At 59.7% G+C, this 57,671-nt stretch carries 43 protein-coding genes, 3 tRNA genes and 1 pseudogene; 40 read left to right on the forward strand and 7 right to left on the reverse strand.

Annotation, left to right across the window (positions count from 1 at the left end):
- Positions 1 to 6: 6 nt before the first annotated feature.
- The 4 genes from ACT5M9_RS20770 to ACT5M9_RS20785 form a co-directional block, all read right to left on the reverse strand.
- Positions 7 to 843, reverse strand: coding sequence for an FTR1 family iron permease (locus tag ACT5M9_RS20770; protein ID WP_457979199.1), 837 nt, complete (start codon positions 841 to 843; stop codon positions 7 to 9).
- Complete coding sequence (locus tag ACT5M9_RS20775) at positions 843 to 3,857, reverse strand: YncE family protein (protein WP_457979198.1); 3,015 nt, start codon at positions 3,855 to 3,857, stop codon at positions 843 to 845. The genes ACT5M9_RS20770 and ACT5M9_RS20775 overlap by 1 nt, the downstream gene beginning before the upstream one ends.
- A 3-nt stretch (positions 3,858 to 3,860) precedes the next feature.
- Positions 3,861 to 4,310 (reverse strand): hypothetical protein, encoded by a 450-nt coding sequence (locus ACT5M9_RS20780; RefSeq protein ID WP_457979196.1) that lies wholly within the window; start codon positions 4,308 to 4,310, stop codon positions 3,861 to 3,863.
- Positions 4,311 to 4,426: 116 nt separating this feature from the next.
- A complete protein-coding gene (locus tag ACT5M9_RS20785; protein ID WP_457979194.1) occupies positions 4,427 to 4,912 on the reverse strand; it encodes a YqhA family protein in 486 nt (161 codons plus the stop codon).
- Positions 4,913 to 5,357: 445 nt separating this feature from the next.
- Here ACT5M9_RS20785 and ACT5M9_RS20790 point away from each other — a divergent pair, with 445 nt between their 5' ends.
- From ACT5M9_RS20790 to ACT5M9_RS20810, 5 genes are all read left to right on the forward strand, one after another.
- Positions 5,358 to 6,479: a branched-chain amino acid ABC transporter substrate-binding protein gene (locus tag ACT5M9_RS20790; RefSeq protein ID WP_438549612.1), complete on the forward strand. Its 1,122-nt coding sequence runs from the start codon at positions 5,358 to 5,360 to the stop codon at positions 6,477 to 6,479.
- Between the two features lie 86 nt (positions 6,480 to 6,565).
- A complete protein-coding gene (locus ACT5M9_RS20795; protein WP_457979193.1) occupies positions 6,566 to 7,480 on the forward strand; it encodes an ABC transporter permease subunit in 915 nt (304 codons plus the stop codon).
- A 10-nt stretch (positions 7,481 to 7,490) separates the two neighbouring features.
- Positions 7,491 to 8,783 carry a high-affinity branched-chain amino acid ABC transporter permease LivM gene (locus tag ACT5M9_RS20800; RefSeq protein ID WP_457979191.1) on the forward strand — a complete coding sequence of 431 codons (1,293 nt, stop codon included), beginning with the start codon at positions 7,491 to 7,493 and terminating at the stop codon, positions 8,781 to 8,783.
- Positions 8,780 to 9,670: an ABC transporter ATP-binding protein gene (locus ACT5M9_RS20805; RefSeq protein WP_457979189.1), complete on the forward strand. Its 891-nt coding sequence runs from the start codon at positions 8,780 to 8,782 to the stop codon at positions 9,668 to 9,670. Before ACT5M9_RS20800 ends, ACT5M9_RS20805 begins: the two co-directional genes overlap by 4 nt.
- Before the next feature lie 8 nt (positions 9,671 to 9,678).
- Positions 9,679 to 10,386 carry an ABC transporter ATP-binding protein gene (locus tag ACT5M9_RS20810; protein ID WP_457979188.1) on the forward strand — a complete coding sequence of 236 codons (708 nt, stop codon included), beginning with the start codon at positions 9,679 to 9,681 and terminating at the stop codon, positions 10,384 to 10,386.
- A 39-nt stretch (positions 10,387 to 10,425) separates the two neighbouring features.
- Here ACT5M9_RS20810 and ACT5M9_RS20815 read toward each other — a convergent pair.
- Both ACT5M9_RS20815 and ACT5M9_RS20820 read right to left on the reverse strand, forming a co-directional pair.
- Positions 10,426 to 10,501, reverse strand: a tRNA-Asn gene (locus ACT5M9_RS20815).
- Between the two features lie 2 nt (positions 10,502 to 10,503).
- Positions 10,504 to 10,579, reverse strand: a tRNA-Asn gene (locus tag ACT5M9_RS20820).
- Positions 10,580 to 11,110: 531 nt separating this feature from the next.
- Between ACT5M9_RS20820 and dauA the strand changes: the two genes are divergently transcribed.
- Both dauA and ACT5M9_RS20830 read left to right on the forward strand, forming a co-directional pair.
- Complete coding sequence (gene dauA / locus ACT5M9_RS20825; protein ID WP_457979186.1) at positions 11,111 to 12,847, forward strand: C4-dicarboxylic acid transporter DauA; 1,737 nt, start codon at positions 11,111 to 11,113, stop codon at positions 12,845 to 12,847.
- 151 nt (positions 12,848 to 12,998) lie between these two features.
- Positions 12,999 to 13,086, forward strand: a tRNA-Ser gene (locus tag ACT5M9_RS20830).
- A gap of 278 nt (positions 13,087 to 13,364) precedes the next feature.
- Here ACT5M9_RS20830 and ACT5M9_RS20835 read toward each other — a convergent pair.
- Positions 13,365 to 14,579: a hypothetical protein gene (locus ACT5M9_RS20835; protein ID WP_457979184.1), complete on the reverse strand. Its 1,215-nt coding sequence runs from the start codon at positions 14,577 to 14,579 to the stop codon at positions 13,365 to 13,367.
- A gap of 538 nt (positions 14,580 to 15,117) precedes the next feature.
- On the opposite strand from ACT5M9_RS20835, the gene hcp1 reads away from it, so the two are divergent.
- The 33 genes and pseudogenes from hcp1 (at position 15,118) to hybE (ending at position 57,634) form a co-directional block, all read left to right on the forward strand.
- Positions 15,118 to 15,636, forward strand: coding sequence for a type VI secretion system effector Hcp1 (gene hcp1, locus ACT5M9_RS20840; protein ID WP_349921309.1), 519 nt, complete (start codon positions 15,118 to 15,120; stop codon positions 15,634 to 15,636).
- Positions 15,637 to 15,933: 297 nt separating this feature from the next.
- Positions 15,934 to 17,862, forward strand: a pseudogene (locus ACT5M9_RS20845) (type VI secretion system Vgr family protein); the annotation flags it as partial.
- A gap of 156 nt (positions 17,863 to 18,018) precedes the next feature.
- The gene (locus ACT5M9_RS20850) at positions 18,019 to 18,927 is read left to right on the forward strand and encodes a cytotoxic necrotizing factor Rho-activating domain-containing protein (protein ID WP_520395680.1); all 909 of its coding nucleotides are present in this window, start codon (positions 18,019 to 18,021) and stop codon (positions 18,925 to 18,927) included.
- A 941-nt stretch (positions 18,928 to 19,868) separates the two neighbouring features.
- Positions 19,869 to 20,414, forward strand: a complete 546-nt coding sequence (locus tag ACT5M9_RS20855) for a DUF6630 family protein (protein ID WP_457979182.1) — start codon at positions 19,869 to 19,871, stop codon at positions 20,412 to 20,414.
- A 189-nt stretch (positions 20,415 to 20,603) separates the two neighbouring features.
- On the forward strand, positions 20,604 to 20,924 hold the full coding sequence (locus ACT5M9_RS20860; protein ID WP_457979180.1) for a hypothetical protein: 321 nt from the start codon (positions 20,604 to 20,606) through the stop codon (positions 20,922 to 20,924).
- A 393-nt stretch (positions 20,925 to 21,317) separates the two neighbouring features.
- Entirely contained in the window at positions 21,318 to 22,634 is a 1,317-nt protein-coding gene (locus ACT5M9_RS20865) for a tetratricopeptide repeat protein (protein WP_520395652.1), read from the forward strand.
- A gap of 662 nt (positions 22,635 to 23,296) precedes the next feature.
- On the forward strand, positions 23,297 to 23,800 hold the full coding sequence (tssB, locus tag ACT5M9_RS20870; protein ID WP_438549603.1) for a type VI secretion system contractile sheath small subunit: 504 nt from the start codon (positions 23,297 to 23,299) through the stop codon (positions 23,798 to 23,800).
- A 36-nt stretch (positions 23,801 to 23,836) separates the two neighbouring features.
- Complete coding sequence (gene tssC / locus ACT5M9_RS20875) at positions 23,837 to 25,315, forward strand: type VI secretion system contractile sheath large subunit (protein WP_457979177.1); 1,479 nt, start codon at positions 23,837 to 23,839, stop codon at positions 25,313 to 25,315.
- Between the two features lie 6 nt (positions 25,316 to 25,321).
- Positions 25,322 to 25,753 carry a type VI secretion system baseplate subunit TssE gene (gene tssE, locus ACT5M9_RS20880; protein WP_438549601.1) on the forward strand — a complete coding sequence of 144 codons (432 nt, stop codon included), beginning with the start codon at positions 25,322 to 25,324 and terminating at the stop codon, positions 25,751 to 25,753.
- A gap of 3 nt (positions 25,754 to 25,756) precedes the next feature.
- On the forward strand, positions 25,757 to 27,523 hold the full coding sequence (tssF, locus tag ACT5M9_RS20885) for a type VI secretion system baseplate subunit TssF (RefSeq protein WP_438549600.1): 1,767 nt from the start codon (positions 25,757 to 25,759) through the stop codon (positions 27,521 to 27,523).
- Positions 27,487 to 28,485 (forward strand): type VI secretion system baseplate subunit TssG, encoded by a 999-nt coding sequence (gene tssG, locus ACT5M9_RS20890; RefSeq protein WP_438549599.1) that lies wholly within the window; start codon positions 27,487 to 27,489, stop codon positions 28,483 to 28,485. Before tssF ends, tssG begins: the two co-directional genes overlap by 37 nt.
- Positions 28,486 to 28,511: 26 nt before the next feature.
- On the forward strand, positions 28,512 to 29,747 hold the full coding sequence (tagH, locus tag ACT5M9_RS20895) for a type VI secretion system-associated FHA domain protein TagH (RefSeq protein ID WP_457979175.1): 1,236 nt from the start codon (positions 28,512 to 28,514) through the stop codon (positions 29,745 to 29,747).
- Positions 29,747 to 30,262: a type VI secretion system lipoprotein TssJ gene (gene tssJ / locus ACT5M9_RS20900; RefSeq protein WP_100861738.1), complete on the forward strand. Its 516-nt coding sequence runs from the start codon at positions 29,747 to 29,749 to the stop codon at positions 30,260 to 30,262. The genes tagH and tssJ overlap by 1 nt, the downstream gene beginning before the upstream one ends.
- A gap of 2 nt (positions 30,263 to 30,264) precedes the next feature.
- Positions 30,265 to 31,599: a type VI secretion system baseplate subunit TssK gene (gene tssK, locus ACT5M9_RS20905; RefSeq protein WP_438549597.1), complete on the forward strand. Its 1,335-nt coding sequence runs from the start codon at positions 30,265 to 30,267 to the stop codon at positions 31,597 to 31,599.
- 21 nt (positions 31,600 to 31,620) lie between these two features.
- Entirely contained in the window at positions 31,621 to 32,400 is a 780-nt protein-coding gene (gene icmH / locus ACT5M9_RS20910; RefSeq protein ID WP_457979174.1) for a type IVB secretion system protein IcmH/DotU, read from the forward strand.
- 20 nt (positions 32,401 to 32,420) lie between these two features.
- Positions 32,421 to 35,075: a type VI secretion system ATPase TssH gene (tssH, locus tag ACT5M9_RS20915; protein ID WP_457979173.1), complete on the forward strand. Its 2,655-nt coding sequence runs from the start codon at positions 32,421 to 32,423 to the stop codon at positions 35,073 to 35,075.
- Positions 35,076 to 35,077: 2 nt separating this feature from the next.
- Positions 35,078 to 36,616 (forward strand): sigma-54 interaction domain-containing protein, encoded by a 1,539-nt coding sequence (locus ACT5M9_RS20920; protein ID WP_457980576.1) that lies wholly within the window; start codon positions 35,078 to 35,080, stop codon positions 36,614 to 36,616.
- Positions 36,616 to 37,218, forward strand: coding sequence for a type VI secretion system-associated protein VasI (gene vasI / locus ACT5M9_RS20925; RefSeq protein ID WP_457979171.1), 603 nt, complete (start codon positions 36,616 to 36,618; stop codon positions 37,216 to 37,218). The genes ACT5M9_RS20920 and vasI overlap by 1 nt, the downstream gene beginning before the upstream one ends.
- A gap of 9 nt (positions 37,219 to 37,227) precedes the next feature.
- Positions 37,228 to 38,640, forward strand: coding sequence for a type VI secretion system protein TssA (tssA, locus tag ACT5M9_RS20930; RefSeq protein WP_457979170.1), 1,413 nt, complete (start codon positions 37,228 to 37,230; stop codon positions 38,638 to 38,640).
- A gap of 50 nt (positions 38,641 to 38,690) precedes the next feature.
- Complete coding sequence (tssM, locus tag ACT5M9_RS20935) at positions 38,691 to 42,182, forward strand: type VI secretion system membrane subunit TssM (protein ID WP_457979168.1); 3,492 nt, start codon at positions 38,691 to 38,693, stop codon at positions 42,180 to 42,182.
- A gap of 42 nt (positions 42,183 to 42,224) precedes the next feature.
- Positions 42,225 to 43,646: a VasL domain-containing protein gene (locus tag ACT5M9_RS20940; protein WP_457979167.1), complete on the forward strand. Its 1,422-nt coding sequence runs from the start codon at positions 42,225 to 42,227 to the stop codon at positions 43,644 to 43,646.
- 300 nt (positions 43,647 to 43,946) lie between these two features.
- Entirely contained in the window at positions 43,947 to 44,234 is a 288-nt protein-coding gene (locus tag ACT5M9_RS20945; RefSeq protein WP_042642424.1) for a type VI secretion system PAAR protein, read from the forward strand.
- Between the two features lie 10 nt (positions 44,235 to 44,244).
- On the forward strand, positions 44,245 to 46,305 hold the full coding sequence (locus ACT5M9_RS20950) for a type VI secretion system Vgr family protein (RefSeq protein ID WP_457979165.1): 2,061 nt from the start codon (positions 44,245 to 44,247) through the stop codon (positions 46,303 to 46,305).
- A gap of 9 nt (positions 46,306 to 46,314) precedes the next feature.
- Complete coding sequence (locus tag ACT5M9_RS20955; protein WP_457979163.1) at positions 46,315 to 48,855, forward strand: hypothetical protein; 2,541 nt, start codon at positions 46,315 to 46,317, stop codon at positions 48,853 to 48,855.
- On the forward strand, positions 48,852 to 49,346 hold the full coding sequence (locus tag ACT5M9_RS20960) for a hypothetical protein (protein WP_457979162.1): 495 nt from the start codon (positions 48,852 to 48,854) through the stop codon (positions 49,344 to 49,346). Before ACT5M9_RS20955 ends, ACT5M9_RS20960 begins: the two co-directional genes overlap by 4 nt.
- A gap of 288 nt (positions 49,347 to 49,634) precedes the next feature.
- Positions 49,635 to 50,084, forward strand: coding sequence for a hypothetical protein (locus ACT5M9_RS20965; protein WP_457979160.1), 450 nt, complete (start codon positions 49,635 to 49,637; stop codon positions 50,082 to 50,084).
- 30 nt (positions 50,085 to 50,114) lie between these two features.
- Positions 50,115 to 50,930, forward strand: coding sequence for a hypothetical protein (locus ACT5M9_RS20970; protein ID WP_457979158.1), 816 nt, complete (start codon positions 50,115 to 50,117; stop codon positions 50,928 to 50,930).
- 647 nt (positions 50,931 to 51,577) lie between these two features.
- Positions 51,578 to 52,711 carry a hydrogenase 2 small subunit gene (hybO, locus tag ACT5M9_RS20975; RefSeq protein WP_457979156.1) on the forward strand — a complete coding sequence of 378 codons (1,134 nt, stop codon included), beginning with the start codon at positions 51,578 to 51,580 and terminating at the stop codon, positions 52,709 to 52,711.
- Entirely contained in the window at positions 52,708 to 53,745 is a 1,038-nt protein-coding gene (gene hybA, locus ACT5M9_RS20980) for a hydrogenase 2 operon protein HybA (protein WP_457979155.1), read from the forward strand. Before hybO ends, hybA begins: the two co-directional genes overlap by 4 nt.
- Positions 53,738 to 54,925, forward strand: coding sequence for a Ni/Fe-hydrogenase cytochrome b subunit (gene hybB, locus ACT5M9_RS20985; RefSeq protein ID WP_438549578.1), 1,188 nt, complete (start codon positions 53,738 to 53,740; stop codon positions 54,923 to 54,925). Before hybA ends, hybB begins: the two co-directional genes overlap by 8 nt.
- Complete coding sequence (gene hybC, locus ACT5M9_RS20990) at positions 54,922 to 56,625, forward strand: hydrogenase 2 large subunit (protein ID WP_457979152.1); 1,704 nt, start codon at positions 54,922 to 54,924, stop codon at positions 56,623 to 56,625. The genes hybB and hybC overlap by 4 nt, the downstream gene beginning before the upstream one ends.
- Complete coding sequence (locus ACT5M9_RS20995) at positions 56,625 to 57,140, forward strand: HyaD/HybD family hydrogenase maturation endopeptidase (RefSeq protein WP_457979151.1); 516 nt, start codon at positions 56,625 to 56,627, stop codon at positions 57,138 to 57,140. The genes hybC and ACT5M9_RS20995 overlap by 1 nt, the downstream gene beginning before the upstream one ends.
- Positions 57,122 to 57,634 carry a hydrogenase-2 assembly chaperone gene (gene hybE / locus ACT5M9_RS21000; RefSeq protein WP_457979150.1) on the forward strand — a complete coding sequence of 171 codons (513 nt, stop codon included), beginning with the start codon at positions 57,122 to 57,124 and terminating at the stop codon, positions 57,632 to 57,634. The genes ACT5M9_RS20995 and hybE overlap by 19 nt, the downstream gene beginning before the upstream one ends.
- Positions 57,635 to 57,671 lie beyond the last annotated feature (37 nt).

Genomic DNA, 57,671 nt, shown 5'->3' on the forward strand with positions numbered 1-57,671 from the left:
GCAGGTTTATGCCTGCTTGGCCGTGGCCGGTCTGGGTTGGTAGTTGCGATACCAGATGGTCACGAAGACCGCCAGATAGACCAGCCAGGTCGCCAGTTGCAGGCCGGCCGGGGAGGCATTGTAGCCGAACAGAGCCCGCAAGAAGGTACCGAACACGCCCCTGTCGTCGAGAATGTGACTGATGTTGAACACGGGCTCGGTCCAGAGGGTGATGACCCCCGCCGCCTGCAGCATGTTGACCGCGGACGACAGCAGGCCCGCGGCTATGATGATGATGAGCAGACCGGTCCAGCGGAAGAAGGGGGCCAGCGCCACCTTGCGGGTGGAGCGCAGCAGCCCCCACACCAGCACCATGGAGAGGGCCAGCCCGGCCAGGGCGCCGATGAGGCCCTGATGCAGGCTCACCCCTTGCCCCGAATAGACCAGCGCCGAGAAGAAGAGCACCGTCTCGAAGCCTTCCCGCATCACCGCCAGGAAGGCGAGCAGCACCAGGCCAAAGAGGTTGCCCCCGTCGATGGCCGCGTCGATGCGCGCCGTCATGGCCCCTACCTGGGACTTGGCCTGCTTCTGCATCCAGACCGCCATGTAGCTGAGCACCAGAGTCGCGAAGATGAGGATCCCCGCCATCAGCAGATGGTTGTAGCGTTCGCTCTCGAACTGGCTGACCACCACCTGGAACAGGAAGGCCACCGCCAGCGAGACGATAAGACCCAGCACCACACCCAGGTAGATGAGTTTGTTGTAACGGCTCGCCCCCAGCTTGGCGAGGTAGGAGAGGCAGATGCCGACCAGCAGGAAGGCTTCCAGCCCCTCGCGCAGGGTAATGAGGAAACTTGCGAACATCAGGGATGTGGCTCCAGGTTAAGGGCGTGAGTGAGGACGAGGGGCTGCGGCGACGGGACGGACTGCAAGTCCCGCAGCTGCAGGTGGTTGAGGATCACGATGGGGGGCTCGGGCAGATCCGGTTCGCCTTTGCGCACTATGTCGTTGACCCACTTGGGATAAGTTCGGAAATTGAGTTTGATGTCGACCTGGAAGGGGCCTTTTGCGTCCGCCGGCAGCGGCCAGGCCTCGTCACGCCAGCCATCGGCCGGGATGCGGGTGTCTTCCAGGAGTTTGGCGTAGCGCCAGAACTTGAGCCCCACCGGTTTGCCCTTCGCATCACCGAACACCTTCCTGAACAGGCGCGCATCCTCGGGCACGGCGCCGTCCACCGGCAGGCCGCTTTGCAGTATTACCTGGCCGTTGGCGTCGGTGAGGGTCAGCTCCAACCAGAGCTCACGAAAATCGGCGACCCCGGTGGGCAGGGCGTGGCCGGCGCCTGTGTTGGCGACCCGCACCACCAGGGCCTGCTGTCCATTCTGCGCCTCGATGCGAGCGGAGAGGGTGGCGCTGGAGCGCAGCAGGGCCAGGCTCTCCTGCTCGAGCTCAGGATTGCGCAGCCCCACCAGCTGGTGCTGGGCACCGGTGAAATTGTGGCGATAGAGGCGCTCCTTCGGGGTGCCATTCTCGGTGGACTGGCCGGCCACTGGCGCGCCGCCGTTGCCGGGCTCAGGGTTCATGTGGCAGTCGATGCAGGTGCGCCGCGCCGCCGGATCCTCTGCCTTGGCGAAGCTCGAATTCTGCCACTCGTCCCAGGTGTTGACGATATTGGCACCCGTGCCCGGGGCGAACTCGTTGTGGCAGGACTTGCACAGGGCCGCGTCCCGATAGAAATCCTTCTGATAGGAGGTCTTGTGCATGGCCGGGCGGGCGTTGATCTGACGCTCCGCCAGCCAGTGGCGTGCGCTGCCGCCGGGGGCATCTTCGAACACATAGCTCTCGCGGTCCTTGAGGTTGACGGTGAAGGCGCTGTTGCCGCCAGCGTCCTCGAGCCTGGTGATGCGATGGCAGAGCAGGCAGCCTGTGCCCTCTTCCACCACGGGTTTCCCCGCCTTGTGGGCCTCGATGAGGGAGGTGCCCCCTCGCTCTAGCATGTGGGAACCCTTGGGCAGATCGGTCTGACCGGTCAGCACCTGCTGGGGCATGTGGCAGCCCTGACACCACTGGCCGAAGGCCTCTCCCTCGGTCTCGCGGGCAAGCGCCTGCACCGCCTTGTAGTAGGGATGGGAGTTGCCCATCAGCCTGTGGTTGCTGTCGCTCCAGTCCGCGAAGGCTTGGGCATGGCAGTTCTGGCAGGAGGCGGAGTTGAGCCAATCCTTCGGATGGGTGACGGGGGCCTTGGCCGGATCCGTGCGCGGGGCGTCGAGGCGCAGCCAGTTTGCGAGATAGGGCAGGTTGCCATCGGCGGTCACGAAGGTGTGCAGGTCCTCCATCATGGCCTTGACCTCGGGCTGGGGTCTGGCGGGATCCACTGGTTCGGCGCCGTCGCGGCCGTCATGGCCCATGCCGCCCTGGGTCTGCTGGATCATGCGTAGGTACTCGCCGACGAAGTCTCCCGCCACCATGTTGGCGAGGTTGGCATGGCCGTTGATGGCGTTGTCCCGACTCTTCTGGCGGTGGGCCTGCATCAGGAACTTGTTGGTGAAGTTGAACCCGTCCAGATGGCAGGAGTTGCAACTCATCCAGTTGTCACCCGCCATGGGGAAGCTGCCGTTGGCACTGGTGCTGCCGAGGGTATTGCCGAGATTGAACAGACGCTCGCCGCGCTGGAGGGCGGCAGGGCGGGGATCGGACTCCACCAGTTGGGCGAAGTGAGGCTTGTCCACGGTCACCCGGGCGAAGGGGCCGCTGCCGCCGCTGGCAAGACGGGTCAGATCCTGGCCCATGGCGTTGTGCACCAGGATATGGTCGCCGTCGATGAGCAGATCCCGCGGGTTCTGGCCCGGCAGGTGGCGCAGCAACTGGGTCGCCTTGGCGCCCCCCTGGAACTTCTTGCGTCTGTGGCGATTGTTGTTCTGCTTGCCGCTGCGAGAGAGGTCAAACACCAGCAGATCTTCGGAGCCCGCTAGGGTCAGGTAGACCCGCTTGCCGTCGGCGGCGAAGCGGGCGGCGAAGGGATTGGAAACGATCTGGCTGCGGTTGCCGACGTTGGGCAAATTTATCTGCAGGAACAACTGCTTGCGCTCGTCAACCCGTTCGGTCTCGGTATCCAGATCTATGATGGAGACCGCCGGGAAGACGGTGCTCTGGAACTGGAAGGGGTGGTCGAAGCTCCACAGTACGTGGGGCAGCCAGGCCTCGCTGCCATCGGGGGAGAGCGCTATGCCATCGAGCAGGCGCGGCAGCCCCTGGGAGTCGCTCGGTGTGGCGCTGTGGGTCTCGGCCAGGGTGATGAGCTTGGGTTTTTCAATGACCGCGGCCGTGGGCGCCTTGCCGAGGTTTTTCAGACTGTAGATGGCAATCTGACCCGTCATGGAGTGGGTCAGCAGCAGGCGGTCGTCATCGGTGAGCGCCAGCCCGCGGGGAGTCTCGGCGGTAGGGAGATCTAGTTGCAGATCGCCGTCCTCGTCATAGGCCTGCAGGCGTGCCGACTCGAACAGGCTGACCCAGAACCAGCGCCGTTTGGGGTCGAAGATGACGCCATAGGGACGATGGCCGGTGGGAATGGCCTTCTTGAGGTCGAGATCGTCACCGAGCAGCAGCAGGCGATCACCGCTGTAGTCGGTGACCAGTAGGGTGCCGTCATCGGCTCGCGCCAACTGGCGCAGATCGCCGCCAAAACGTGCCTCCTTGAGCCGCTCGCCGCTGTCCCGCGCGATCAGGGTGACGGAGCCGCCGCCCTGGTTGGCGGTGACGAGGCGCGGGGCCTTGCCCTCGTCATAGGCTTGCAGGGCCGAGCCCATCTGCTGGGCCTGGGCTTGTGTCATCCCCAGCAGCAGGCAGGCGAGCAGGAGAGAGAGAATCCGGTTAACCATGGGTCAGGGACGCCACTTGAGCAGGGTCCAGCGCCAGGCGTGGCGCAAGACCAGGGGAGTGAGAGACAAGGCGCTCAGCCAATGGGCCCAGCTCGCCAGATTGCCGAGGCTGTCCCCCGGCGTACCGTGCAGCACCAGCACCAGGCCGCTGCCGAGGCAGACTAGCAGCAGGGCCTCGATGATCCGGCCCGTGGTGCGCAGAAACGGCTTGTGGCTGTGGCGCAGCAGGCGGCGATGAGAGAGCCAGAAGGCGCCAAACAGCAGGGGGAACAGGGAGAGCGACAGCATGACGTGGAGAAACAGATTCCAGCGTGCCAGGGACCAGATCGGGGTCAGGGGCTCCCACAGCAGCAGGCCGGAGAAGAACATCAGGTAGAGGCTGCCTTCGGCGGCCTGATGGTGGTAGGCCAGCCATCGCCAGAAGTGTCGTGGTGAGAGAGATAGGCTTGTCATACAGGCTCCAGCACCCGGGCGTTCAACCCGGGTGAGCAAGTCTACCTTGGGGTAAAGGCAATGAAAAGAGTTATCAATTTCGCTACTGATGAATAAACCCTGAATGAAAATGGCGGTTATTTATGATCCGCCAGCCGCTCGGTGACCGCGTAGATGAGGGCCGCCAGCGAGAAGGCCAGGAAGACGATCACCGACCACTTCATCTCCACCTCGTTGCCGACCCCGTCATCGAGGAAGGCCTTGAGCACCTCTATGCCCGCTATGGTCACCAGGGAGTTGATGACGATGAGCTTCAATGAGGCGAAGTTGATCTTGCTGAGCCAGTTGTTGCCAAGGGCCTCGCGCTGCTCCTGCGTCTGGATGAACTGCACGAAGCCGCAGACCGCCACCAGGATCAGCATCTGGGCCACCAGCACGAAGTCCACCAGGGTCAGTACCCCTGTGATGAGGTCCATGTAGTGGATCTCGATGATGTCGCGGCACAAGACATAGAGCTGCATGGCAAACTTCACCATCAGCAGGGCGACGCAGATGAGGATGGCTACGTAGAAGGGAAACATCATCAACCGGCTGCCATTGAGCATGAAGTTGAAGCGGCGCATGAGAACTCCTTAACGAATTGAAATTGCGCTGATTATGGCTCGGATCGGCCGGCTTGGGCAGCCACCATCACAAAATGGCTGGCAGGGAGTGGGGGGGGATCGCGAGGTTGCAGGGACCCGGTAGCAGGGGGAGCGCCCCTGGCCTTGCGCATGGCCGATATTTTTCAGCGGATGTGATCCCGTCCTCATTTCCCCCATGGTGGCGGGCCGGGAAACGCGGCGCCTGCGTGCTGCACACCTAAATTTTTCCTGCCGGTTTGCAACTATGACAATCATTTGCTTAGCTTTTTTCAGCTTGCAGGCAGTGTAAGAAAACTCATATCCACATCACAGGATGTTGTCTGGAGCGAGTCAGTTTCGTGCAGTTTGTCCTCGTTTTGACGGTCGGACTGGGTGCCACAGGGCGTCCCACTTCACATATACCTCTTTGCTAAGGAACAGCATCATGTCGATAAAGTTCATCAGAAGTCCTATTTCCCTCCTGCTGACCGGTTGCCTGGTCACGGCCTTTTCCGCCAGGGCGGATATCGTGATAGGCGTCGCCGGCCCCTTCACCGGGCCGAATGCCACCTATGGGGATCAGTATTGGCACGGGGCGACCCAGGCCGCGAAGGACATCAACGCCGCGGGGGGGATCAACGGCGAACAGATCAAGCTGGTTCAGGGAGACGATGCCTGTGAACCCAAACAGGCGGTCGCCGTGGCCAACCGCCTGGTCGATCAGGACAAGGTCAACGCCGTGGTCGGGCACTTCTGTTCCTCCTCGACCATGCCCGCTTCCGAGGTCTATAACGACGCCGGCGTCATCGCCATCACCCCGGGGTCGACCAATCCGCTTGTCACCGAGCGCGGCATGAGCGACATGTTCCGCATGTGCGGGCGGGATGATCAGCAGGGGCAGGTCGCCAGCGACTTCATCATCGACAAGCTCAAGGCCAAGCGGGTGGTGATCATCCACGACAAGGACACCTATGGGCAGGGGCTGGCGGATGCGACCAAGGCGGCGCTGGCCAAGCGCGGTGTGCAGGACGTGATGTATGAAGGGCTGTCGCGCGGTGAGAAAGATTTCAACGCCCTGGTCACCAAGATAGGGGCGCAGAAGCCGGATGTGGTCTTCTTCGGCGGCTGCCACCCGGAAGGGGGGCCTCTGGTGCGTCAGATGCGCGAGCAGGGGGTGTCGGCCAAGTTCTTCTCGGGGGACTGCATCGTCAACGCCGAAATGGTCACGGCAGCCGGCGGCCCGCAGTACACCAACGGCATCTACATGACCTTCGGTCAGGATCCGCGCCTCATCCCGGACGGCAAGGCGGTCATCGAGGCATTCCGTGCCAACAAGTTTGAACCGGAAGGCTACACCCTCTATGCCTACGCCTCGGTGCAGGCCATCGCCGCGGCCTTCAAGGGGGCCGGTGGCACCGACGCCGCCAAGGCCAGTGCCTGGTTGAAAGGGAACACGGTCGAGACTGTGATGGGCAAGAAGTCCTGGGACAGCAAGGGAGATCTGAAAGTCTCCGACTACGTGGTCTACCAATGGGACGATCAGGGCAAATATAAAGAAGTGAAATGACGACATAGTGGATAACGCTCAGCGCCGACTGCGGTCGGCGCTTTATAAACACCAGGCCTTCGCGGCCTATAACGAGAGCGCACTACATGGATGTATTTTTCCTGCAACAGCTGATCAATGGCTTAACCCTGGGGTCCGTCTATGGGCTGATTGCCATCGGTTACACCATGGTCTACGGCATCATCGGCATGATCAACTTCGCACATGGCGAGGTGTACATGATCTCGGCCTACCTCAGCGCCATCGGCCTGGCGTTACTGTCCTTCTTCGGGCTGCACTCTTTTCCCCTGCTGATCCTCGGCACCCTGATCTTCACCATCATGGTGACCGGGGTCTATGGCTGGACCATAGAGCGCATCGCCTATAAACCCCTGCGCAACTCGACGCGCCTGGCGCCCCTCATTTCCGCCATCGGCATGTCATTGATCCTGCAAAATTACGCGCAAATCAGTCAGGGGCCTCGCCAGCAAGGGGTCCCCACCCTGCTCGACGGGGCCTTGCGCTTTCATATCGGCGATGGCTTCGTGCAGGTAACCTACACCAAGGTCTTCATCCTGATCGCCTCGTTCGCGGGCATGCTGCTGCTCACCTGGATCATCAGCAACACCAACCTGGGGCGCATGTGCCGGGCGGTGCAGCAGGACAGAAAGATGGCCTCGATCATTGGCATCAACACCGACAGGATCATCTCGCTGGTGTTCGTGATAGGGGCCGCCATGGCGGGGCTCGCCGGCGTCTTGATCACCTTCAACTACGGCACCTTCGACTTCTATGTCGGCTTCATCATCGGCATCAAGGCCTTCACCGCCGCCGTGCTGGGGGGCATTGGCTCCTTGCCCGGCGCCATGCTGGGGGGCCTCATTCTGGGGATAGCGGAGGCGCAATTCTCGGGGATGGTGAACTCCGATTACAAGGATGTGTTCTCGTTCGGCTTGCTGGTGATGATCCTCATCTTCCGTCCCCAGGGGCTGCTCGGCCGTCCCGTGGTGAGCAAAGTGTGAGGGGGCGGGGATGAGGTCACAGAACAGTTCACACCCGGATTTCTCCTTCAAGCGCTGCCTGCTGGACGCGATCTTCGCCGGCCTGGTGGCACTCATCGTGTTTGGCCCCATCGTCGGCGTCGTGCTGGATGGCTACAGCTTCAACTTCGCGGGGCAACGACTGGTGTGGATAATCCTCGCCGTCATGGTGGGCCGGTTCCTGATGAGCGCATTGCTGACCACGGCCGCAGGCACTCGTCTGCGCTCCGGCTTTGCAGCGGATAACGGCGGGGTCTATGTGCGGGAGCCCGACTACAAGGATCCCCTGCGCTGGATCATCCCGCTGGTGCTCGCGCTGGCGATCTGCTTCCCCTTCGTCGCCACCAAGTATGTGCTGACGGTGGCGATCCTCGGCCTCATCTACGTGCTGCTCGGGCTGGGACTGAATATAGTGGTGGGGCTCGCTGGCCTGCTGGACCTGGGTTACGTCGCGTTTTATGCCATCGGGGCCTATGGCCTCGCCCTCGGCTATCAATATCTCGGGCTCGGTTTCTGGTCTATGTTGCCCCTGGTGGCGCTGATCGCAGCGGCGGCCGGGGCCTTGCTGGGCTTCCCTGTATTGCGCATGCACGGGGATTACCTGGCCATAGTGACCCTGGGCTTCGGGGAGATCATCCGCCTGATCCTGAACAACTGGTTGGCCTTTACCGGTGGCCCCAACGGGATCTCGGCCCCGGCGCCCACCCTGTTTGGCCTGGAGTTCGGGCGACGGGCGAAGGAGGAGGGGGGCGTGCCTTTCCATGAGTTCTTCCAGCTGCCCTATGACCCCAACCTGAAATTCATCTTTATCTATGGGGTGCTGGTGGCAGTGGTGGTGTGGGTGCTCTATGTCAAACACCGGTTGACCCGCATGCCGATCGGGCGGGCCTGGGAGGCGCTGCGCGAAGACGAGATAGCCTGCCGCTCCATGGGGCTCAATCATGTGCTGGTCAAGCTGTCAGCCTTCACCCTGGGGGCCGCCACCGCGGGGATTGCCGGGGTGTTCTTTGCCACCTATCAGGGCTTCGTCAACCCTACCTCCTTTACCTTCTTCGAGTCGGCCCTGATCCTCGCCATCGTGGTGTTGGGGGGCATGGGCTCGACCATAGGCGTCGTGCTGGCGGCCTTTGTGCTGACCGTCACCCCCGAGCTGCTACGCAGCTTCGCCGAATACCGGGTGCTGCTGTTTGGCATGCTGATGGTCGTCATGATGATCTGGCGACCGAGGGGTCTTATTCGCATCAACCGCAGCGGCTTCGCGGTGCGCAAGGGGGTGGCGCCATGACGACTCACCCGTTGAACGACATGATCCTGAGGGTCGAGCATCTGATGATCGCCTTCGGTGGCATCAAGGCGCTCAACGATGTGAGCCTGGAGGTGAAGCGCGGCTCCATCACCGCCCTCATCGGCCCCAACGGTGCCGGCAAGACCACGGTGTTCAACTGTCTGACCGGCTTCTACCGGGCATCCGGCGGTAATATCTTCTTCAACGCCCGCAACGAGACCACCGACGTGATCCAGATCCTCGGTCAGGCATTCCAGCCCGGGGACTGGGTCAATCCGGCCCGGCTCGGACAGCGGATCTTCTACAAGATGTTTGGGGGCACCCATCTGGTGAACCGGGCGGGTCTTGCCCGGACCTTCCAGAATATCCGCCTGTTTCGGGAGATGTCTGTGGTGGAAAACCTGCTGGTCGCCCAGCACATGCAGGTCAATCGTAATCTGCTGGCCGGTGTGCTCAACACCCCGGCGTACCGGCGGGCCGAGAGTCGTGCGCTGGATCGCGCCTTCTACTGGCTCGAGGTGGTGGATCTGGTGGATTGTGCCAACCGGTTGGCGGGGGAGATGTCCTATGGCCAGCAACGCCGGCTGGAGATAGCCCGCGCCATGTGCACGGCCCCCGAGATGATCTGCCTGGATGAGCCCGCTGCCGGGCTGAATCCGGTCGAGACCCAGACCCTCAGCACTATCATCCGGTATCTGCGGGATCATCATGGCATCACTGTGTTGTTGATCGAGCACGACATGACCATGGTGATGGAGATCTCCGACCACATCATAGTGCTGGATCACGGCGATGTAATCGCACAGGGCAGACCTGAGCAGATCCAGCACGATGAAAATGTGATAGCCGCCTATCTGGGCGCCGATGACGACGAGGCCTGCGCATGAGCGGGGCCATGCTGGAGTTTCGCGACGTCGACGTCTTCTACGGCGCCATCCAGGCGCTGACCGGGGTCAACCTGCAGGTGTATGAAGGGGAAACCGTGGCGCTGATCGGTGCCAATGGCGCCGGGAAGTCCACGCTCTTGATGTCGATCTTTGGTCAGCCTCGCATTCGCAGCGGACAGATCCTGTTTCGCGGTGAAGACATCAGCCATCGCTCGACGCACTTCGTGGCCTCGGCTGGCATCGCCCAGGCGCCGGAGGGGCGGCGAGTTTTCCCGGACATGACGGTGGAAGAGAACCTGCTGATGGGGACCATCCCCATCGGCAGCCAGTTTGCGGCGCAGGACATGCAGGCCATGTTCGACCTCTTCCCGCGCCTGAAGGAGCGTCGCAAGCAGCGGGCGATGACCATGTCCGGCGGCGAGCAGCAGATGCTGGCCATCGCCCGCGCCCTGATGAGTCGCCCCCAGTTGCTGCTGCTGGATGAGCCCAGCCTGGGGCTAGCTCCCATCGTCGTGAAGCAGATCCTGCATACGCTGCGGGAGCTGGCGCAAAGCGGCATGACGATCTTCCTAGTGGAGCAGAATGCCCACCATGCCCTGAAGCTGTCCGATCGTGGCTATGTGATGGTCAACGGCAAGATCCGCCTGACTGGCAGTGGTGAAGAGCTGCTGGGCAATCAGGAGGTGCGCAAGGCCTACCTGGGGGGCGGGGGATAACAAAAAGCCCGCCTGGTTTCCCAGGCGGGCTCTCTAAAATGGCTCCCTCGACAGGACTTGAACCTGTGACATACGGATTAACAGTCCGCCGTTCTACCGACTGAACTACGAGGGAATTGGCTCCTCCTACTGGACTTGAACCAGTGACATACGGATTAACAGTCCGCCGTTCTACCGACTGAACTAAGGAGGAATTGCCTGTCTCGTCGAGACGGTGCGGATATTAATGGCCGCTCGGTCGGGTGTCAACCCGTAGCCTTGTGCAAAAAAGGGCTTTTCGTCCCGTTTGCCCAAAACTTGGTCGCCGTGGACTATTTTCAGCACAATCAGTAGCTTGAGAAAGGCCGTTGTGGCTTATTTCCTGCCATCCGGCTTGGCCCCTGCTTGTGAGTCGGGGGCAAGGCTCGGGCCGGTGGTGCCATCGGCGCAGGAGATAAAGGGACCGTCGCTCGGTGAGGAGAGGTGACCGCTTGCCGATGACCACCCGCGTGATCCCTTGGGGCAATAGGTGACTAGACGATAAAGATCGGCGATATGTCGCTTATCCACGGCAATAATGGGGGCTAATGGCCATTTCTTGATCCCGCCCATCGAAATATTGCGCCGGCTCGGGTATGGTTGCCCTCGATACCATCGCCGCGTCGACAGCTCTGCCGGCCCTTGATGATGATCGGGTGCCGGGTCACGCCGGCCTTTGTCTCCTCCTTCTGGTATTACCCAATACATGTACAATCAAGCTTCCTTACAAGGCGTGAAGCTGGCTATCGCATTGCGCCAATCCTGTATCGACGAACCCTATAGCGTCGCCCGTTTCGGCCGCGACCTCATCGCCGGTATCACGGTCGGCATCATCGCCATCCCACTGGCCATGGCGCTGGCCATCGCCAGCGGCGTGCCGCCCCAGCATGGTCTCTATACCGCCATCATCGCCGGCATCGTCATCGCGGTGACCGGAGGCTCGCGCTACTCCATCTCGGGCCCCACCGCCGCCTTCGTGGTGATCCTCTACCCGGTGGCCCAGCAGTTCGGCGTCGGCGGGCTGCTGATGGCGACCCTGCTCTCCGGCTTCTTTCTGGTCGCCATGGGCATGGCCAGGCTCGGCCGTCTCATCGAATACATTCCGCCGTCAGTGACCCTGGGTTTCACCGGCGGGATCGCCATCGTGATCGCGACCCTGCAGATCAAGGATTTCTTCGGTCTGCACGTTACCGAGATGCCGGAGACCTACATCGGCAAGGTCGAGGCCCTGGTCCAGGCGCTGCCAAGCTGGCAGTGGGGGGATACCCTGGTCGGCGTAGCCACTTTGGCGGTGTTGCTGCTCTGGCCCAGATTGCGGCTGCCGGTGCCGGGTCACCTGCCCGCCGTGCTGGTGGGGGTGGGGCTTGGCTTTGGCCTGCACCGCATGGGGGTCGATGTGGCGACCATCGGCAGCAAGTTCAGCTATACCCTGGCCGATGGTACCCAGGGGATGGGGATCCCTCCCATAGCGCCGACCCTGATGATGCCCTGGTCACTACCAGGACCGGACGGAACCCCCGTGGTGTGGGATCTGGCGGCTATCGAGCGTTTGCTGCCCGCCGCCTTCTCCATGGCCATGCTGGGGGCCATCGAATCCCTGCTCTGCGCCGTGGTGCTGGATGGCATGACGGGGCGCAAGCACAGCTCCAACGGTGAGCTGGTGGGGCAGGGACTTGGCAACATTCTGGCTCCCTTCTTCGGCGGGATCACGGCGACGGCCGCCATCGCGCGCTCTGCCGCCAACGTGCGGGCCGGCGCCACCTCGCCCATCTCCGGCATAGTACACGCACTTGTGGTGCTGGCCGCCATCCTGGTGCTGGCCCCCTGGCTCTCCTGGTTGCCCCTCTCCGCCATGGCGGCCCTGCTGTTGCTGGTGGCCTGGAACATGAGCGAGGCCCACAAGGTGGTGGATCTCATCCGCCGTGCGCCGCGTTCGGACGTGCTGGTGCTGCTGGTCTGTCTGTCGCTGACCGTCATCTTCGACATGGTCATCGCCATCACATTCGGGGTGATCCTGGCCTCCCTGCTGTTTATGCGCGAGATTGCCAAGATGACCAAGTTGCACAACCTGGCCGAGCACAGGCGCTACGCCGGCGAGGTGCAGGCAGAGACCCTGGTCTACAAGATCAATGGCCCCCTGTTCTTCGCGGCGGCGGAGCGGGTGTTCGGTGAGTTGCTGGCTCAGGTGAAAGAACACAAGACGCTGGTGCTGCAGATGGAGGCGGTCTCTATCTTGGATGCGGGTGGCCTGTCCGCCTTCCAGCAGTTTGCCAAGCGGATGGCCAAGGCCGGGGTGCGGGTGCGGGTGGCGGAATTGCAGTTCCAGCCGCTCAAGACCCTGGCCCGTGCCAAGGTGCGCCCCATCCCGGGTGAGCTGGAGTTTTACGGCTCGCTGGAGGAGGCCATCAGAGGGGAACCCTTGCACGAAGTGGCCGAAAATTGAGTGAAAGGGATAGGAAATGGCAAGTTTTTGGTCACTTGGTTCGGTAATTGAGCAATTGACTGCAAAAGGTGAAAAATAGCATTGACCGACCCGCGCCTATCCCTTACATTACGCCCCGTTCCAACGCAAACAGCGAAACGAACGAAAATTTGGTGAGGTGTCCGAGTGGCTGAAGGAGCACGCCTGGAAAGTGTGTATACGGCAACGTATCGAGGGTTCGAATCCCTCCCTCACCGCCAAATTTAGAAAAACCGACCTCAGGGTCGGTTTTTTGCTTTCTGGCTGTCAGTGTCAACGACAGCCCTTGAAATGCCAGACCCCGCTCGCAAGAGCAGGGTCTTTGTTTTTACGCCTCTTTCGCTTTCCTCTCCTCTCTGTTCCCTCTGTCGGTAATGGTGCTCCGGTAAGGCCCCCTTGCTTCGCACTTTCTTCTTTTTCATTGATGTCATGGGTTGCCAACGATGTCAGGGGCTCTCTCATTTGCCCTCAAACTCTCTCTTTCCTGCATTCCCGGCCATCAGAAGATCACCCCGACGAGGCGATCGAGCAGTACGTCGAAGGGGAACAGGGTCAGCAGCAGGGGGACGAAGGGGACGACACTCGCCAGCACCAGTTGCAGGAACATGTCCCGGCTGAAGGGGATGGGCCTGATCTCCTTGATGACGGTAAAGGCGTTACCGAGATCGGCGAGGGACTGGATGTCGGCGGCGCCGAGCAGGGGTTCCCCCTCCCTGTCGCTGCTCTTGAGCCAGCGGCGCTCGAAGCCGCGGCTGTATTCGGCGGCGAGGGCGCCGTATTCCCGCAGCCCCTGCCGCTTGGCCGCCATGATGTGAGGGGCGAACACCCCCAGCGGTGCCAGCACCAACACCAGTCCGAAGCCGGCCAACAGCACTATCTCCGGCTTGTAGGCGGTCAATACGGCGGCGTCGTAGAAGATGCGGTTGGCGATAAAACCGGCCAGCTGGGCCCCGAAGGCGGTCAGCAGTGGTGAGTAGGCGTAGGCGGCCGCCCCCAGGAACCCCAGACCGCAGTTGCGATCCGGGTGGGTCGGCAGCAACTCGAGCCGGATCCGGGAGACCTGCCAGAGAAAGCGAGTCCAGATGAAGATGCGGTAGAGCCAGCGCAGGATCAGAAACTGGGTGATGGGGTTGCTCACCCAGAAGAACCAGAAGCCGGGCAGGGTCAGGGTGATGGCCCCCTGGTGCATGGTGGCGTACCAGGTCGAGGATTGCAGGACGAAGGTGTTGATCCGAAGAAAGTAACCCATCGAGAAGACGAACAGGATCAGGGTCACCTCGGCGGGGATGGAGTTGCGCCAGCGCATGGCGCTCTGGATGGCGTCATAGAAGCGGGGCAGGGAGTGGTGGGCGATGAGATCCCGCTCGACGAACTGGCTGACGATGATCCGGATGCGCTGATGGACGATGAGCTCCGCATAGACCAGCAGGGAGACGCAGACCAGAAAGCGTACATGGGTCTCCACATCCAGCAGGAAGGGGACGGCCACCCCCTGCAGCAGGCTGCCCTCCAGGGTGCACAGCAGCAACAGGGGTAGCCAGCAGATCCCGCTCAGCACCAGGATCCGCCGCCGGATATGGGCCTTGATCTCCCCAAGGTGTGCCCGGCTCCAGAGCTGGTAGAGTGGCCCGCCGAGGATCAGGGAGAAGTTGTAGGGATCGGACAGGGGGGAGGCCTGCGGCCCAGGCGCCGTGGATGGCTTATGGCTGGACATGGTGGACACCTCGAACGAGTGGATGGTTGGGGCTGGTACGCGTGGTGCGATCTGGTACCGGTGGCGAAACACACGGTGGCAGCGGTATTGCTATCAAGGCCGACAGGCGTTCTGGGGAGAGAGGCAAGCCTTCGGGGCCATTGACGGGAGGTGCCATCGCCATGCTCCAGTGCCGGGGCTCATGGTATTAGGTATAGCGCCGGTGACCGGGATATTGGCAGGACTGGGTGAGCCAGGTGTTCAGAGCCGATGGCGGGCACATAACTACAGGGATGATGGATGGGGCAGACAACCCGGGTTGGTGGTGATAAATGTCGGTCAAGGCAATGAGTTGCTCGTATTAAAGATTAAAACACTGGAAATGCAATCCTAGGTGGGTATATGTGCTTATGGGGCAACAAGTTGCGGTGCGTGATAAGGTCACTTATCGATGTGGTTTTTTAACTCATTGTTTTGTATGGGAAAAATAATCTGGCATGGTCGCTGCTAATGGTTCCGGTTGAGTGTCATTACCGTTTAACCAATCAGGAGCATACCCATGCCAACTCCATGTTATATCAGCATCGAAGGTAAAACCCAGGGCAACATCACCGCCGGTGCCTTCACCTCCGACTCCGTCGGCAACATCTTTGTGCAGGGCCACGAAGACGAGATGCTGGTGCAGGAATTCCAACATATCGTGACCGTGCCGACCGATCCGCAATCCGGCCAGCCTGCCGGCCAGCGCGTCCACAAGCCGTTCAAGTTCACCGTGGCCCTGAACAAGGCCGTGCCCCTGATGTACAACTCCCTGGCCTCCGGTGAGATGCTGCCGAAAGTGACCCTGAAGTGGTACCGCACCTCCGTCGAGGGCAAGCAGGAGCACTTCTTCAGCACAGTGCTGACCGATGCCACCATCGTCGACATCGACTGCCAGATGCCCCACTGCCAGGATCCGGCGAAGGCTGATTTCACCCAGCTGATCCAGGTCTCCCTGGCCTATCGCAAGATCGATTGGGAGCACACCGTTGCCGGTACTTCCGGTGCGGACGACTGGCGCGCGCCGATCGAGGCTTGATGCCATCAAGGAGCACCCGCTGGGTGCTCCTTGCTTTGTGTGCTGCGTCATCTGCTGCGAAGTCTGATGAAGCTTCTGATTCCTCTCACCCTGTTTCTCATCGTCTTGACCCATGCCATGACTTTCTTCTGCCCGTTTTCCGCGTGAGCGGGCACAACAAAGAACATGACGACGGATCTGCACGCACGCCTTGGGGGCGTGCGGTAGCCATGGCGGCGAAAAAGCGGCGGCCATGGCGGATCTCTCTCCCACCTTGAGGCAGCCGACAGACAGCGGGCCGACAGCAGAGGCGCACCCATGGCAGACAGCACAGGATTACAGTTCACCGTCAAGGTGGGGGCCTTGCCCGAGAGCACCTTCGTGGTGGCCGAATTTGCGCTGGAAGAGGCGTTAAACGGCCCCTTCCAGCTGAGACTGGAGCTGGCCAGCCCCCAGCCGGACGTGGACTTTGGCGCCGTGCTGGACCAGCCCTGCGAGCTGCTCATCTGGTACGAGGGCGAGCTGCAGCGCCGGGTGTGCGGTGTGGTGAGCGACTTTGTGCAGGGGGACAGCGGCTTTCGCCGCACCCGCTATCAGCTCCTGGTGCAGCCGGCCCTGTGGCGGCTCTCTTTGCGCCAGAATTCGCGCATCTTCCAGGCCCAGAAGCCTGACGAAATCCTCTCCATTTTGCTGCAAGAGCACGGCATCACCGACTACGCCTTCGCGCTCAAGAATGAGCACGCCAAGCGGGAATACTGCGTCCAGTACCGGGAGACGGACCTGGACTTCCTGAACCGCCTCGCCGCCGAAGAGGGGCTGTTCTATTTCCACGAGTTTGAGCAGGGCAAACATCGCATTGTCTTTGCCGACGATGCGGCCGCGCTGACCGCCGGCCCCGAGCTCTTCTTTAACCTGGGCAACCGCTCTCTCGAGCAGGGCCCCTATGTGCGCCAATTTCACTACCGGGAGGCGGTGCGGAGCTCGGATGTGGAGCTCAAGGACTACAGCTTCAAGACCCCGGCCTATGGCCTCTCCCACAAGCAGCGCGGCGCCGAGCTCACCCATCAGCGCAATAGCTACCAGCATTTCGACTCCCCGGGCCGCTACAAGCTGGACCCGAGTGGCAAGGCGTTTGCCCAGTATCGGCTCGATGCCCTGCGCAACGATGCGGTTGCAGGCAGTGGCAAATCCAACTGCGCGGCCCTGTTGCCGGGCCAGACGTTTTCCCTCACCGAACACCCGAACGGCACACTCAATGCCGACTGGCAAATCGTGCGCATCAGCCACACCGGCCAGCAGCCCCAGGCGCTGGAAGAGGAGGGAGGAAGCGGCCCCACCGTCTACCACAACGAGTTCGGGGTGGTGAAGGGGAGTACCACCTGGCGGGCCCGCATCGGCAGCCCGGAGGCGCCCCACAAGCCCATGGTGGACGGTCCGCAGATCGCGACCGTAGTGGGGCCGGACGGGGAGGAGATCTACTGCGATGAGCACGGCCGGGTAAAGCTGCAGTTCCCCTGGGACCGCTACGGTTCGAGCAACGATCAGAGCTCCTGCTGGGTGCGGGTGAGCCAGGGCTGGGCCGGCGGCCAGTACGGCATGATGACGATCCCGCGTATCGGTCACGAGGTCATAGTGAGCTTCCTCGAAGGAGACCCGGACCAGCCGATCATCACGGGCCGCACCTATCACTCCACCAATCGGCCGCCTTACCCGCTTCCGGCGAACAAGACCCGCACCGTACTGCGTACCGAGACCCATCAGGGGGAGGGTTTCAACGAACTGAGATTCGAAGATCAGGCGGGCAAGGAAGAGATCTACATCCACGGCCAGAAAGACCTGAACCTGCTGATCGAGAACGATGCGGCCTGGCACATCAAGCACGACGAGCACAGGGACATCGACAATGAGCGGGTGACCCGGATCAAGGCCAATGACCACCTCACCGTGAATGGCGAGAGGCGGGATCAGGTCAAAGGGGACTATTCCCTCACCGTGGATGCCTCCATGCACCAAAAACTTGGTCAGAGCTGGCTTACCCAGGCGGGGCAGGAGGTACACGTCAAGGCCGGTGCCAAGGTAGTGCTGGAGGCGGGATCCGAGATCACCGTCAAGGTCGGCGGCTGCTTCGTCAAGGTCGATGGCGGCGGCGTAACCCTGGTCGGCCCCACCATCAAGATGAACTCCGGCGGCAGCCCGGGATCAGGCTCCGGCTGGGCAGGGCAGGCTCCGGTACTCCCCAAGGGGGTAGCCAAGCCGGATGCTCCGCCAGCCTCACTCATTGCTAGCTCGGCGCCATCTCAGACATCGGCCGTACCCATGATGGTGCAAGCTGTCATCAATCAGGGCGAGACGTTGTCGAGCCCCTTGGTTAATTCTCGTCCCCTTATGGGCAGTACACCGGTTATGGGCAGTACACCGGCGATTCACTCCGATAGCGTGTTAGCGAGAGGTGTGACAAAACCCGATCGCAAGCCGGGCAAACCAAACAAGGATACTCAGAAACTGATCAAGGGCTATATTACGCCCTTGGCCAAGCGTGGCTTGTTGGTCGGTGAGCCGACCCATACCATTATGTTGGAGTTCGAGGTTTGCCGGTTTGACGCAGAGGTTCGGCTGGACGCGCCACGGGCCTATGACCGCGAGGATGCCATCTTCACCGAGAAGGTCCTCACTGCTACTGGCGCTCAGGCGACCTCCCTTGAGGGGGGATTACAGATTGGTAACCATTGGGGCAAGGAGGTGCTGGGGGAGCAGGTCAGTCTAATCAACGTGGTTAATGGCACGGCTGGCACGGTCGGTATCCGAATCCCTCTTGATAACTTGGTGGAAGGCCAGCCTGTGGTGCTAACCTCGGGGGCGCTGAGCGGATGTACGATGATCTACGCCCATGATCGAGACTTCTTCTACGCCTACCACACGGGCCAGCCGGGTGGCATGGATTGGCGAACTGGGGTAGATGGGATCGCGACTACAGCGGCATGTCACAGCCTCTTGACCGGACGAGATCCTGGGGATTTACCGGGAAACAACGACAGCTTGCTGGATATCTTCTCCTCCTACGAGGGGGCCTTCATTACCTACTTGGGTAAGACGGGCACAACTATGAGCCGAGGTGCGCTCAAGGTGACGGCATTTGATTACAACCTGGCCAAGACCACTCGCCGGGCTCCCAGGGCTGGTTACGCTTACGCGCTATTGGCCCGGGTCGGCAATAGAGTCAAGATCAAAGCCTTGTCCGAAGACGTGTTGATCAGCATGAAAGATCAGAAGATCACTCGGCTCGCGGGCCAAAAGATTAAGTTCGTGTCCTAAGGAAACTGGATGCATTCATATGATGACGTCAGGTTTTCGACCTCGAAAGGATGGCAGCATTTCGCTGTGGTCAATACTGCGGCCGAGCCTCAAGCGATAGTACGCTTCTACGAGCTGGGGGCTGTGATGCTTTTATCGATGATTATCAGACTGGGATAGCTGGCTTATTAGGGGGAAGCTGGCTGGCAACACTGGCAGTGACAATTGAACGCTGATTTTTCCCCCTTACTTGCAAGCCAAGCTTATGCCACATAAAAACAAGTCATGGTGTGGGTAAACGCATCAATCTCAGCTTGTCTCGTGATGCTGTATCACCTTTGGGACTTATCAGCCTGAAACCTTGCTCTTCCTAGCATCCTGAGATGAAAAATAGTTCTGGCCTAGGTAAGAAATCAACCTATGTGGAAGTATTGATGAAACGGGTTGTGGAGGGAGAGTATTTCGTATTCCATTGCACATGATGGTAGAGGTAGGCCGAGCAGCAGGGGTACCGTTTAAGGGGGGGATAGAGCATTATAACTATAACCGCTCTCATTCAAACGACCAGAGATTTATTTTAAGGCTCTGGCTAGGCTATGGGTACAGTTCGCCATAAAAAATGGTAGCAGATAGCTTGCCCAATAAATTATCACCAAACATTTATCTCGCCTTGCACTGTGACTATTTTAAGCATAGCGCCAACAACCGGGGGCGCCAACCCAGCCAATATCAATAGATACGAACCTACTATCAGTAAGGAGAAACTCAGCTGATAGGTAACAAGGAATCATGATACTAAATTCGGGTATAGGAGTCGTGTGCTGTTTATCAATGATGCACAGCCTGCATGGTCTATATATCTCGATGCCGAGTGGCGTTCGATGCTATTGTGTAGGCTCATTTATGCTAGACACGAATGACCTGGCACCCTTGGCACAGTATGAAAAAATCGAGGAAGAAGAGTGAAGGCGATAAGAAAACTATTCCTGATCCTCTCTGTCATCATCTTGTCTCCCCTGTTAATCCCTATGGTTTATGTCGAAAGACGAAGAAGAAAATGGTTTCTATCGACTCTGCTATCTCATCTTCCTGAAGCCATCAGCGCCGACAGGGTGAACGCTCTGATGAATACAAATGCCGATGCACTACAGGGCCGTATCGTGTCAACACTTGTTGAGCTGAATTCCGATGAGTGTTGGGTATGTCTCAATATCGACTGGCGAGACGTGGAGGAGGTTGAGTTACAAGGCAATGTACTGGCAGATATGCACGGTTTGAAGGAGCACTTCATTTGCTCAGAGCCGAATGAGGATTTATCGGTTTGGAGCATGCTGGTGCTTTATGACCAATGGCTGCAAGCACGAGGATATGAAGTCGTGCTTTGGGATATAGATGCTGATCAATATACAGGCTTTATTTGTCGAGCTGATATCCTCGATAAGCTGTTAAATGAGGGAAGCAAGCTGGGCTTGGCACTGGTCAAGTTGGACCATGTGAACAAGCAATAACATTCTGAGTCAGTATGAATTCTTTGGAATGTTATTTATTTAAAGAAAGTCGATGTAAAATAGAAAGTACATCCTGTGATGTTTCCAGTGGTGTCAATCCTGAAACTGGTGATAAATTATAATTGCCTGGGTTTGCTTATGCAAAAAATAGATAGGTCCTGATTTTTCGTTTCATTCCGAGGGAAGCATATGAAGTCATCAAATGAAGAGATCATGTTAAATGAAAAATGGCAAAAAATTAAAAATTCTCTCTATGAACCAGAATGCAACTCTGCCGATAGCTTATCAGCTAAAACTGCTCTTTTGAATTCTGCACTGTCTTTAGTTAACGGTAATAATAAGAATGACCTTCTGGAAGGTTTCTTTTCAACTGTTGCAAGTGAAAGTGGGTGCGTTGAAGACTTTGAAGTTATAGATGCACTTGCAGACAAGCTAGTCGCAGTAAATGTTATTACTGAGGATGAAGTAATGGTTTGTTTAAAATACGCAGATTATGGTAGATGGTCATAAATTTTTTTGTTTTATAGGTTTTGGTGGTTTTATAAAAATTAGGTTCATCAATGGAAAGTGCAGTGATGATTCAGTGTAGGTGTAATATACGCTTTATGTAGTAGGTTTTCACAATGTCAATCTTAAATCAAGAAAAGGCAGGATGTAATTGTAGCGTTATCTTATTATTTCTGTGGTTACAACCTGTAGGGGAAGGTAACAGCACTGGTGCAGCCAGATAGCAGTAGTCGCTAGCTGTGCTGGCATCGGCTGAAAGTAGCTTTTTAATGGCAATGTTTATACAAAAACAATGCTCCTTTCTATCGATTTAAATATAAAGATATATAGATGAATAGAACATTTATCTGGTTGATAATTTCTGCAAGCTGGCTGGTTGGTTGTGCCACGGCTCCCATGACAGAACAGGATCTCCAGCAAGCAGCCCAGCAGGGTCAGGGCAAGGCGCAGTATGAACTGGCCAATCGCTTGGCGGCCAAACCGGATTATCCCGAGGCGATGCGCTGGATGAAGCAGGCTGCGGACCAAGCAGGACCGCTGGCGGCAGATGCGGATGTACGAGGCAAGGCCGCGCTGCAGGTGGGGAGCTGGTATCAGGCTGGCCTCGGTGAGCCCAAGAATCCAAAGCTGGCCCATGACTGGTGGCAGCGCTCGGCCAAGCTGGGTAATGCGGATGCCAGCTATCAGCTGGGGTTGGCGTGCCGGCAGCAACATCGGGGCAAGTTGGCCGATGAGTGTCTCGACTGGTTCGAGCAGGCGGCCAAACGCGATCATGCGGATGCTCAGCTGGTGTTGGGAGAGTGGTATGCCAAGCAGCCCGGTGCCGACGCCGATGCCATCGAGTGGCTGGAGAAGGCGGCCGAGCAGGGTAACCGCGAGGCGCAATATCGGCTCGGCCTGCGCTATGAGCAAGGAAAGGGAGTCGCCAAGCGCCCCGATCTCGCCCGGCGCTGGTATGAGAAGGCTGCTGCCCAGCAACAACCGGATGCTTTGCTGATCCTGGCCAGCCGGGCGAGTGGTACCGAGGCTCTGCCCCTGTATCAACGCGCCGCCGATGCCGGTGCTCCCCAAGCCCAGCTGTGGTTGGGACAAGCCTATCTGGTGGGGGAGGTGGTGCCTCAGGATCTCGCGCTCGGTCGTTACTGGTTGGAGCTGGCTGCGAGCCATGGCTCTCACAAGGCTGAATATCAGCTGAGCCTGCAGCAGAGCGATCCGGCAGCGCGAGAGCACTGGTTGACACTGGCGGCCAAAGGCGGGGTGAGCCAGGCACAACTCGAGCTGGCCACATTGCAGCAGGGACGGGGTGAGCTGGTAGCGGCACGCCAGAGCCTCGCCTCGGCGGCGCGGCAGGGCAATGTCGAGGCCCACTATGCCTATGGCGAGATGCTGCGGCTGGGACTGGGCGGGGAGGCGGACTATGTTCAGGCTCTCAAGCAGTATCGGCTGGCGGCCAACGCCAATCACCGGCAGGCACAATATCGCATGGGCACCATGCGTGAGCGAGGCTGGGGGGCGCCTCGCAACCGCTTGCATGCTTATGCATGGTATCTGCTCGCCGCGACCGACGGGAACAAGGATGCGACCGATGCAGGTAATGAGCTGGAAAAAGGGATGACCAAGCAGGAGAAAGCCTCCGGCCAAAAACTGGCACAGCACTGGTTTATCAAGCTGGAGAAGGGTCAACTATCGGAGAAGATGCAGGACAATACCTAGTGCTCTGCAAGATGATTAAACACTGTTAGAGTTCATATTAGATGGAAAAATCCCATGGCATGATGATGAATGCCATGGGATATTTTTTTGCGCTTTATGGGGGTATTTTATCGTGCATCTTATATGACTGTTTCTCGTGAGAAGGGTACCATCAGTTTTCTGGTATCATCACTCAGTTGCCAAGTATTAATGCTTTTCCACCGGCTTGATGACAAATTCATTAATCTTTTGCACACCTAGCATCATTGTTACTGCAGAGAAATCCAGTTTCAGACATTTCTCACCCAGTGTTGGTTTGATTTTATGTTGTTGATTTTGTTGTGTTTTATTTTATTAAAGATAGTAATGTAGTGCTTTTTAAATATTTTTGTATTGACGTCAGTAGAATCACAAATATACCATTTGTCGCAAATGGCTCTTAAGCCAGCATGACCTCTGACAAAGAGCAGAGGCAAATCGGGTTGTATTAAGTAACAAGATGCATATTGTGTTTTTGATTATCCAGGCACTGGCTTGGCACATATCAAAAATGCATCGTCGGCTGGCGTTTTTCTATCGAGTTCCCTCCAGAGCTCGTCAACTGTCATTTTTTACAGTTGCCGGTAGAAGCGTTGGCTATAAGCTTTAGGGTCTTCATGGATCCTTAACTTGGTATTTAGAGCATGGGAAAAGGAATTGATGGCGCCACTGTTGCGCCTAAAGAGCGTATTAATATCAAATATGTGCCGGCAACCGGTGGCCAACAGGCGGAAATAGAACTTCCGTTGACCATGATGGTTATTGGCAATATGAAAGGACGTACGGAAGAGACCCCCATCGAGGAGCGTCAGACCGTCTCCATCGACAAGAATAATTTTTCCTCTGTCATGAAAGAATCTGCACTGGAACTGAAGTTCTCCGTTCCCAATCGCCTGGAAGAGAACAGCCAGGACGACTTGCCGGTGTCGATCAAGATCCAGTCCCTGGAAGACTTCACCCCCGACAGCGTTGCCCAGCAGGTTCCCGAGCTGCGCAAGCTGCTGGAACTGCGTGAGGCCCTGGTTGCCCTGAAAGGACCCTTGGGAAATATCCCGTCCTTCCGCAATCGTTTGCAGGATCTGCTGTCCAGTGACGAGGCTCGCGAGCAACTGCTCAAGGAGCTGGATCTGATCAAGCCTGCCGAGTGATCTGCAGATTTATTGACTGATTGATAAGGAAAAAATATGTCTCAGGTCGAAGAACAGGTTCAAGCGGGGGCGAATGTTGCCTCCTCGTCCTTGCTGGACGAAATCATGGCGCAGGCCCGCATCACCCCGGTAGACGAGGGTTACAGCGTTGCCAAGCAGGGGGTTGCCGCCCTGATCGCCAACATTCTGGACAGCGGAACCACCACTGATCCGGTCAACAAGGCGCTGGTGGACAGCATGATTGTCGAGCTCGACAAGAAGCTGAGCAAGCAGATGGACGTGATTCTGCACGCCAAGGAAGTGCAGGAGCTGGAGTCCTCCTGGCGTTCTCTCAAGCTCTTGGTGGATCGCACCGATTTTCGCGAGAACATCAAGATCCAGGTGCTGCATGCGACCAAGGAAGAGCTGCTGGAAGATTTCGAGTTCTCACCCGAGATCACCCAGTCAGGCCTCTACAAACACGTCTATTCCACGGGTTATGGCCAATTCGGTGGTCAACCCATCGGTGCCGTGATCGGTGACTACGCCTTCACCCACAGCTCCCCCGACATCAAGCTGATGCAGTATGTGAGCGCGGTGGGAGCCATGGCTCATGCCCCCTTCATCTCCTCCGTCGCACCGGCCTTCTTCGGTGTGGACAGCTTCACCGATCTGCCGTCCATCAAGGATCTCAAGTCGGTGTTCGAAGGCCCGGCCTACACCAAGTGGCGTTCCCTGCGCGAATCGGAAGATGCCCGTTATCTGGGGCTGACCGCACCGCGCTTCCTGGCGCGCCTGCCCTATGATCCGACCGAGAATCCCATCAAGGGCTTCAACTATCAGGAAGACATCAGTTCGGATCACGACCACTACCTGTGGGGCAACACCGCCTATCTGATGGGTACCTCCCTGACCGACAGCTTCGCCAAGTACCGCTGGTGCCCGAACATCATAGGCCCGCAGAGCGGCGGCGCCATTCACGATCTGCCTGTGCATGTGTACGAGGCCATGGGCCAGCTGCAGGCGAAGATCCCGACCGAGGTGCTCATCACCGACCGTCGCGAGTACGAGCTGTCCGAAGAGGGCTTCATCACCCTGACCATGCGCAAAGACAGCGACAACGCCGCCTTCTTCTCCGCCAACTCGGTGCAAAAGCCCAAGGTGTTCCCGAACACCAAGGAAGGCAAGGAAGCGGAAACCAACTACAAGCTGGGTACCCAGCTGCCCTACATGTTCATCATCAATCGCCTGGCACACTACATCAAGGTGCTGCAGCGCGAGCAGATCGGCTCCTGGAAGGAGCGTCAGGATCTGGAGCGTGAGCTGAACGGCTGGATCAAGCAGTACGTGGCCGATCAGGAGAACCCGCCGGCAGACGTGCGTAGCCGCCGTCCGCTGCGTGCCGCCCAGATCAAGGTGCTGGACGTGGAAGGGGAACCGGGCTGGTATCAGGTCGCCATGGCCGTGCGCCCGCACTTCAAGTACATGGGGGCCAGCTTCGAGCTGTCTCTGGTGGGTCGTCTGGACAAGGAATAATGGCCGATGCCGTCTCTCTCTTCCTGGGATAGAGGAAATGCGGCCAGCCTGTTTGACAGGATCCGGGGGGAGGGGCTTCATCCTTCCCCCCGCTCGGAAGTGGATGATCTGGTCGAGTCTGTCAAACGGCAGCTCGACCAGATCCTCAACACCCGTCCCGGTAATTGCCGCAGTGCCCCCGAGCTTGGCGTCGTCGATCTCAATGACGCCACCCAGGGCAGTGCGGACATCAAGGGGCGGATCCGTGAGGCGATCCGGCAATGCATCCGTCGGTATGAACCGCGGATCGTTCACGTGGAAGTGCGTTCACCCGACTATCAGGCGGATCCGCTCGAGATGTCGTTTCAGGTGACGGCCCATGTGAGGCTTGAGCACATCGAACAGGTTACCTCGTTCAACGTCCACCTGGACAGTCACCGTCACTACCGCATGGTCTGATCAATGTCGCTGGAACATTACTTCAGGGATGAACTGGCATTTTTGCGCCTGCAAGGGCGCGAATTTGCCGATGCCTATCCCGAACTCACCCGTTTCTTGTCCGAGCAAAACACGGATCCGGACGTGGAACGCCTGCTGGAAGGCTTCGCGTTCCTCACCGGCAACCTGCGCGCCAAGATAGAGGACGAGTTCCCCGAGCTGACCCACGGTCTGCTCAATATGCTCTGGCCTAACTATCTGCGCCCCGTGCCCAGCATGACCATCATGCAGTTCTCGGTCATCCCCGGGGCCATCACTCAACCGGCGCTGGTCAAGCAGGGCTGTCAGCTCGACAGCCTACCCATCGACGAGGTGACCTGTCACTTCCAGACCAGCCATGACGCTTGGATCTACCCGGCCGATATCCGTCATATCGCGGCCCAGAGCGGCAACGATCTCTCCACCATTTCCCTGGATATCGCCCTGCATGCCCCCTTGCCCCTCGATGAGTTGCAGCTCGACAAGCTGCGCTTCTACCTCGGCGGGGACAGCTATACCGCCTACGAACTCTACTTCTGGCTCTCCAACCAGCTCTCCCACATTGAGCTGGAGATAGACGGCAAGCGCTTCCGTCAGGAGGCCAAGGCCCTCAAGCCCATCGGCTTCGAGCGCGACGATGCGCTCTTGCCCTATCCGAACAATGTCTACTCCGGCTATCGCATACTGCAGGAGTATTTCTGCTTCCCGGAAAGCTTCCTCTTCTTCGAGCTCTCCCGGGGCGATTGGCCCCGGCAGCCCCTGCCGGTCAGCGAGTTCAAGATCCATTTTTGTTTCGACAAGCCGCTGCCCGCGGAGCTCAAGATCCGGCCCGATTCCTTCATGCTCAACTGCGTGCCGGCCATCAACCTGTTCCAGCACGACAGCGAGCCGGTCAACCTCAACGGCCGTCAGGCGGAATACCCCCTCAAGGCGAGCTATCGCCACGCGGACAGTTTCGAGATCTTCTCGGTGGACGAGGTGGAAGGCTGGGTGGAGGGCAACCTCGGCCGCTCCCGCGGCACGCCGCGCATCTATCAACCGTTCGAGAGCTTCCAGCACCAGATAGAGAGAGCCAAGCAGCGGCTGGCGCTCTACTACCGGGTGCGGGTGCGCGAATCGGTGAGCGGTGACGGCTTCGAGCACAGCCTCTCCTTCGTGCGTGGGGACGAAACCACGACAGTGGAACTGGATGAATCCATCTCCGTCACCCTGACCTGCACCAACCGCTCCCGGGCCGCCACCCTCAAGGTGGGCAACATCTGCGTGCCGACCGGCAGCTCTCCCTCGTTTGCCACCTTCCGCAACCTGATCCGGCCGACCCGGCCGCTGCGCCCGGCCCTCGACGGCAGCCTGCACTGGACGCTTATCTCCAACCTGTCCCTGAACTATGTCTCCTTGCTGCGCCGGGATGCCCTGGTGCAGGTGCTGCGCACCTACGACTTCCCGGCCCTGCACGACAAGCAGGCGGAGCAGGCCTCGCGCAAGCGGCTAGGGGGGATAGAGCAGATTGAGACCACGCCGGTGGACCGCCTGGTGCGTGGCATGCCGGTGCGGGGGCTCAAATCCGTGCTGCATGTCCGTCAATCCGCCTTCGGCAGCGAGGGGGAGCTCTACCTGTTCAGTACAGTGCTGGCCCACTTCTTCTCGCTGTATGCCAGCGTCAATGCCTTCCACCTGCTTGAGGTGGTCAATCTCGACAACAAGGAGCGTTATCAGTGGCCAGTCCAGATCGGTCAACACTCCCTGATGTGAGCGCCGCCAAGGAGGCGCCCCGTTTCAACTTCTTCCAGCTGGTTGAGCTGCTCAACCGGCTGGATGGCGCCGATCAGGAGCGGGGGCTTGACTATCTGCCCAGTGACGAGGGGATCCGCTTCAAGGCGACCGCCTCCCTGGGCTTTCCTACCAGCGACGTGCTGCAGATTGGCCGAGATGACAAGGGACGTCACGAGCTGGAGGTGGCCTTCCTCGGCCTGCACGGCAGCCAGTCCCCCATGCCGGGTTACTACCTCGATTCCCTGGCCTGGGAGTACGCGCAAGGGGAGCAGAAGCTCGGCCTCTTCCTGGATTTCTTCCATCACAGACTGCTGACCCTGCTGCACCGGATCTGGCGCAAATATCGCTATCACGTGCGCTTCCAGGACAACGGCGAGGATGGCTTCTCCCGCCTGATGTTCGCCCTGGTGGGGCTCGGCAATGAGGCGGTCTGCCGCAGCCTGCCGGTCAACCGGGCCAAGATGCTCTCTTATGCGGGGCTGCTGGCCAGCCCCAGCCGCTCCCCCGAGGTGGTGGCGGGCCTGGTGGCTCACTGCTTCGATCTGGCGGAAGTGGAGGTGAGCGCCTGGCAGTGGCGTCGGGTACCCATCCATCAGGATCAGCAAAACAGGCTGGGCCGCGCCTGCGCCACTCTGGGAGGGGATTTCGTCATCGGCGACAAGGTCAATGACTGCGCCGGCAAGTTTCTATTGAAGATCAACAACCTGAGTTTTGGGCAGTTTCTCGGGTTTCTCCCGAACGGGGAGCACTTCCACGCCCTGGTGACCTTCGTCTCCTTCATCCTGCGTGACCAGCTGGCCTGGGATCTGCGCCTTGGCTTCGGCCAGGAGCAGGCCAGGGGGTTGAGGCTCGGGGAGGAGCAGAGTGCACGGCTGGGGTGGAGTAGCTTCCTCGGCGCGCCGCCGAGTGACCCGTTTGTGACCATTTGTGTTCAGGAATAGGTGCAGGAATGAGAGCAGGAGTGAATGTGAACGACCTAAACCAGCAACTTTCCCTGGTGGTGCTCAACAGCGAGCAGCTCGATGGCAACCAGCAGGTGCAATACGGCTTCGGCGAGATGGGGGGAACCCTTGGCGCCTCCGAGCAGGATGACTGGCATCTGCGGGACCGACTGGGGGCCGTCATGCCGGCTCATGCCCGAATCGAGCTGCAGGACGGTCGCTTCTGCCTGTGCGATCTGAGCGGCCAGACCTACATCAATGGCGCGACTTCCCCCATAGGGCGCTCGCGCAAGGTACATCTGGAGCAGGGGGACGAGCTCGTCGTCGGCCCATTCCGGCTCAAGGCCTATCTCGGCGCCATCACGCCGGAGCAGAGCCTGCAGCAGGTGCTGGGCAACCGCCCCACCGAGCAGCTGGACGAGTGGCTGACGAGTGACGAACCTGCCGTCCGCGAGGAGGATCCCCAAGCCCTGGCGCTCGATCCCCTGTTGGCGCTGCAGCACGAGCGATCCGCGCTGACTCCCCTGGTGGATCCCAATCGCCAGGCCGAATTCCCCTCACAACCGGATATGGAACATCCGTCCCTGTCCCCCTTTTCTGCCATCGAGAACACCATGAACCAAGAATTTCTGGATATGCCCGCCATCGAGAATCACCCGGATTACCTGCCACCACTGGAAGGGGTCGATCACGTCGCCCTGACTCCGCTGATGCGCGGCCTGGGTCAGCCGCTGCAGATGCAGGACACCCAGCAGGCCCACGACATGCTCGAAGAGATGGGCAAGACGGTGCGCGCCATGGTGGAAGGCTTGCTGCAGCTGCAAAGCGATCAGGCGGCGCTGGCGGACAAGCACCTGCGCCCCATCGAGGACAACCCCTTGCGCCTGGGGCTCGGCTATGACGAGACCCTGGCGGTGATGTTCGCCGAGCAGAAGAGCCCGGTGCATCTGACCGCGCCGGCGGCGGTGGCCGAGAGCCTGCGCAACGTGCGTATCCACCATGTGGCGAACCAGCAGGCCATCGGTGCGGCCCTCGACAGCATCTTGCAAGCCTTCTCGCCGGATGCCCTGGTCGGCCGTTTCGAGCACTACCGCCGCACCGGTACCCCGGGGGCCGCGGACGAGGGCTGGGCCTGGAACATGTACCAGCACTACTACCGCGAGCTGACGTCTGCTCGCCAGCAGGGCTTCGACAAGCTGTTCCATCAGGTGTATGCCCAGGCCTATGACCAGGCCGTGCGTCAGCAACAGGGACTGATCTGATGACACGTGCGCTGATGCTGGGGGCTGCTCTGCTGGCCCTGGCGGGTTGTACCACCATGGGCAAGATGGCCGACGTGGCCATGAACCCGGACATCCAGGTGGGCAGCAAGGATGATCAGCCCTCCACCCTGGGCCTGAGCCTGGTGGCGGAGCCGGACGTCAACCCCAACGAGAGCGGGGAGGCGGCCCCCGTCGAGTTCCAGGTGCTGTTGCTGGCGGAAGACTCCAAGCTGCTCGCCACCGACTACGACCAGGTGACCGAGGATGTGGAGAAGGCGCTCGGCAAGAACTACCTGGACCATCAGGACTACACCTTGCTGCCGGGACAGTTCAAGTATCTGCCTCCCATCAAGCTCGACGAGAAGACCCGTTACATCGGGGTGATCGCCCGCTACGCCGATCCGGACAGCGCCGAATGGCGCAAGGTCATCAAGGTCAAGAGCACGGGCAGTGCCTATCAAATTCTGGTTCATCTGCGTCTGGATGAAGTGGAACTACAACAAGAAGAAGAATAACCATGTCGAGTCGAAATCGGGTTATCTGGCGTGAGGGGCTCTTCATCAAGCCCCAGCACTTCCAGCAACAGCAAAGGCATTCGGATTACGCACTGCACGCTCGGCTGAGCGCGCTGTCCGACTATTTCTACGGGCTCCAGTCCCTCGCCATCAACGAGGACTACCTCGGCTTTGGCCGCATCGCCCTGGTGGGGGCCACCGGCATACTGCCGGACGGCACCGTCTTCAACATTCCGAACGACGATGTGCTGCCGACCCCGCTGGAGATCACCGATGCCTCGGTGGCGAACCAGAAGGTCTATCTGGCGCTGCCCCTCTCGGTGAGCGGGGTCAATGAGGTCAATCAGGGGGGCCAGGTGGCCACCCGGCTGCAGGCCCATCGTCATGATGTGCGAGACCTGCACAGCGAAGGGGGGGACGTGGTCTCCCTCGAGGTGGGCCGGGTCAGCCTGCGGCTGATGTTGGAGCGCGACGATCGCAGCGCCTACGCGTCGCTGGCCATCGCCCGCATCCTGGACAAGCGCCCGGACGGCGGCTTGGTGCTGGATCCCAACTTCATGCCCTGCAGCATCAGCGTCTCCGCGATCCCGACTCTGAAACGCTTCCTTGGCGAGTCCGCCGGCCTCGTGGCCGAGCGGGCCCGCAGCCTCTCCCAGCGCATCGCGGCGCCGGGGCAGCAGGGGGTTGCCGACGTGGCGGAGTTCATGATGCTGCAACTGCTCAACCGGGCCCAGCCCCAGCTCGCCCATCTCGCGCGCCTCGGCACTTTGCACCCGGAGCGGCTGCACGAGGCCCTGGTGCAGATCTGCGGCGAACTGATGACCTTCACCGACGAGTCCCGTTTGCCCCCGGAGTTTGCGGCCTATCGGCACGACGATCAGCAGCAGAGCTTCGAACCCGTGATGCTGGCCCTGCGTCAGGCCCTCAGCACTGTGCTGTCGCCGCGGGCCGTCTCCATCCAGCTGCGCAAACACCAGTACGGTGTCATGGTGGCCGTGGTGGGGGAGAGCGAGCTGATGCAAAGCGCCGACTTCGTGCTGGCGGTGCGTGCCCGCATGCCCCAGGAGCAGCTGCGCAAGCAATTGCTGCAACAGACCAAGGTGGCGTCGAGCGACAAGATCCGCGAGCTCATCAGCCTGCAACTGCCCGGCATCCCGCTGCTGCCGCTGCCGGTGGCTCCGCGCCAGCTGCCTTATCACGCCGGTTACAGCTACTTCCAGCTCGACAGGCAGAGCCCGGCCTGGCAGATGCTGGCGGTGGGCAACACGCTCGCCTTCCACATCGCCGGCGACTTCCCGGAGCTCGACATGCAGCTCTGGGCCATTCGCAGCCAGTGATCCCACAAGGAATAAGCACAGATGACCACGGACATTCTCAAGAACGAGCAACTCAGCGACCTGCTGTTCGATCATGCCGAGCAGCTGGACATGGACTCGGACTACTGGTTCCGCCTGCGGGGCCAGAGCATCAATCCCATGATCGACGCCGTGACCCCCTTGCTCGGCCTGGTGCAGCGGGTGCGCCTGCTGTCGCGCTACGACCGGGTGCCCGAGCTCTACCAGCGGGTGGTGACCGAGATCCAGGCCATCGAGCAGGAGCTGATGGCCCAGGGCTACGAGAACGGCGTCGTGCTCTCGTTTCGCTACATCCTCTGCACCTTCATCGACGAGGCCGTGATGGGCCGCGATTGGGGCAGCCAGAGCGAATGGTCTGAGCACTCACTGTTGACCCGCTTCCACAACGAGACCTGGGGCGGGGAGAAGGTGTTCGTGCTGCTCGCTCGCCTGCAGGAAGACCCGGTGCGCTATCGGGACATCCTGGAGTTCATCTACCTGTGCCTGTGCCTCGGTTTCGAGGGGCGCTACAAGGTGATGAGCAAGGGGCAGGGGGAGTTCGAGCGCATCGTCAGACAGCTGCACAAACAGTTGTCCCCCGAGGCGAGCGGTGAGGCGCCCAGCGTGTTTCACCTGGACCTCGGTCAGCAGGCCTCCCGCTATCAGCTGCGCAAGCAGGTTTCCCTGCGCAGCCTGTTCATGGGCGGGGCCCTGATCCTGGCCATCATCTTTGGCCTCTATCACCACCAACTCAATAACCAGACCCAGGACGTTCTGCGTCAACTGGGCGAATTACTAAAATAATATCCTGAGGAGAGCACGCCTTGATTCGTATAGAGCTACCGGTACTGGTGGAAAGACTCAATCCCATCTGTCGTCACATGCTGGAGGAGGCTGCGGCCCTCTGCGTCAACCACCAGGGGGCCGAGATCCGCATCGAGCACCTGCTGCTGAAGATGCTGGACACCCCGCTGTCCGACGTGCGCCAGATCCTCAAACGGGCCGAGGTGGAGGTGGAAGAGCTGCGTACCCTGCTGCAACCCTCATCCGCCGACAGCAGCTATGGGCAGGGTTATCCTTCCTTCTCGCCGCTTCTGGTGGAGTGGCTGCAAGACAGCTGGCTGCTGGCCTCCGCCGAGCTGCAGCACGGCCAACTGCGCAGCGGCGTCATGCTGCTGGTACTCCTGATGACCCCCCAGCGCTACCTGCCTGGCTCTGTGACTCGCCTCCTGGCCAACGTCAATCGGGAGCTGCTGCGCCAGCAGTTCGATGAGTGGGTGAAGGAATCGGCCGAGACGCAAGTGACCGTTTCCAGCAACGGCAACGCCGCCCAAGGTGCAACCGGGGCGGCCCTGCCTGCAGATGCCAGCCTGCTGGCCCGCTTCACCGTCAACGTGACTGAGCAGGCCCGTCAGGGCACCCTGGATCCCGTGCTCTGCCGGGATCACGAGATCGATCTGATGATCGACATCCTCTCTCGTCGCCGCAAGAACAACCCCATCGTCGTGGGGGAGGCCGGTGTGGGCAAGAGCGCCCTCATCGAGGGACTGGCCCTGCGTATGGTGGCGGGTCAGGTGCCTGAAAAATTGCGTGAAGTGGAGCTGATGACGCTGGATCTCGGTGCCATGCAGGCCGGGGCCTCGGTCAAGGGGGAGTTCGAGAAGCGCTTCAAGGGAGTGATGCAGGAGGTCAAGGACGCGGTGCGCCCCGTCATCCTCTTCATCGACGAGGCCCATACCCTGATCGGTGCTGGCAACCAGGCCGGTGGTCTGGATGTCTCCAACCTGATCAAACCCGCCCTGGCCCGGGGTGAGCTGCGCACTATCGCCGCCACCACCTGGGGCGAGTACAAGAAATACGTGGAAAAAGACGCGGCCCTGTCCCGCCGCTTCCAGCTGGTGAAGGTGGGGGAACCCAATGCCGAGGAGGCCACCGTCATCCTGCGGGGTCTGCGCAGCATCTATGAGCGGGCCCACGGGGTGCTCATCGACGAGGAGGCGCTGCAAGCCGCCGCCCAGCTCTCCGCCCGTTACATCTCGGGTCGCCAGCTGCCGGACAAGGCCATCGACGTGCTGGACACCGCCTGTGCCCGGGTGGCCATCAACCTCACCACGCCGCCGCGCGCCGTCAGCCACCTGCAAAACGAGCTGCGCCAGCGTGAGCTGGAGATCCGCCAGCTGGAGCGTCAGCGCCTCATTGGCCTGGGTGACAACGAGGAGCGTCTCGCCGAGTTGCAGGCCGCCCAGTCTGCCAGCCGTGAGGCCCTGGTGGAGCAGGAGGCCAGTTGGCAGCAACAGCAGGGGCTGGTGCAGCAGATAGTGGCCCTGCGCGCCGCCCTGCTGGCAGACGAACAGGATGAGTTGTTAAGAAGAGAGGCGCTGGATCTGGCGGATGCGCCCTTGGACCCGCAAGCCGCCGCCGAGCAGCTGGCGGCGCTCGAGGCTGAACTTGCCGACCTGCAACAGGAGTCCGTGCTGGTTTCCGCCCACGTGGACAAGACCCAGATCGCGGCGGTGATCGCCGAGTGGACCGGGGTGCCGCTCAATCGGATCTCCCAGGGGGAGCTCGACGTGGTCACCCGGTTGCCTGAGTACCTGGGGGATCTCATCAAGGGGCAGGATGTGGCTGTGGCCCATCTGCACAAACATCTGCTGACCGCCCGCGCCGACTTGCGCCGCCCGGGTCGCCCCCTCGGTGCCTTCCTGCTGGTGGGGCCGAGCGGGGTCGGCAAGACAGAAACCGTGCTGCAGATCGCCGAGCTGATGTTCGGCGGTCGCCAGTACCTCACCACCATCAACATGTCAGAGTATCAGGAGAAGCACACCGTCTCGCGCCTCATCGGCTCGCCCCCCGGTTACGTGGGCTTTGGCGAGGGTGGCGTGCTGACCGAGGCTATTCGCCAGAAGCCCTATTCCGTGGTGCTGCTGGATGAGGTGGAGAAGGCCCACCCGGATGTGCTCAACCTCTTCTACCAGGCGTTCGACAAGGGCGAGCTGGCGGACGGGGAGGGGCGCATTATCGACTGCAAGAATGTGGTCTTCTTCCTCACCTCCAACCTGGGCTTCCAGACAATCGTCGATCACGCCGAGCAGCCGGACGTCCTGCTGGATGCGCTCTACCCCGAGCTCGCCGCCTTCTTCAAGCCGGCGCTGCTGGCGCGCATGGAGGTGATCCCCTATCTGCCGCTCGGTCACGAGACGCTCGTGCAGATCGTGGGCGGCAAGCTCAACCGTCTGGTCAAGCTGCTCAAGGAGCGCTTCGGCGCCGAGGTGGAGCTGGATTCCGAGGTGGCCGAAGAGATACTGCGCCGCGCCAATCGCAGCGAGAACGGGGCCCGCATGCTGGAATCCGTCATCGACGGTGCCCTGCTGCCGCCGGTCTCCCTGCAACTGCTGCAGCGCCTGGCTGTCGGTGAGCCCATCAACCGGGTGCGCTTCTATGTGGCGGATCAGCAGTTCGTGGCCGAGGTGGGGGCTTGAGTATGGAGCAAGCCCTCGCCTTTGCCCTCGAGCTGACCGAGCAGCGCGACGAGCCGCACCTGTGCCAATGGTGGTCACAGGTGCTGCACGCGAGCTTCCAGCCGAAGGGCATGCTGCTCGGCATGCTGGAGGTGAGCGGTCGCCAGCTGGCGTGCAGCGGTTGGGTCAAGGAGCAGGCGGTGAGCCTCTCCCTGGCGGTGGATGACTTCTCCCACCCCCTTGCCTATGTGCTGCACAAGGCCCAGTCCCGCACCTGGGACTCCCTGCACGGGGGGGCGCGCATCGAGCACAAGGAGTTTCGCGCCCTGCTCTCCAACCTCGGCCAGCAGTGCGGCCTGCACGCCTTCCCCCTGCTGGATGGCAACGGCAAGCCGTTCGCCGTGCTGGCCATGATGGACAGCGCCGAGCAGTTGCAGGAGTGGACCGACGGCCCCGAGCTGGCCCAGCTCTCTCAGGTGTTTTGCAACCAGCTCACCCTCATCCGGGATCTGGGGCGCAGCCGCCGGGATCAGAGCGTGCTGAGAGACTCTCTTCGCCAGATAAAAGGGGAAGATCAGGTCAAGAAGCAGCACGAGAAGCTGCTGGCTGACCAGTTGGTGGGTCAATCCGCGGTGATCTGCGGGCTGCGCGAGCAGGTCCATCAGGCGGCTCAGCACAAGCTGACCGTGCTCATTCAGGGGGAGACCGGCAGCGGCAAGGAGGTGGTCGCCCGCCTGGTGCACCAATGCTCGGATCGCGCTGGCAAGCCGTTCGTGGCCATCAACTGCGCCGCCATCCCGGAGAATCTCATCGAGAGCGAGCTGTTTGGCTACCAGAAGGGGGCCTTCTCCGGCGCGCTCAGCAACAAGGCCGGGCTGGTGGCCCAGGCCAACGGTGGCACCCTGTTCCTGGACGAGGTGGGGGACATGCCCGCCGCCATGCAGGCCAAACTGCTGCGGGTGCTGGAGACCCGCAGCTACCGGCCCCTCGGGGCCGAGCAGGAGCTCCACTCCGATTTTCGCCTCATCGCCGCTACCCATCAGCCCCTCACCCGTCAGGTGGAGGATGGCCAGTTCCGGGCCGACCTCTATCACCGCCTCTGCCAGTGCCTGCTGCTCATCGCCCCGCTGCGCGAGCACATGGACGACGTGCCCATGCTGTGCCAGCACTTCATGGCCCAGTTTGCCGAGCAGGATGGCAAGGCCCTCGGCGGCCTGCACCGCCAGTTCCAGAAGCAACTGCAGAGCTACGACTTCCCCGGCAACGTGCGCGAACTGCGCAACCTGCTGGAGGTGGCCTGCGCCCACACCCGCCACGGGGAAGAGGTGGTGCTGGAGGCGCTGCCTCCCGAGCTACGGGAGCGGGTCTGCGTGGAGCTGCCCAGCTCGATGGACAATTACAACCACATACGCGACCTGCGCCGGGCCATGCAGCTGTACGAGGCCTCCGTCATCGAGGCGCGGCTGCGCTACTTCCAGGGCAATCGCATGCTGGTGGCCGAGAGCCTGAACATTCCCAAGCGTACCCTGGATCACAAGTGCCAGAAGCTGGAGGTGAACTGATGAGCGTCCTCACCCTGTTGCCCCTCTTGCTGGCGAGTACCGCCGCTCCCCAGCTGGATATGGCCGGTTGGCAGCAGTGCCGGCGCGAGGCCTCCCCCTTGGTGCGCCTCGCCTGCTATGACGCCCTCGGCAGCGCGGGCGAGCCCGCCGAAGTGAGCGGGGAGACCAAGTCCCCCGCCTGGCAGGCCATCTGGGATCAGGAGCAGAGCCGCACCCCGGACAGCCCCCCCTTCCTGCTGCAAAGCGACCCGAGCCGTGGCAGCGAAATCCTGACCCGTCCGGCTCTGCGGGGGGCGACGCTCTCCATCGGCTGTGTCGACAGCATCACCCACATCCGGCTGCGACTGGACAACCCCTGGGCCGGGGAGAAGGTGCTGATCGAGCTGGATGGTCAGCCGAGTGCCGGCGCCCAGAGCTGGTTTATCCGGGATCAGGGCCTGCTGCTGGAATATGGCCGCGGCCTGCCCGCCATCGAGGAGCTCAAGCGCTGGCTGGGTCATCGCGAGTTGCAGGTGCGGGCCGACAACGGCGCCCTGCTGCGGGTCGACTTGAGCGGCCTGAAAACCGCCCTGGCGCCCCTGCGCCAGCAGTGCCGTTGGTAGGGGGGATTGATGAGCTATCAACACCCCTGGTGTGGCCGCCTGCTCGCCAGCCTGCCGGATGAACAGATGAAGGGGGCCGTCCTGGCGGACGAGCCACGCTGGGACTATGTGGAGACCGAGCTGGTCAAGCTCGGTTCCCTGGCCCACGCCCAGGTGGATCTCAATGCGGTGGCGGAGGCCTGCCTTGGCCTCTTGGAGACACGCACCAAGGACATGCGGGTGCTGGCCCAGCTGCTGCGCTGCCTGCAACACCCCGCCAAGGCGACCCCCATGGGGGCGGCGCTCAGCCTGCTGGAGTCCTGGATCCGAGCCTACTGGTTGCTGGCCTGGCCCAGCAACGCCAGCCAGAAGCAGCGGCTGATGGTGCAGATCGTCAAACGCTTCGAGGGGGCGCTGCCGCGGGTCTGCGAGAGCGCCTCGGCGGCCGAGTTGGCCCAGTTGCTGACTCAGGCTGAGCAGCTCGGCGCCTGCTGGCTGGTGCAGTGCCCGGACAAGGGGGAACTGCTGGATCCGCTGCTGATGGGGCTGAGACGGGCCCAGCGCCAGCAGGCCGCTCAGGCCGAGGCGGATGGGGTCTTGGCCACGGCGACGGGCAGTGGGAATGCGGTTGCCCATACCAGCCAGGGCGCAGCCATGGTGCTGAGCGGCGCCAGCAAGGCGCCGGGCATCGAGATAGACAGTTCCAACGACCGCGCCTGGCGCCAGACCCAGCTCAAGGTGGCGGAATTGCTCATCGAGCGTCAGCCGGAGGCGGCTGTGGGCTATCGCCTGCGCCGTCACGCCATCTGGGCCGGGATCACGGCCCCCCCCATGGCGGCCCGGGACAACAAAACCCAGCTGGCCCCCATGTCGGCAGACATGGTGGATGAATATCGCGCCGCCCTGGGAGCGGCGGATCTTGCGCTCTGGCAGCGCATTGAGCAGAGCCTGACCCTGGCTCCCTACTGGTTCGAGGGCCATCGCCTCTCGGCCCAGGTAGCGGACAAGCTGGGATTTGGCGCCGTTGCTCAGGCCATCAGGGAGGAGCTGGGCGGCTTCTTGCAGCGCCTGCCGGCCCTGCGGGAGCTTGGCTTCAGCGATGGCAGTCCCTTCCTGCCCCCCGAATGTGAGCGCTGGCTGCAACCGGTGAATCGTGGTGCGGCGGAGGCGGGCGGGAGTCTGGGGGAAGAAGTGGCCCAGCGCCATGGGGAGCAGGGCATGACCGCGGCCCTCTCCCTGCTCGATGAGCGCATGCAGCAGTTGCAGGAGCCTCGTGCCCGCTTCCACGCCCAACTGGTACAGGCGGAGCTGCTGGCGCAAGAGGGCATGGCGGCGCTGGCGCGTCAGCATTATCAACATCTGTGGCAAGAGGCGAGTCGCCTAGGATTGGCGCAATGGGAACCCGGATTGGTCAGTCGCCTGGAACAGCAGGCTGCTGGGTAAATGACAAGCATGGCGAAATGAGTCGCTGAGTCGGAGTTGGATCACATTTTATGTTCAAGACCATTTTTACCTTTCTGCGGCAACAGCTGCCGAAATTGAAACCCTCCTGGCCCCTGCTCGGCGCAGTACTCTGGGTTGTCGCCCTGATCCTGGCGTGGTGGCTCGGCCCCCGCCTCGAGATCCGCGATGCGAAGCCACTCGAGCCTCTGTGGGGACGGGTGGTGTTCACCCTGCTCTGGCTCTGGTTGCTGCTGGGGGTACTCTCCTGGCGGATGTGGCGCAAGATGCAGCAGCTCAAGGCCGAGCGTCAGCAAGAGACGGTACTGGAGCAAGATCCGGTGCAGGGTCTGCTGGATCGCCAGGGACTGTTCCTGGGACGCTGGCTGCAGGCCCTCGATGAGCACCTCGGCAAGGGGGCCCGCTACGCCATGCCCTGGTACCTGGTGCTGGGGCTGCCCGGCAGCGGCAAGAGCAGTCTCATTCACAGGGCCAACCCGGCCAACAAGCTCAACCCGAGACTCGATACCGAGCTCAGGGACGTGGCACAGGATCAGCTGATCGACTGCTGGCTGGGGGAGCAGGCCGTGATGCTGGATCCCGCCGGCGAGCTCTTGTCCCAATCAGAACCCGAGCTGGATCCGCTGGCGCGCAAGCACGAGCGGCTCTGGCTGCACCTGCTGAACTGGCTGTGCGAGCATCGCCGTCGCCAGCCCCTCAACGGCCTGGTGCTGACGGTGGACCTGGCCTGGCTCTCCTACGCCAGCGTGGCGGAGCGCAAGGCCTATGCCCAACTGATGCGCTCGCGCCTGCAGGAGGTGTCGGCCACCATGAACACCCGGCTGCCCCTCTATGTCACCTTCACCAAGCTCGACTTGCTGCGCGGGTTCGATGTGGTGTACGAGCAACTGGACAAGGAGGCCCGCGAGGCCGTGCTGGGGGTGACCTTCAACCCGAGCGGTCATCACGACTGGCAGCAGGAGCTGGCCCAGTTCTGGGATCAGTGGGTGGACAACCTCAACCAGAACCTGCCCGAGCTGATGCTGTCGAGGCTGGATGCCGGTCAGCGCAGCGCGCTGTTCTCCTTCGTGCGTCAGCTGGCGGGGCTCAAGGACTATGTGACCAGCCTGCTGGATGAAACCCTGGCCATCGAGGAGAGCAAGCCGCTGTTGGTGCGCGGTGTCTACATCAGCTCCGTCTATCAGCAAGGGGTGCCGTTCGATGCGTTCGCCCAGGCGGCCTCCCGCCGCTACAACCTGCCGGAGCCCATTCACTCGGCCCTGCGCGGGGAGTCCAACACCTATTTCGTGCGAAAACTCTTCTCAGGCATCATCTTCCCCGAGGCTCATCTGGCCGGGGAGAACCGGTTGCATACCCTCTATCGCCGTCGTCGCATGGCCATCGGCATCGGGTGCCTCTCCCTCTTCTCGGCGGCCCTCATCGGCGGCTGGCACTATTTCTACCGGGTGAATGAAGAGGCTGGGCGCAACGTGCTGACCAAGGCCCAGGCCTTCACCAGCACCCGCGAGCTGACCGACGATCACGCCTTCGGGGTGAGCCAGTTGCCGCGTTTGAACCTCATTCGCGAGGCGACCCTCTCCTTTGGCAACTACCGCGAGCGCACCCCGCTGGTGGCGGATCTTGGCCTCTATCAGGGGGACGAGATCGGCCCCTATGTAGAGGGCTCCTACCTGCAACTGCTGAGCCTGCGTTTCCTGCCGGCCCAGATGCAGGGACTGATGGATGATCTCGAACTGGCGCCAGCCGGTAGCGAGGAGAAGCTCTCCATCCTGCGGGTGATGCGGATGCTGGACGATGCCTCCGGCCGTAACAAGGAGCTGGTGGCGCAGTACATGGCGAGCCGTTGGCAACGGGCCTTCCCGGGCCAGGGGCCGGTGCAGGAGCAGCTGATGGGGCACCTGGATTACGCCCTGGATCACACCGACTGGTATGGTGCCAGGGTGGCCAAGGATCAGGCCGCCATCACCGCCTTCGTCCCCTTCAAGGAGCCGGTGTACGGCGCCCAGCGCGAGCTTGGCAAGTTGCCCATGTATCAGAGGGTCTACCAGAACCTGGTGGTGAAGGCGGGGGATCAGTTACCGCCGGATCTCAACGTGCGCGATGAGGTGGGGCCCACCTTCGACACCGTCTTCGCCCTGCGCAACGATCAGGCGGGGCAGGTGCCGCGCCTGCTGACCTGGCCAGGTTTCAGCGACTTCTTCCTCAAGCAGGACAAGGCACTGATCGATCTCACTGCCATGGACGCCTGGGTGCTGGGCCAGCGCAAGCTGAGTCAGCTGAGCGAGGCGGATCGCAAGGAGATCACCCGTCAGGTCAACGAGCGCTACGTCACCGACTACGTCAACCAGTGGCAGAATCTGCTGACCAACCTGGACGTGCAGAATCTGGAGAGCCCGGAGCAGGCGCTGGACGTGCTGACCGCCATCACTGGCAACGATCAGCCGTTCCAGCGCGTCCTGGCGGCGCTGGATGACAACACCCGCATCCGCAAGCTATCCGATGTGGAAGGGGATCCAGCCCAAGCCATCACGGCCCGCATCGGTCGCCCCTTCATGGCCACCAACGCCGCCTTGGCGGGTCGCGGTGAGCAGGGGCCCCTCATCCAGGAGGTGAACCAGAAGCTGGTGGAGCTGCAGCACTATCTGGAGCTCATCGTCAACGCCACCGAGCCGGGCCAGTCTGCCTTGAAAGCGGTGCAACTGCGCCTGACCAACAAGTACGCTGACCCCGTGTTTGCGCTGCAGCAGTACGCCCGCGGTCTGCCGGCGCCGCTGGATCGCTGGGTGGGTCAGCTCTCCGAACAGAGCTCGCGGCTGGTGGTGGATCTCGCCATGTCTTCTCTTAACCAGGAGTGGCAGGACAAGGTACTGGCTCCCTTCAACAGCCAGCTGGCGGGGCGCTATCCGTTCGAGCCGGGTTCGTCCAAGGACGTACCCCTGTCCGAGATGGAGCGCTTCTTCGCACCCAACGGGACCCTGGACAGCTTCTATCAGGTCAACCTCAAGCCCATGGTGGAGAGCGGTCTGATGGAAGGGGAACTCGGCTCTCCGGTGCAGGCGGAGCTGGTAAAACAGCTGGATCGCGCCGCCCGCATCCGCCAGATCTTCTTCAGCCAGCAGGGCAACCTGGAGGTGCAATTTGCCCTCGAGCCCATCGAGCTCACCGCCAACAAGCGGCGCAGCGTGCTGAATCTGGACGGTCAGTTGCTGGAATATGCCCACGGCCGGCGCACCAAGATCCCATTGGTGTGGCCCAACACCATGCGTGACGGGGCCGAGAGCAAGATAACCCTGGTGCCGGCCGCCCGCGAGCGCTCCCCGCGCAGCGAAGGCTTCGTCGGGCCCTGGGCCATGTTCCGCCTGATGGACAAGGGGGAGCTGACCCAGGTCAACGAGGCGACCTTCGATGTGCGCTTCCCGGTGGATCAGGGCTCCATGACCTATCGCGTCTACACCGACAGCGCGCAGAACCCCTTCACCGGCGGCCTGTTCAGCCAGTTCAAGTTGCCCGAATCCCTCTATTGATGATCCGGTGGGGCCCCAGGCCCCACCGCGTTGGACGCTCATATGACACATAACCAGCAAGGCCAGCAGGCACTGAACGTGGGGCGCGACCCCAGGATGCTGCCGGAATACGAGGCGCTGCGCGCCGAGATCAACAAGCTCAGCCACGCCTCGCGCCCCGAGGTGGACTGGCTTCGGATCCATCAGCTCGCGAGCCAGATCTTCGAGAAGCACGGGGTGGATCTGCAGACCGCCATCTACTTCACCCTGGCGCGCTCGCGCCTGCAGGGGCTGAACGGTTTTACCGAGGGGTGCGAGTTTCTGGCCAACCTCATCGTGACCCAGTGGGACAGTTTCTGGCCGCCGGTGCAGCAGGAGCGGGCCCGCATCGAGATGCTGGACTGGTTCATCGCCCGCATCAGCGACGTCATTCGCCAGTACCAGATAAGCCACGAGGACAAGCGGCTGGTCTATCGCTGTGAGCGTGCGTTGCAACTCATCAGCGAGAAGTTGCACAACGCCGGTCTCAGCCGTATTCCCCGGGTCGAGAACCTGGTGCACTTCATCGAGGGCTACACCCATCTGTTCGATGAGGCGGAGATCGTCATCGTCTCCGACGAGCCCGGCCTCAAGGATGAGCTGCAGATCCCCCCCATGGTCTATTTCAAGGGGGACATGGATCAGGGCAGTACCTCATCCTCCGCCCAGACGAGCCCCCATCTGCCCCAGGGCAGCATCTTGGTGGGGCGGGAGAAGGGTCAGGTCAAGCCCACCGTGCTCAAGATAGAGCAGCACCGCAAACAGCGCCCCGCCTGGTTCTGGTTTGGCTGCGGCCTGCTCAGCTGCGCCCTGCCGGTGATGGCCTGGTTTGGCTGGCAGCATCAGCAGGAGGCGAAAGTATTGGCCGCCCAGCGCCTGCAACAGCCGGCCGCCGAGCTGCCGCGGGTGCTCAGCTATGACGACATCCGTCAGGCGCGCATCGTATTGGGTGAGCAGGCTCTGCAGGGGATGGAGAGCGAGCTGGTGGCCCGCTACCAGTCCCAGCTCGCCCGCCTCGAGCAGGCATCACCGCTTGATGGCTATCGCTATGGAGAGGGACTGCGCAGCTCGCTCTTGATGCTCTACCCCGACTCCCTGGCGGTGAAGGCGCTGGACAAGCAGTGGCAGAACGCCCTTGCCGGTCAGCAGGGGGATCCCATCAGCGTGCCGACCTATCTGGATGCCCGCGCCGGGGTGGATGCCCTGCTCGATCAGCTGCTGGAGCTGGAGCGCCAGCGCAAGACGGTGACCATCTCCTACCTCAAGTCCCAGCTCTACGAGGTGCAGAAGAACCTGATGCAGAACATCCCGTTTAGCCTGCGCCTCAACGAACTGGAGGCGCGCAAGGCAGCCCAGGAGCCCATCACGGCGGCGGATCTCAAGGGGCTAGAAAATGACCTCAAGGCGCTCAATGTCCGCCTCTATCAGCTGCAACAGAGCAATTAAGGCGTTTAATCTTCCGGCTCGCGCAACAAGTTGCGCAAATGGCAGATAGATCAGCTGACTACTACAGGGTTTTTATAGTGTTTGTGCTGTTGCGGGCAAGTTGTTGCAGTCTGATCTGCCAAATCTCGAAAGCCAGTCAATAACATTATGATTTAAAAGATGTTTATTAAATTATGACGTTGGCATGGAGGCTGCTGAGTAGCCTCTCCAGCTGTTCCTTGGCCGAGGCTCACTTTGGTGGGTCTGGGCCATGGCAGGGGCTGCACCAAGGCAACCCCTTCGCCCACACGGAGAATTCAGATGTGCCCCACGATTGCATTGCTCGGTGACATAGGCACCGATCACGACGGCTTCCATCCCTCCCCGGTGATCGCCGCCAGCCCCAATGTCTTCCTCGATGGCAAGCCGGTGGCCCGCCAAGGGGATCCCCTGGCTCCCCATGTCAAACCGAGCAATCCCCCCCATCCCCGCAGCATCTCGGGGGGGGTCGGCTCAGTACTGGTGAACGGCAAGCCCATCGCCGTCACCGGCACCGCCATCGGTTGCGGTGGCGTGGTAATAGGTTCGGGCAGCGGGCAGGCAGGATAAGGAGCCGACCATGGCAGACAGCACAGGATTACAATTTACCGTCAAGGTGGGATCGCTGCCCGATGAGACCTTCGTGGTGGCCGAATTTGCGCTGGAAGAGGCGTTGAACGCACCCTTCCAGCTTAGACTCGACTTGGCCAGTCCCCAGCCGGACGTGGACTTCGGCGCCGTGCTGGATCAGCCCTGCGAGCTCTTGGTGTGGTACAACGGCGAGCTGCAGCGCCGGGTGTGCGGTGTGGTGAGCGACTTTGCCCAAGGGGACAGCGGTTTTCGCCGCACCCGCTATCAGCTACTGGTGCAGCCGGCCCTGTGGCGGCTCTCCCTTCGTCAGAATTCGCGCATCTTCCAGTCCCAGAAGCCGGACGAAATCCTCAGCATCCTCTTGCAAGAGCACGGCATCACGGACTACGCCTTCGCGCTGAAAAACGAGCACGTCCAGCGGGAATACTGCGTCCAGTACCGAGAGACAGACCTCGACTTTGTGAACCGGCTCGCCGCAGAAGAGGGGCTCTTCTACTTCCACGAATTTGAAACCGGCAAGCACCGTATCGTCTTTGCCGACGATGCGGCCGCGCTGACCGCGGGCCCCGAGCTGTTCTTCAACCTGGGTAACCGCTCCTTGGAGCAGGGCCCCTATGTGCGCCAGTTCCATTACCGGGAGGCGGTACGGACGTCGGATGTGGAGCTTAAAGACTACAGCTTCAAGACCCCGGCCTATGGCCTCTCCCACAAGCAGCGCGGCGCCGAACTCTCCCATCAGCGCGATACCTACCAGCACTTCGACTCCCCGGGCCGCTACAAGCTGGACCCGAGCGGTAAGGCCTTCGCCCAGTATCGGCTCGATGCCCTGCGCAACGATGCGGTGGAAGGCAGTGGCAAATCCAACTGCGCAGCCCTGCTGCCGGGTCAGACGTTTTCCCTCACCGAACACCCGAACGGCAGTCTCAACGCCGACTGGCAAATCGTGCGCATCAGCCACACCGGCCAGCAGCCCCAGGCGCTGGAGGAAGAAGGGGGGAGCGGCCCCACCGTCTACCACAACGAATTCGGGGTGGTGAAGGGGAGTACCACCTGGCGGGCCCGCATCGGCAGCCCACAGGCGCCCCACAAGCCCATGGTGGACGGTCCGCAGATCGCCACCGTGGTGGGGCCGGAAGGGGAAGAGATCTACTGCGACGAGCATGGCCGGGTAAAGCTGCAGTTCCCCTGGGACCGCTACGGTTCGAGTAACGATCAGAGCTCCTGCTGGGTGCGGGTGAGCCAGGGCTGGGCCGGCGGCCAGTACGGCATGATGGCCATTCCGCGCATCGGCCACGAGGTGATAGTGAGTTTCCTCGAAGGGGATCCGGATCAGCCGATTATCACGGGCCGTACCTATCACGCCACCAACCGTCCTCCTTACGAGTTGCCGGTCAACAAGACCCGCACCGTGCTGCGCACCGAGACCCATCAGGGGGAGGGCTTCAACGAGCTGAGGTTCGAAGACCAGGCGGGCAAGGAGGAGATCTACATCCACGGTCAGAAAGATCTGAACCTGCTTATCGAGAACGACGCGGCTTGGCACATCAAGCACGACGAGCACAGGGAGATCGACAATGAGCGGGTGACCCGGATCAAGGCCAATGATCACCTCACGGTAAACGGCGAGAAGCGGGACCACATCAAGGGCGATCTGTCGCTGACGGTGGATGCATCCATGCATCAGAAGCTGGGTCAGTCTCTCTTGGTGCAGGTCGGGCAGGAGCTACATATCAAGGTGGGGGACAAGCTGGTGCTGGAGGCGGGAGCCGAGATCACCCTCAATGGGGGAGGCAGCTTCGTGAAAGTGGATCCGAGCGGCATCAAGTTGGTGGGCCCAGCCATCAAGCTCAACGCCGGCGGTAGCGCAGGCTCCGGCTCCGGCTGGGCAGGCAAGGCTCCCGTGGTACCCAAGGCCGTGGAAGTGGTGAAAGCCCCCGACGCGGTGGAGCTGCTCAAGGCCGTCCCCACCGAGAAGACAATGGAGGCGCTGCTCAAGGAGCAGGAACCTGTAGAGAAGACGCCCAAGGCCTTCTACCTCTTTTCTGAATAAGGACGCAGCATGAAGTTTGCATTTCCCATCCTCACCGCGGCAGGGGAAGAGTTTAAAGACGTCAAGGCATTGACTGCGTTGATCAACGGTGAGAAGTCCGGCCATTATCTGCTCGGCAATCACAACAAGTGGCACGGCGGCATTCATATCAGCGATCAGAGTGCCCCCTGGTGCAAGGATAAATACCCCGTCAGAGCCATCGCCGATGGCAAGGTAGTGGCATTTAGGATGATGGAGGATTACCTGACCTCCGAATTCCAGGGGGAATCCCTACGCTATTCCAACTGCTTCTGCCTGGTGCAGCACGAATATTGTAAAATCAATGCAGAGACCAAGGCGAAAAACGAATTCACCTTCTATTCGCTCTATATGCATCTGCTGCCCTGGAGTCAATATCAGACCGCCGAGAAGCTGGTACTGAAAAAGGGCTGGAATGCACGCAATTCCGTTCCTCACGCCAATCCCGATGCCGAGCAGCAACGTGCCGATGCGGCCTTGCCTCGTTTCGCGCTGCCCAAGGATACCGAACTGGAGATGGACAGCAGTGCACCATCCCAAAAGGGGAGTGTAGGGGGCAAGGAGTATGACTTCATCAGGGTCATCATCAAGAGCAAGCTTTCCAGTGCCCAGATGAGCGAGGCCGAGAAGGCGGGGGTATTGGTCAGTGAAGGGAGCTCAGTCTGGATAGCCAATAGCCCGGATGCCGTCGGTGTTATCAAGCCCAATGTGCCAACCTGGCTATTCGATCAAATAGAAGCTGAACTGCTGACAAATATGGTGGGCCGTGCGGATCCTATTCCTAATGGGCCTACAGGTCGCCTGATGGCGGGAGACAAAAGTGTTTCTCTGCCTGTCGGTACCAAGTTGCAGTATGATGCGCACCAACTCGAATTCCATTGGACTGGTGACAAGGCGCGCAAGATGGCCAGATGCAAATATGTGACGCCGAATATTGAAGGGTCGCTAGGTAGCTGTGGTGTCGCCTGGGTGTGCGTCGAAGATGAATTTATCAAGGTGAGTGCACGGGCGCCGTCCCATCTCGGTGAGCTCTATGTGTTGCCATCCCCCGTCGCCATCGCCGCAGGCGAGACAATAGGATACCTAGGCCTGGTGGAAACGCCGGGCTCCCTCATGGGGGGGAAAGAGAGCAAGCATCAGGTACATCTCGAACTCTTCACTCAGGATCCTCGTCTCGACGATGTGCTGGCCAACAAGGCGGGCACCAAGGGGGGGGCCACCTATGCCAAGGTGTCGGCGGATCTCGTCTTGCATGAGAAGAAAAAGCAGGACGGTAAAGATCAGTGGGTGGCGACCGGTGGAAAGAGTCAGGAGGAACTGGTTGAATCTCCCAAAATAGAGAAAGATGTGGCAAATAAGGAGTGGGTTGGTACCTCATCGGGTAAATATGTCAAGAAAGAGCAAGTGGAGCTGCTGAGTCAGCACGACTGGCTGAAGATCGGTTTTAAAAAGGTCGATGGCTCAGGTTCTGACGGTTATCTGGATCCCGAGGCGCCGCCGACATTCTTCACCGATCTGGTCAACAGCTTCGATACCGACAAGAGCGGTGAGCTTGACAGTAAAGAGATCCAGGCTGCCTTGCAAAATAGCGGCAATAGAGAGCAACTGAACAAGCTTATCGTCAAGCATCCCAGCGAGTGGTATGAGAAGTCTTCCGCCAGCAGTTATCTATGGCTGGAGAAGCTGATGGCTAAAATTGGCCTACCCGATTTTGACAAACTGGTGGATCACGAAAAACAGCGCATCGATAAGCTGGAGTGGATGCAGAGTGCTGCCAAATTAAGACTTGATAAGGAAGTTTGGCATATTTATCCGTTATCAATATTACAAAAAAACGTTCACTCTCTATCTATTACTTATGAACAACTGCGTTCTATATTCCCTGAGGCTAGCAAGACGAATTTAGATATCGTTTTGGATGAAGTAAATAGTAACCTCGAGCGGTTTAAGTTAAATACTAGAACTAGACAAAGACATTTCTTTTCTCAGATTAGAGGTGAAGTTGGTGTGACAATGGAGGGGAGAACAGAAAGTTGGGAATACTCTCCTGCTGTTCTGAGGTCATTTAGTAGTTACTATAGAGCTAACCCACAAGAATCAGAAGTTGATGGATATAAAAAAGACTCAAAAGGTAAGATCATTCGTAGGGCTGATCAGCAGGCGATAGGAAGAAAACACTTCCAGAAACTGAATGGAAATCGATCATCCAATCCTAGTGATGGATTCAATTTTAGAGGTAGAGGATTAATACAAATTACTGGTTACGAAAAGTATAATGGCTTTAAGTCTGAATATTCATCTTATTGGTCAGGAGACGTCCCTGATGCAGTAGAGCAGCCTAATGTTATAAATGTAATGCCGACAGCAATTAGAAGTGCACTGTGGTTTTGGTTTAAATACAAGGTTTATTTAAGTGATAATAACAACGGATTTAGTGATGTGCCAAGTGTTACAAGACGGGTAAATGGAGGCAGTGTAGGCCTTGATGAGCGGAAAGAAGCGTATAAAATCATAGAGACTATTTTAAAATGAACTATCTGTCAATATTAATTATTACAATTGCCACTTCATATGTCATCAGTGCAAATGGTAGCGAAATTAACTTATGCACATCTGGTGAGATAGAGATTGCTGCATGTAAGATAGATGAGCCAAAACAGAGGTTGATATCATTCTGTTTAGACAAAAAAACAGATGTGATAAATTACCGATTTGGTAGAAAAAATGCTACTGAATTGGCAGTTGAATTTACTAATAGAAATCAACTTCAGAGGTGGACTGATGCAGGAACCTATACTGTCTATCTTGGGTTTAAACGTGGTGAATATTCATACTCATTTGGTATTCCACAAGAAACAATAAATGCTAAAGCATTTTTGTCTGTTAAGCGAAATGGGGAGCGCCTTGGGCATGACAAATTATGCGTAGATAATTCTTTTGGGGATAAAAATATATCTAGCAATTCTATAGTTGAAATTGGCGATGAGGATGTTAGAAACAGTAATTTCGATTTTCCTAATTAAATGAACTTCGCCACATGACTCTAATTTAGAGTCATGTGATTAAAAAGTTGTCTTGTTATTTTAAAATAGCTGTTAACTACCCAATATTTTTAAATTAATGGTTATCTGCTCATGATTTCACTATCGATAAAAGTTATTTTTAAATTGTATTAAACTTCATTTGTACGATAGTGGGTTTCTTTAGGTTAGATTGTTTTTGTTATTAACTCTCATTGGTGTTCGCACTAACTTTTAATGCTTCTTAAATATAACTGCTATGATAAGTTAGTATAAGATGGGGGAGGTGTAATGAGATATGATTTTTATATGTTTACATTGCTTTTATTAACTTCTACATCGTCATATGGAAACGAAGTAGTATACTTTTTTTGTGAGACTGATAAAGGTGACGTTAAATTATTCGTTGATGGAAATAGATTGAGTTATGAATTCTCGAATGGTGATAAGACTGAGCTTTCTTATCACTCATTGGGAGATGGGTTTAGTGGATTTAGTCATAATTATTACTATAGATACCAGGCTGAATATGGAAAGGTTTCTTTCAGCAAAGGGAAATACAAGTATTCGGTTTTTAGTAACTACGAAGGAAATGAAGAAATGTCAGGTGTAATAGTAACTATATCCGAAAAAGAATATAACATCCCTTGCAGAAAAATAATTACAAACAAACTTGTGGATCTTATCCCCTTGCTACAATGTGATAAAGAAGATGCATTGGGATGCTATCCTGAAAGATAATATCTTTAATGTTGTTTCTGGTACAGATTAATGAATATTTTTTCAAGAAGGTTGTACATCGCTTTTTATAGTGTCATTCCTATGTACACATATGCCTATAGCACCTGCAATGATAATATATCGTATTATATTACCACTAAGATTTCAGATAATGAACCAAGTAGCACCTTATCGATAATGCATAGCGGAAGAGGGCGGACGTTCACAGCTCCATTTCCTTCTGGAAATAGCTCATGTAAGAAAGTGAATGATGATGGGCTTATAAGAATAACTGTATCTGCTGATAGACCAATACTGAGTGCTGTATATTATTTTGATGTTTCTAGGGATTTTAATTATATAGGTAGTGCATCTATCTCAACGAGTTCAGGTGAGGAGCGAGTAAGTGGTATTGGTGAAATAAATAAAAGCAATGAGATTTCTGCCGTTGATTTGGATGGAATAGCAAGCGAGGATGCAGCCATCATAAGCAAAATTATCAATGCTCCTTATAGTCTTGCGAGTAATGATAAAGTGTCAGATTTATACCGTGACATGAGATACATCGAGATAAATGCATTGTCAGAGCGTACTGGAAATAAAATTTGTGACAGTGATGAGAGCGTATTTTATTACTGTAAGACAAAAACTGGGAAGAATCTGAACTTATGTTATTCTCCTTTCTCTGGAGATATAACATATAATTATGGCAAGCAGGGAAAGGAGCTATCCCTTAATGATTTCTCATTGATGGGTGAGACATTTAGCTTTAAGAATAAAAACACTATGTACAATGTGTCACCGGATAAAGGCGAGATATCGGTGATCCAGAATGGCAAGCAATTATCTGTCATCTCATGTACATGAAGCATTTCTTGTTTATACAGATTATATTATCTTTCGACACCGGCTTAAGGCCGGTGTTTTTATATCCAGGATCGCGTAGTTACGGCTCCCAAGTTCGTTCTCTTTCATCTAAGCATCGAGCTCAGTTGTTTTCTTTTTTACCGGGAATTTTGCCAGCCAAGCTCCGTTTGAGATCTATTTATGGTGCGGCAGCAGCAAGTTGGGTGTAGGCAGCTGTGGCAGGTCCTGATGATTAGCAATCCAGGTTTGATTAATTAATCAGTCCTGTACTGCTTTTTTCAAGCCTTCTTTGCGGGCCCCACTTAGCAAAATTGCGAGCCCAATCTCGATAACGTCCAATATCAGCCACGGGAGAATGATTCTGTGACAACGCTTTCATTTTGAGCGATGGATCCTTCGAATAACTCGAAGTTTAAATGTTTTTAATTCCAAGCGATCAATTAATAACCCCTAATGGGTATTGGTTAGTTGAGAATGATTTTCGATAAACCATTGCCGTATATGGATTTTTTATTTTTCGTGATGAGTTTTCTAGTCGGCTAATGTCCCCTGACTTGATGGAGATCAACATCAGGGTGGGGGAGGAGGCATAGCATTTCCGCAATTAAGCATTTGTCAAATAATGCTCACTGACGGGAATAAGACGAATGGTCGCGGATAATTTTTTATCGGCTCATGGAATTAATCGCCGTGATTTTATGAAATTGTGCGCCGGGATGGCCGCAACCCTGGGGTTAAGCCAGAATGCAGTGGCCAAGATGGCCACTGCACTCACCAGCCCGCAGCGGCCGCCGGTGATCTGGATAGGGGCGCAGGAGTGTACCGGTTGTACCGAGTCGCTGCTGCGCGCCACCCACCCCACCATAGAGAACCTGATCCTCAACACCATTTCGCTGGAGTATCACGAGGTACTCTCGGCGGCCTTTGGCCATCAGGCGGAAGAGAACAAGCACAACGCCATGGAGCGCTATAAAGGCAAGTATGTGCTGGTGGTGGATGGCTCCATCCCCCTCAAGGATGGGGGCGTCTACTGCATGGTGGCGGGGGAGCCCATCGTCGACCATATTCGCCGCGCCGCCAGCGATGCGGCCGCCGTCATCGCCATCGGATCCTGCTCCGCCTGGGGCGGGGTGCCCGCCAGCGGTGGCAACCCCACCGGCGCCGTCAGCCTGGAAGAGGCCCTCGGCAACCTCGGCACGCCGATTATCAATATCCCGGGCTGTCCGCCCAACCCCCACAACTTCCTCACCACGGTCGCCTACTACATCACCTACGGCAAGCTGCCGGCGCTCGATGCCAAGAAGCGGCCGCTGTTTGCCTATGAGCGGCTCATCCACGAAAACTGCGAGCGCCGCCCGCACTTCGACGCTGGCCGTTTCGCCAAGGAGTTTGGTGACGAGGGCCACCGTCAGGGCTGGTGTCTCTATCACCTAGGCTGCAAGGGGCCGGAGACCTACGGCAACTGCTCGACCCTGGAGTTCTGCGATATCGGCGGTGGCATCTGGCCCGTGGGCATAGGTCACCCCTGCTATGGCTGCAACGAACAGGGGGTCGGTTTCAGCAAGGGGATCTTCCAGCTCGCCAAGGTGGAAAATCCCACCCCGCGGGTAGAGAAACCCGATGTGGCCATCCAGGAGGGGGGGCACATGTCCCCCACGGCCACCGGCCTCATCGGCGGTGCCCTCGGGGTGCTGGTGGGGGTGAGCCTGATGACGGTGCGCGAGCTCGGTCGCCAGCAGAAGCGCCACGAAGCCGAGCAGCACACCTCACGGGGGGAATGACCGTGAACAGACGCAACTTCCTCAAATTTGCCTCCGTGGGTGCCATGGCTGCGGGGGCGGCCATGCCCGGCAGCGCCATGGCGGCGGCCAAGAACAAGCCGCCCATCCCTGGGGCGCTCGGCATGCTCTACGACTCCACCCTCTGCGTCGGCTGCCAGGCCTGTGTGGCGGAGTGTCAGCGCCTCAACGGCAATCCGGCCAATCCGGCCGGCGCCCGGATCTGGTCCAACAACGACAAGCTGACCCCCTACACCAACAATATCATCCAGGTGTGGCGAAGCGGCAGCGGCGAACACAAGGACCAGCTGGTGGATGGCTACGCCTACATCAAGAAGCAGTGCATGCACTGCGTGGATCCCAACTGCGTCTCCGTCTGCCCGGTGCAGGCCCTGCGCAAGGATCCCAAGACCGGCATAGTCCACTACAACCCGGACGTCTGCACCGGTTGCCGTTACTGCATGGTGGGTTGCCCGTTCGACGTGCCGAAATACGAGTACGACAACCCGCTGGGTGCCATCCACAAGTGCGAGCTGTGCAACCAGAAGGGGCTTGAACGCATCGATCAGGGCAAGCTGCCCGGCTGTGTCGAGGTGTGCCCCACAGGTGCCGTCATCTTCGGCACCCGTGAGGATCTGATGGCCGAGGCCAAACGCCGCCTGCTGGCGACCCCGGGCAGCGAATACGCCTACCCGCGCCAGACCCTCACCGCCAACGATCCCTACCTGCATGAAGTGCCCAACTACCAGCCTTACGTCTATGGCGAGAAGGAGGGGGGCGGCACTCAGGTGCTGGTGCTGGCCGGTGTGCCTTACACCAAGCTGGACATGCCTGACTTGCCCGAGCTCTCCTCCGGCGCTCGCTCGGAACATATCCAGCACACCCTCTACAAGGGGATGGTGCTGCCCATGGTGGTGCTGACCGGTCTGTCCGTGCTGATTCGCCGCAATGCCAAGCGCCACGATCGGGGGGATGAGCACGACCAGGGCAAGCCGCAGGATCAGGGCAAACAGACGGGAGGCAAGGATCATGAGTGAACACAAGGCCCGTCCGCTGGGCGGCAAGCTGGTCAGTTGGCCCGTGCTGGTGCTGGCCCCCTTCGCAGTGCTGTGCGGCATGTTAATTCTCAAGCGCCTCATCTTCGGGCTGGGGTCGGTCACGGACTTGAACGGGGGCTACCCCTGGGGGCTCTGGATCTCCTTTGATCTCTTGATCGGTACCGGTTTCGCCTGCGGTGGCTGGGCCCTGGCCTGGGCCGTCTACGTCTTCAACCGGGGCGAATATCACCCCCTGGTACGACCGGCGCTACTGGCCAGCCTGTTCGGCTATTCGCTGGGCGGCCTCTCCATCACCATAGATGTGGGGCGCTACTGGAACCTGCCTTACTTCTACCTGCCGGGTCACTTCAACACCTCATCCGTGCTGTTCGAGACGGCGGTCTGCATGACCATCTACATCGGGGTCATGGTGCTGGAGTTCGCCCCCGTGCTGCTGGAGAAATTCGGCTGGAAGACCACCATGGCGCGACTCAACAAGATCATGTTCTTCATCCTGGCCCTCGGCGCCCTGTTGCCCACCATGCACCAGTCCTCCATGGGATCCCTGATGATAGTGGCGGGAGAGAAGATCCATCCGCTCTGGCAGAGCTACGAGCTGCTGCCAGTCTTCTCCCTGCTGACCGCCTTCATCATGGGCTTCTCCATCGTCGTGTTTGAAGGGTCGCTCGTGCAGGCAGGGCTCGCGGGGCGCGGCCCCAACGAGAAGCCGCTGTTCTACAAGTTGACCCAGGTGATCGACATCTTCCTGATCCTGTTCGTGGCCCTGCGCTTCGCGGAGATCGTCATCAACGACAAGTCGGAATACCTGTCGGACTTCAACCGCTACGCCATCATGTTCTGGAGCGAGATAGCGCTGATGATATTCCCGCTGCTGGTGTTCCACTGGGACAAGAGCCGCCGGGATTCCCGCATGTTGTTCCTGGGGGCCCTCAGCATGCTGCTGGGCGCCGCCCTCTGGCGACTGGATTACTCCCTGCTCGCCTTCAACCCCGGCAATGGCTACCACTACTTCCCCAGTACCGAAGAGGTGCTCATCTCCCTTGGCTTCGTCGCCATCGAGGTCTGCGCCTATCTGCTGCTGATCCGGCTGCTGCCGGTGTTGCCATCGCTTGAACGTGTTCACCAAGATTATCAGGCCCGAGGGAAAGCCAACGTATGAGCCAACGTATCACCATAGACCCCATCACCCGCATCGAGGGGCACCTGCGTATCGATTGTGAGATCGAAGGCGGCGTCGTCACCAAGGCCTGGTCGTCCGGCACCATGTGGCGCGGCATGGAGGAGATCGTCAAGGGCAACGATCCGCGCGACGCCTGGATGATAGTGCAGCGCATCTGCGGGGTCTGTACCTCCATCCATGCCATCGCCTCGGTGCGGGCGGTGGAGAACGCCATCGGCGCCAAGGTGCCGGTCAATGCGCAATACATCCGCAACCTCATCGTCGCGGCCCACAACATCCACGATCACATAGTCCACTTCTACCAGCTCTCGGCGCTGGACTGGGTGGACATCACGGCGGCCCTCGAGGCCAACCCCCAGAAGGCGGCGGACATGCTCAAGGGGGTATCGACCTGGTCCCTCAACAGCGCCGCCGAGCTCACCAAGGTGCAGGAGAAGATCCGCGCCCTGGTAGCGAGCGGCCAGCTCGGCATCTTCGCCAACGGCTACTGGGGCCACAAGGCCATGAAGCTGAGCCCGGAGGTGAATCTCATCGCCGTGGCCCACTACCTGCAGGCCCTGGAGTGCCAGCGGGATGCCAACCGCATCGTCGCCATCCTGGGGGGCAAGTCGCCGCACATCCAGAACCTGGCTGTGGGCGGGGTGGCGAACCCCATCAACCTGGACGCCCCGAGCGTGCTGAACCTGGAGCGCCTGCTCTACGTGAAGAGCTTCATCGACCGGCTCGGCGAGTTCATCGAGCAGGTCTACAAGGTGGATGCCGCCATCATCGCCGCCCACTATCCCGAGTGGCTGAGCCTGGGGCAGGGGGCCAAGCACTACCTCTGCGCCCCCGAGCTCCCCACCGACGGGGAGGGCGGCAGCTTCCTGCTGCCGGGGGGCTATATCGAGAACGGGGATCTGGCGAATTATCGCCCCATCGACAGCCATCAGGATGCCTGGCTGATGGACGGTATCGTCGAGAGCAACAAGCACGCCTGGTACAAGGACGATGAGCCCCTCAAGCCCTGGGAAGGCAAGACAGAGCCGGATTACACCGGCTGGCAGGATGACGGCAAGTATTCCTGGGTCAAATCTCCCACCTTCTACGGCAAGGTGGTGGAAGTAGGGCCGCTCGCGGACCTGCTGGTGAAGCTCGCGGCCAAGCACCCGGGCACGGTGGCGCATTTCGATCAGCTCAATGGCATCTATCAGGCCCTGACCGGTTCTGCCATCAAGACGAAGCAGCTGCACTCCACCCTGGGGCGCATCATAGGTCGCTCGGTGCGCTGCTGCGTGCTCAAAGATACGCTTTCCCACCAGTGGCAGGCGCTCATCGACAACATCGGCAAGGGGGACACGACCGCCTACATCAAGGCCGAGATCCCGGCTGACAAGGAGTTTCGCGGGGTGGGCTTCGAAGAGGCGCCGCGGGGCATGCTCTCCCACTGGGTGGTTATCAAGGGGGGCAAGATTGAGAACTACCAGGCGGTGGTGCCGTCGACCTGGAACTCGGGTCCGCGCAACTTCAACGACGAGCCCGGCCCCTACGAGCAGTCTCTGGTGGGCACCCCGGTGGCCGACCCGGCCAAGCCGCTGGAAGTGGTACGCACTATTCACTCGTTCGACCCCTGCATGTCCTGCGCGGTCCACGTGGTGGATACCCAAAGCGGTGACGTGACTCGGGTTAAGGTGCTGTGATGAACACCCTGATCCTGGGCGTGGGCAATCTCTTGCTGAGCGACGAGGCGGTAGGGGTGCGCATCGTCGAGGCGCTGGAGCGGGAATACCGCTTCGCCCCCGGCATCGAGCTGCTGGACGGCGGCACCGCCGGCATGGAGCTGCTCGAAGCGATGGCGAGCCGCGACCACATCATAGTGGCGGATGCGGTGCTGAGTTCCAATCCGCCCGGCACCGTCGTGACCCTGCAGGACGAGGAGATCCCGGCGCTGTTTGGCCGCAAGATCTCCCCCCATCAGCTGGGGCTGGCGGACGTGCTCTCGGCCCTGCAACTGACCGGGGAGTCCCCAAGACGGCTCACCCTGGTCGGGGTCGAGCCCCTGTCCCTCGAGCCCCGCATCGGCCTCACCCCTGTGGTGGCCGCAGGGATGATAGAGGCCAAGGCGCGGATCCTGGCCTTGTTGGCCGAGCTCGGCTGTCCGGCCATTCCCCTCACCGAAACGGAGCGGGAGGCTGCATGGCGCAATCCTATCTGACCGACGTGCAAGAAGCGGTGGAGGAGTGCGTCGGCTTTGCCGTCGATCCCGCGCCAATCCTGATGGCCCAATATGAGCGCATCGCCCGGGAGGAGATGCAGGCACTGCCCTTCTACCACCCGGCCATGCCCATCCTGGCGGAGTGCGCCCTCTATGAGGGGCAGTGGCTCGGGGTGGTGCTCACCCCCTGGATGCTGAGCGTGGTGGTGCTGCCGGGGCCGGATCAGTGCTGGCCCGTGCGCCCACTGGCGTCCCGCATTGCCCTGCAACTGCCCTGTGGCAACCTGACCTTTATGGTGGGGGAACTGCCCGAGCTGGGACAACTGCTCGCCTGCTCCCTGATGTCCCCCCTGGACCCGCACCTAGGTGCGAAGGAAGGGGCGGCCCTGGTGGGCAGCGTGCACAAGATGCTGCTCTCCCTGCCCGTGCAGCAGGACGGGGCCGGGGCCGTGGATCTGGGGCGCAGACGACTGCTGGGGGCCCGGCAGGGCTAGCCCGCCGGTACCGTCATATCAGGAATGGGGCCTATCG

The organism is Aeromonas sp. AE23HZ002T15 (genome assembly GCF_054165525.2).

Excerpts from the sequence above, each read along its gene's own strand:
- ACT5M9_RS20770 (WP_457979199.1), bottom strand. The coding sequence starts at position 843 with ATGTTCGCAAGTTTCCTCATTACCCTGCGCGAGGGGCTGGAAGCCTTC.
- ACT5M9_RS20940 (WP_457979167.1), top strand. The coding sequence starts at position 42,225 with ATGACACATAACCAGCAAGGCCAGCAGGCACTGAACGTGGGGCGCGAC.
- ACT5M9_RS20860 (WP_457979180.1), top strand. The coding sequence starts at position 20,604 with ATGAAGTCATCAAATGAAGAGATCATGTTAAATGAAAAATGGCAAAAA.
- ACT5M9_RS20965 (WP_457979160.1), top strand. The coding sequence starts at position 49,635 with ATGAGATATGATTTTTATATGTTTACATTGCTTTTATTAACTTCTACA.
- dauA (WP_457979186.1), top strand. The coding sequence starts at position 11,111 with ATGTACAATCAAGCTTCCTTACAAGGCGTGAAGCTGGCTATCGCATTG.
- vasI (WP_457979171.1), top strand. The coding sequence starts at position 36,616 with ATGAGCGTCCTCACCCTGTTGCCCCTCTTGCTGGCGAGTACCGCCGCT.
- ACT5M9_RS20995 (WP_457979151.1), top strand. The coding sequence starts at position 56,625 with ATGAACACCCTGATCCTGGGCGTGGGCAATCTCTTGCTGAGCGACGAG.
- tssC (WP_457979177.1), top strand. The coding sequence starts at position 23,837 with ATGTCTCAGGTCGAAGAACAGGTTCAAGCGGGGGCGAATGTTGCCTCC.
- icmH (WP_457979174.1), top strand. The coding sequence starts at position 31,621 with ATGACCACGGACATTCTCAAGAACGAGCAACTCAGCGACCTGCTGTTC.
- ACT5M9_RS20920 (WP_457980576.1), top strand. The coding sequence starts at position 35,078 with ATGGAGCAAGCCCTCGCCTTTGCCCTCGAGCTGACCGAGCAGCGCGAC.
- ACT5M9_RS20795 (WP_457979193.1), top strand. The coding sequence starts at position 6,566 with ATGGATGTATTTTTCCTGCAACAGCTGATCAATGGCTTAACCCTGGGG.
- hybO (WP_457979156.1), top strand. The coding sequence starts at position 51,578 with ATGGTCGCGGATAATTTTTTATCGGCTCATGGAATTAATCGCCGTGAT.
- tssJ (WP_100861738.1), top strand. The coding sequence starts at position 29,747 with ATGACACGTGCGCTGATGCTGGGGGCTGCTCTGCTGGCCCTGGCGGGT.
- ACT5M9_RS20805 (WP_457979189.1), top strand. The coding sequence starts at position 8,780 with ATGACGACTCACCCGTTGAACGACATGATCCTGAGGGTCGAGCATCTG.
- ACT5M9_RS20790 (WP_438549612.1), top strand. The coding sequence starts at position 5,358 with ATGTCGATAAAGTTCATCAGAAGTCCTATTTCCCTCCTGCTGACCGGT.
- tssM (WP_457979168.1), top strand. The coding sequence starts at position 38,691 with ATGTTCAAGACCATTTTTACCTTTCTGCGGCAACAGCTGCCGAAATTG.
- ACT5M9_RS20785 (WP_457979194.1), bottom strand. The coding sequence starts at position 4,912 with ATGCGCCGCTTCAACTTCATGCTCAATGGCAGCCGGTTGATGATGTTT.
- ACT5M9_RS20850 (WP_520395680.1), top strand. The coding sequence starts at position 18,019 with ATGGGCAGTACACCGGCGATTCACTCCGATAGCGTGTTAGCGAGAGGT.
- ACT5M9_RS20970 (WP_457979158.1), top strand. The coding sequence starts at position 50,115 with ATGAATATTTTTTCAAGAAGGTTGTACATCGCTTTTTATAGTGTCATT.
- ACT5M9_RS20800 (WP_457979191.1), top strand. The coding sequence starts at position 7,491 with ATGAGGTCACAGAACAGTTCACACCCGGATTTCTCCTTCAAGCGCTGC.
- hybB (WP_438549578.1), top strand. The coding sequence starts at position 53,738 with ATGAGTGAACACAAGGCCCGTCCGCTGGGCGGCAAGCTGGTCAGTTGG.
- tssA (WP_457979170.1), top strand. The coding sequence starts at position 37,228 with ATGAGCTATCAACACCCCTGGTGTGGCCGCCTGCTCGCCAGCCTGCCG.
- tssE (WP_438549601.1), top strand. The coding sequence starts at position 25,322 with ATGCCGTCTCTCTCTTCCTGGGATAGAGGAAATGCGGCCAGCCTGTTT.
- hybC (WP_457979152.1), top strand. The coding sequence starts at position 54,922 with ATGAGCCAACGTATCACCATAGACCCCATCACCCGCATCGAGGGGCAC.
- tssF (WP_438549600.1), top strand. The coding sequence starts at position 25,757 with ATGTCGCTGGAACATTACTTCAGGGATGAACTGGCATTTTTGCGCCTG.
- ACT5M9_RS20775 (WP_457979198.1), bottom strand. The coding sequence starts at position 3,857 with ATGGTTAACCGGATTCTCTCTCTCCTGCTCGCCTGCCTGCTGCTGGGG.
- ACT5M9_RS20960 (WP_457979162.1), top strand. The coding sequence starts at position 48,852 with ATGAACTATCTGTCAATATTAATTATTACAATTGCCACTTCATATGTC.
- hybE (WP_457979150.1), top strand. The coding sequence starts at position 57,122 with ATGGCGCAATCCTATCTGACCGACGTGCAAGAAGCGGTGGAGGAGTGC.
- ACT5M9_RS20865 (WP_520395652.1), top strand. The coding sequence starts at position 21,318 with ATGACAGAACAGGATCTCCAGCAAGCAGCCCAGCAGGGTCAGGGCAAG.
- ACT5M9_RS20780 (WP_457979196.1), bottom strand. The coding sequence starts at position 4,310 with ATGACAAGCCTATCTCTCTCACCACGACACTTCTGGCGATGGCTGGCC.
- ACT5M9_RS20835 (WP_457979184.1), bottom strand. The coding sequence starts at position 14,579 with ATGTCCAGCCATAAGCCATCCACGGCGCCTGGGCCGCAGGCCTCCCCC.
- ACT5M9_RS20945 (WP_042642424.1), top strand. The coding sequence starts at position 43,947 with ATGTGCCCCACGATTGCATTGCTCGGTGACATAGGCACCGATCACGAC.
- ACT5M9_RS20955 (WP_457979163.1), top strand. The coding sequence starts at position 46,315 with ATGAAGTTTGCATTTCCCATCCTCACCGCGGCAGGGGAAGAGTTTAAA.
- hcp1 (WP_349921309.1), top strand. The coding sequence starts at position 15,118 with ATGCCAACTCCATGTTATATCAGCATCGAAGGTAAAACCCAGGGCAAC.
- ACT5M9_RS20950 (WP_457979165.1), top strand. The coding sequence starts at position 44,245 with ATGGCAGACAGCACAGGATTACAATTTACCGTCAAGGTGGGATCGCTG.
- hybA (WP_457979155.1), top strand. The coding sequence starts at position 52,708 with ATGACCGTGAACAGACGCAACTTCCTCAAATTTGCCTCCGTGGGTGCC.
- tssK (WP_438549597.1), top strand. The coding sequence starts at position 30,265 with ATGTCGAGTCGAAATCGGGTTATCTGGCGTGAGGGGCTCTTCATCAAG.
- tssB (WP_438549603.1), top strand. The coding sequence starts at position 23,297 with ATGGGAAAAGGAATTGATGGCGCCACTGTTGCGCCTAAAGAGCGTATT.
- ACT5M9_RS20810 (WP_457979188.1), top strand. The coding sequence starts at position 9,679 with ATGCTGGAGTTTCGCGACGTCGACGTCTTCTACGGCGCCATCCAGGCG.